Source organism: Bacillus sp. GW823-FHT06B01, assembly GCF_058952315.1.
The window spans coordinates 1-57,671 of the sequence record NZ_JBXAHR010000004.1; the positions used below are offsets into that span (position 1 = coordinate 1).

The 57,671-nt window shown below is 35.8% G+C and carries 53 protein-coding genes, 4 tRNA genes and 1 rRNA gene (1 of these 58 running past the window's edge); 44 read left to right on the forward strand and 14 right to left on the reverse strand.

Annotated features, from left to right (window positions below):
* The 7 genes from AC1Q8N_RS18590 to dnaA all read right to left on the reverse strand — a co-directional run.
* Nucleotides 1-259: ribosomal RNA gene (locus tag AC1Q8N_RS18590) — 16S ribosomal RNA — on the reverse strand; the annotation flags it as partial.
* Nucleotides 260-502: 243 nt separating this feature from the next.
* Nucleotides 503-2,974, reverse strand: a complete 2,472-nt coding sequence (gyrA, locus tag AC1Q8N_RS18595) for a DNA gyrase subunit A (protein ID WP_001282859.1) — start codon at nt 2,972-2,974, stop codon at nt 503-505.
* 88 nt (nt 2,975-3,062) lie between these two features.
* On the reverse strand, nt 3,063-4,985 hold the full coding sequence (gene gyrB / locus AC1Q8N_RS18600; RefSeq protein ID WP_000435974.1) for a DNA topoisomerase (ATP-hydrolyzing) subunit B: 1,923 nt from the start codon (nt 4,983-4,985) through the stop codon (nt 3,063-3,065).
* Between the two features lie 38 nt (nt 4,986-5,023).
* Entirely contained in the window at nt 5,024-6,151 is a 1,128-nt protein-coding gene (gene recF / locus AC1Q8N_RS18605) for a DNA replication/repair protein RecF (protein WP_098827569.1), read from the reverse strand.
* 12 nt (nt 6,152-6,163) lie between these two features.
* Complete coding sequence (gene yaaA / locus AC1Q8N_RS18610) at nt 6,164-6,376, reverse strand: S4 domain-containing protein YaaA (RefSeq protein ID WP_000821366.1); 213 nt, start codon at nt 6,374-6,376, stop codon at nt 6,164-6,166.
* 127 nt (nt 6,377-6,503) lie between these two features.
* On the reverse strand, nt 6,504-7,643 hold the full coding sequence (dnaN, locus tag AC1Q8N_RS18615) for a DNA polymerase III subunit beta (protein WP_001212890.1): 1,140 nt from the start codon (nt 7,641-7,643) through the stop codon (nt 6,504-6,506).
* Between the two features lie 178 nt (nt 7,644-7,821).
* Nucleotides 7,822-9,162 carry a chromosomal replication initiator protein DnaA gene (dnaA, locus tag AC1Q8N_RS18620; RefSeq protein WP_000428027.1) on the reverse strand — a complete coding sequence of 447 codons (1,341 nt, stop codon included), beginning with the start codon at nt 9,160-9,162 and terminating at the stop codon, nt 7,822-7,824.
* Between the two features lie 565 nt (nt 9,163-9,727).
* On the opposite strand from dnaA, the gene rpmH reads away from it, so the two are divergent.
* From rpmH to spo0J, 10 genes are all read left to right on the forward strand, one after another.
* On the forward strand, nt 9,728-9,862 hold the full coding sequence (rpmH, locus tag AC1Q8N_RS18625; RefSeq protein WP_000831901.1) for a 50S ribosomal protein L34: 135 nt from the start codon (nt 9,728-9,730) through the stop codon (nt 9,860-9,862).
* A 76-nt stretch (nt 9,863-9,938) separates the two neighbouring features.
* Nucleotides 9,939-10,286, forward strand: coding sequence for a ribonuclease P protein component (rnpA, locus tag AC1Q8N_RS18630; protein WP_000731505.1), 348 nt, complete (start codon nt 9,939-9,941; stop codon nt 10,284-10,286).
* Between the two features lie 52 nt (nt 10,287-10,338).
* The gene (gene spoIIIJ / locus AC1Q8N_RS18635; protein ID WP_048542855.1) at nt 10,339-11,106 is read left to right on the forward strand and encodes a YidC family membrane integrase SpoIIIJ; all 768 of its coding nucleotides are present in this window, start codon (nt 10,339-10,341) and stop codon (nt 11,104-11,106) included.
* Nucleotides 11,103-11,720, forward strand: coding sequence for an RNA-binding cell elongation regulator Jag/EloR (gene jag / locus AC1Q8N_RS18640; RefSeq protein ID WP_048542853.1), 618 nt, complete (start codon nt 11,103-11,105; stop codon nt 11,718-11,720). Before spoIIIJ ends, jag begins: the two co-directional genes overlap by 4 nt.
* 227 nt (nt 11,721-11,947) lie before the next feature.
* Nucleotides 11,948-13,324 carry a tRNA uridine-5-carboxymethylaminomethyl(34) synthesis GTPase MnmE gene (gene mnmE / locus AC1Q8N_RS18645; RefSeq protein ID WP_000393767.1) on the forward strand — a complete coding sequence of 459 codons (1,377 nt, stop codon included), beginning with the start codon at nt 11,948-11,950 and terminating at the stop codon, nt 13,322-13,324.
* Nucleotides 13,325-13,370: 46 nt separating this feature from the next.
* Nucleotides 13,371-15,260 (forward strand): tRNA uridine-5-carboxymethylaminomethyl(34) synthesis enzyme MnmG, encoded by a 1,890-nt coding sequence (gene mnmG, locus AC1Q8N_RS18650; RefSeq protein ID WP_000541059.1) that lies wholly within the window; start codon nt 13,371-13,373, stop codon nt 15,258-15,260.
* A 21-nt stretch (nt 15,261-15,281) separates the two neighbouring features.
* On the forward strand, nt 15,282-16,001 hold the full coding sequence (gene rsmG, locus AC1Q8N_RS18655; protein WP_098221283.1) for a 16S rRNA (guanine(527)-N(7))-methyltransferase RsmG: 720 nt from the start codon (nt 15,282-15,284) through the stop codon (nt 15,999-16,001).
* Between the two features lie 105 nt (nt 16,002-16,106).
* Nucleotides 16,107-16,979 (forward strand): nucleoid occlusion protein, encoded by an 873-nt coding sequence (gene noc / locus AC1Q8N_RS18660; protein WP_000799025.1) that lies wholly within the window; start codon nt 16,107-16,109, stop codon nt 16,977-16,979.
* Nucleotides 16,980-17,168: 189 nt separating this feature from the next.
* Nucleotides 17,169-17,930, forward strand: a complete 762-nt coding sequence (gene soj / locus AC1Q8N_RS18665; protein ID WP_000516117.1) for a sporulation initiation inhibitor protein Soj — start codon at nt 17,169-17,171, stop codon at nt 17,928-17,930.
* Nucleotides 17,923-18,774 carry a stage 0 sporulation protein Spo0J gene (spo0J, locus tag AC1Q8N_RS18670; RefSeq protein WP_001051814.1) on the forward strand — a complete coding sequence of 284 codons (852 nt, stop codon included), beginning with the start codon at nt 17,923-17,925 and terminating at the stop codon, nt 18,772-18,774. The genes soj and spo0J overlap by 8 nt, the downstream gene beginning before the upstream one ends.
* A gap of 20 nt (nt 18,775-18,794) precedes the next feature.
* Here the strand turns inward: spo0J and yyaC are convergent, their stop codons facing one another.
* On the reverse strand, nt 18,795-19,391 hold the full coding sequence (yyaC, locus tag AC1Q8N_RS18675; RefSeq protein ID WP_098642885.1) for a spore protease YyaC: 597 nt from the start codon (nt 19,389-19,391) through the stop codon (nt 18,795-18,797).
* A 260-nt stretch (nt 19,392-19,651) separates the two neighbouring features.
* On the opposite strand from yyaC, the gene AC1Q8N_RS18680 reads away from it, so the two are divergent.
* The 24 genes from AC1Q8N_RS18680 to AC1Q8N_RS18795 all read left to right on the forward strand — a co-directional run bounded on the left by AC1Q8N_RS18680 (nt 19,652) and on the right by AC1Q8N_RS18795 (nt 39,133).
* Nucleotides 19,652-20,509 (forward strand): mechanosensitive ion channel family protein, encoded by an 858-nt coding sequence (locus tag AC1Q8N_RS18680; protein WP_000362298.1) that lies wholly within the window; start codon nt 19,652-19,654, stop codon nt 20,507-20,509.
* Between the two features lie 20 nt (nt 20,510-20,529).
* Nucleotides 20,530-20,727 carry a DUF951 domain-containing protein gene (locus tag AC1Q8N_RS18685; protein ID WP_000436051.1) on the forward strand — a complete coding sequence of 66 codons (198 nt, stop codon included), beginning with the start codon at nt 20,530-20,532 and terminating at the stop codon, nt 20,725-20,727.
* A 115-nt stretch (nt 20,728-20,842) separates the two neighbouring features.
* Nucleotides 20,843-21,943, forward strand: coding sequence for a redox-regulated ATPase YchF (ychF, locus tag AC1Q8N_RS18690; protein WP_000524660.1), 1,101 nt, complete (start codon nt 20,843-20,845; stop codon nt 21,941-21,943).
* 191 nt (nt 21,944-22,134) lie between these two features.
* The gene (rpsF, locus tag AC1Q8N_RS18695; protein WP_001233781.1) at nt 22,135-22,425 is read left to right on the forward strand and encodes a 30S ribosomal protein S6; all 291 of its coding nucleotides are present in this window, start codon (nt 22,135-22,137) and stop codon (nt 22,423-22,425) included.
* 26 nt (nt 22,426-22,451) lie between these two features.
* The gene (ssb, locus tag AC1Q8N_RS18700) at nt 22,452-22,973 is read left to right on the forward strand and encodes a single-stranded DNA-binding protein (RefSeq protein ID WP_000981963.1); all 522 of its coding nucleotides are present in this window, start codon (nt 22,452-22,454) and stop codon (nt 22,971-22,973) included.
* A gap of 44 nt (nt 22,974-23,017) precedes the next feature.
* Nucleotides 23,018-23,251: a 30S ribosomal protein S18 gene (gene rpsR / locus AC1Q8N_RS18705; RefSeq protein ID WP_000918874.1), complete on the forward strand. Its 234-nt coding sequence runs from the start codon at nt 23,018-23,020 to the stop codon at nt 23,249-23,251.
* 80 nt (nt 23,252-23,331) lie between these two features.
* Nucleotides 23,332-24,267, forward strand: a complete 936-nt coding sequence (locus AC1Q8N_RS18710; RefSeq protein ID WP_141519939.1) for a YybS family protein — start codon at nt 23,332-23,334, stop codon at nt 24,265-24,267.
* Between the two features lie 78 nt (nt 24,268-24,345).
* Complete coding sequence (locus tag AC1Q8N_RS18715; RefSeq protein ID WP_001113891.1) at nt 24,346-26,319, forward strand: DHH family phosphoesterase; 1,974 nt, start codon at nt 24,346-24,348, stop codon at nt 26,317-26,319.
* Nucleotides 26,316-26,762: a 50S ribosomal protein L9 gene (rplI, locus tag AC1Q8N_RS18720; protein WP_000864225.1), complete on the forward strand. Its 447-nt coding sequence runs from the start codon at nt 26,316-26,318 to the stop codon at nt 26,760-26,762. Before AC1Q8N_RS18715 ends, rplI begins: the two co-directional genes overlap by 4 nt.
* A 27-nt stretch (nt 26,763-26,789) precedes the next feature.
* The gene (dnaB, locus tag AC1Q8N_RS18725; protein ID WP_001286242.1) at nt 26,790-28,151 is read left to right on the forward strand and encodes a replicative DNA helicase; all 1,362 of its coding nucleotides are present in this window, start codon (nt 26,790-26,792) and stop codon (nt 28,149-28,151) included.
* A 215-nt stretch (nt 28,152-28,366) separates the two neighbouring features.
* The gene (locus tag AC1Q8N_RS18730) at nt 28,367-29,656 is read left to right on the forward strand and encodes an adenylosuccinate synthase (protein ID WP_000100228.1); all 1,290 of its coding nucleotides are present in this window, start codon (nt 28,367-28,369) and stop codon (nt 29,654-29,656) included.
* Between the two features lie 141 nt (nt 29,657-29,797).
* Nucleotides 29,798-29,873, forward strand: a tRNA-Lys gene (locus AC1Q8N_RS18735).
* 13 nt (nt 29,874-29,886) lie between these two features.
* A tRNA-Glu gene (locus AC1Q8N_RS18740) sits at nt 29,887-29,958 on the forward strand.
* A gap of 22 nt (nt 29,959-29,980) precedes the next feature.
* Nucleotides 29,981-30,056, forward strand: a tRNA-Asp gene (locus AC1Q8N_RS18745).
* Between the two features lie 41 nt (nt 30,057-30,097).
* A tRNA-Phe gene (locus AC1Q8N_RS18750) sits at nt 30,098-30,170 on the forward strand.
* Between the two features lie 430 nt (nt 30,171-30,600).
* A complete protein-coding gene (walR, locus tag AC1Q8N_RS18755) occupies nt 30,601-31,308 on the forward strand; it encodes a cell wall metabolism DNA-binding response regulator WalR (RefSeq protein WP_000971866.1) in 708 nt (235 codons plus the stop codon).
* A 3-nt stretch (nt 31,309-31,311) separates the two neighbouring features.
* Nucleotides 31,312-33,153 carry a cell wall metabolism sensor histidine kinase WalK gene (gene walK / locus AC1Q8N_RS18760; protein ID WP_048542845.1) on the forward strand — a complete coding sequence of 614 codons (1,842 nt, stop codon included), beginning with the start codon at nt 31,312-31,314 and terminating at the stop codon, nt 33,151-33,153.
* Nucleotides 33,150-34,466, forward strand: a complete 1,317-nt coding sequence (locus AC1Q8N_RS18765) for a YycH family regulatory protein (RefSeq protein WP_048542844.1) — start codon at nt 33,150-33,152, stop codon at nt 34,464-34,466. The genes walK and AC1Q8N_RS18765 overlap by 4 nt, the downstream gene beginning before the upstream one ends.
* A complete protein-coding gene (locus tag AC1Q8N_RS18770) occupies nt 34,447-35,289 on the forward strand; it encodes a two-component system regulatory protein YycI (RefSeq protein ID WP_048542843.1) in 843 nt (280 codons plus the stop codon). The genes AC1Q8N_RS18765 and AC1Q8N_RS18770 overlap by 20 nt, the downstream gene beginning before the upstream one ends.
* Nucleotides 35,273-36,067: an MBL fold metallo-hydrolase gene (locus tag AC1Q8N_RS18775; RefSeq protein ID WP_000522836.1), complete on the forward strand. Its 795-nt coding sequence runs from the start codon at nt 35,273-35,275 to the stop codon at nt 36,065-36,067. Before AC1Q8N_RS18770 ends, AC1Q8N_RS18775 begins: the two co-directional genes overlap by 17 nt.
* Nucleotides 36,068-36,130: 63 nt before the next feature.
* On the forward strand, nt 36,131-37,306 hold the full coding sequence (locus tag AC1Q8N_RS18780; protein WP_098075873.1) for a S1C family serine protease: 1,176 nt from the start codon (nt 36,131-36,133) through the stop codon (nt 37,304-37,306).
* 53 nt (nt 37,307-37,359) lie between these two features.
* Nucleotides 37,360-37,545, forward strand: a complete 186-nt coding sequence (locus tag AC1Q8N_RS18785; protein WP_001052831.1) for a CxxH/CxxC protein — start codon at nt 37,360-37,362, stop codon at nt 37,543-37,545.
* Between the two features lie 59 nt (nt 37,546-37,604).
* Complete coding sequence (gene rlmH, locus AC1Q8N_RS18790) at nt 37,605-38,084, forward strand: 23S rRNA (pseudouridine(1915)-N(3))-methyltransferase RlmH (RefSeq protein ID WP_001027000.1); 480 nt, start codon at nt 37,605-37,607, stop codon at nt 38,082-38,084.
* A 170-nt stretch (nt 38,085-38,254) separates the two neighbouring features.
* A complete protein-coding gene (locus AC1Q8N_RS18795) occupies nt 38,255-39,133 on the forward strand; it encodes a radical SAM/SPASM domain-containing protein (protein ID WP_000713629.1) in 879 nt (292 codons plus the stop codon).
* A 37-nt stretch (nt 39,134-39,170) separates the two neighbouring features.
* Here AC1Q8N_RS18795 and pepF read toward each other — a convergent pair whose 3' ends face one another.
* Both pepF and guaC read right to left on the reverse strand, forming a co-directional pair.
* A complete protein-coding gene (gene pepF / locus AC1Q8N_RS18800) occupies nt 39,171-40,988 on the reverse strand; it encodes an oligoendopeptidase F (RefSeq protein ID WP_404519964.1) in 1,818 nt (605 codons plus the stop codon).
* A gap of 137 nt (nt 40,989-41,125) precedes the next feature.
* Nucleotides 41,126-42,109, reverse strand: coding sequence for a GMP reductase (gene guaC, locus AC1Q8N_RS18805; RefSeq protein WP_000432444.1), 984 nt, complete (start codon nt 42,107-42,109; stop codon nt 41,126-41,128).
* Nucleotides 42,110-42,618: 509 nt separating this feature from the next.
* Between guaC and AC1Q8N_RS18810 the strand changes: the two genes are divergently transcribed.
* A complete protein-coding gene (locus tag AC1Q8N_RS18810) occupies nt 42,619-44,064 on the forward strand; it encodes a DEAD/DEAH box helicase (RefSeq protein ID WP_046958612.1) in 1,446 nt (481 codons plus the stop codon).
* Nucleotides 44,065-44,106: 42 nt separating this feature from the next.
* Here the strand turns inward: AC1Q8N_RS18810 and AC1Q8N_RS18815 are convergent, their stop codons facing one another.
* Nucleotides 44,107-44,667 (reverse strand): DUF1836 domain-containing protein, encoded by a 561-nt coding sequence (locus AC1Q8N_RS18815; RefSeq protein ID WP_048542834.1) that lies wholly within the window; start codon nt 44,665-44,667, stop codon nt 44,107-44,109.
* Between the two features lie 164 nt (nt 44,668-44,831).
* Between AC1Q8N_RS18815 and trhA the strand changes: the two genes are divergently transcribed.
* On the forward strand, nt 44,832-45,479 hold the full coding sequence (gene trhA / locus AC1Q8N_RS18820) for a PAQR family membrane homeostasis protein TrhA (RefSeq protein WP_000995371.1): 648 nt from the start codon (nt 44,832-44,834) through the stop codon (nt 45,477-45,479).
* A gap of 221 nt (nt 45,480-45,700) precedes the next feature.
* Complete coding sequence (gene galE, locus AC1Q8N_RS18825; RefSeq protein WP_404519962.1) at nt 45,701-46,717, forward strand: UDP-glucose 4-epimerase GalE; 1,017 nt, start codon at nt 45,701-45,703, stop codon at nt 46,715-46,717.
* A gap of 158 nt (nt 46,718-46,875) precedes the next feature.
* Here the strand turns inward: galE and AC1Q8N_RS18830 are convergent, their stop codons facing one another.
* Entirely contained in the window at nt 46,876-47,277 is a 402-nt protein-coding gene (locus tag AC1Q8N_RS18830) for a hypothetical protein (RefSeq protein WP_001128273.1), read from the reverse strand.
* A gap of 372 nt (nt 47,278-47,649) precedes the next feature.
* On the opposite strand from AC1Q8N_RS18830, the gene AC1Q8N_RS18835 reads away from it, so the two are divergent.
* A complete protein-coding gene (locus AC1Q8N_RS18835; RefSeq protein WP_000542569.1) occupies nt 47,650-48,240 on the forward strand; it encodes an AmiS/UreI family transporter in 591 nt (196 codons plus the stop codon).
* Nucleotides 48,241-48,345: 105 nt separating this feature from the next.
* Nucleotides 48,346-49,227, forward strand: coding sequence for an NAD-dependent epimerase/dehydratase family protein (locus AC1Q8N_RS18840; RefSeq protein ID WP_404519960.1), 882 nt, complete (start codon nt 48,346-48,348; stop codon nt 49,225-49,227).
* A gap of 88 nt (nt 49,228-49,315) precedes the next feature.
* Here AC1Q8N_RS18840 and sodA read toward each other — a convergent pair whose 3' ends face one another.
* Nucleotides 49,316-49,942, reverse strand: a complete 627-nt coding sequence (sodA, locus tag AC1Q8N_RS18845; protein WP_048542828.1) for a superoxide dismutase [Mn] — start codon at nt 49,940-49,942, stop codon at nt 49,316-49,318.
* Between the two features lie 217 nt (nt 49,943-50,159).
* Here sodA and AC1Q8N_RS18850 point away from each other — a divergent pair, with 217 nt between their 5' ends.
* A complete protein-coding gene (locus AC1Q8N_RS18850) occupies nt 50,160-51,230 on the forward strand; it encodes a nitric oxide synthase oxygenase (protein WP_098048838.1) in 1,071 nt (356 codons plus the stop codon).
* A gap of 360 nt (nt 51,231-51,590) precedes the next feature.
* Complete coding sequence (locus AC1Q8N_RS18855; protein ID WP_048542824.1) at nt 51,591-53,159, forward strand: BCCT family transporter; 1,569 nt, start codon at nt 51,591-51,593, stop codon at nt 53,157-53,159.
* Nucleotides 53,160-53,267: 108 nt separating this feature from the next.
* Here the strand turns inward: AC1Q8N_RS18855 and AC1Q8N_RS18860 are convergent, their stop codons facing one another.
* Nucleotides 53,268-54,566 (reverse strand): MFS transporter, encoded by a 1,299-nt coding sequence (locus tag AC1Q8N_RS18860; RefSeq protein WP_048542823.1) that lies wholly within the window; start codon nt 54,564-54,566, stop codon nt 53,268-53,270.
* Between the two features lie 328 nt (nt 54,567-54,894).
* Between AC1Q8N_RS18860 and lytS the strand changes: the two genes are divergently transcribed.
* The 3 genes from lytS to lrgA all read left to right on the forward strand — a co-directional run.
* The gene (gene lytS, locus AC1Q8N_RS18865) at nt 54,895-56,664 is read left to right on the forward strand and encodes a two-component system sensor histidine kinase LytS (protein WP_048542822.1); all 1,770 of its coding nucleotides are present in this window, start codon (nt 54,895-54,897) and stop codon (nt 56,662-56,664) included.
* On the forward strand, nt 56,642-57,382 hold the full coding sequence (locus AC1Q8N_RS18870) for a LytR/AlgR family response regulator transcription factor (protein WP_048542820.1): 741 nt from the start codon (nt 56,642-56,644) through the stop codon (nt 57,380-57,382). Before lytS ends, AC1Q8N_RS18870 begins: the two co-directional genes overlap by 23 nt.
* A 133-nt stretch (nt 57,383-57,515) precedes the next feature.
* Nucleotides 57,516-57,671: the start of an antiholin-like murein hydrolase modulator LrgA gene (lrgA, locus tag AC1Q8N_RS18875; RefSeq protein ID WP_000104908.1), read on the forward strand. The gene runs 276 nt beyond the window's last position; the window shows 156 of its 432 coding nt (coding positions 1-156); it begins with the start codon at nt 57,516-57,518; the stop codon falls past the right edge of the window.

Consider the following 57,671-nt stretch of genomic DNA (forward strand, 5'->3'; position numbering starts at 1 on the left):
CTAGCTAATGCGACGCGGGTCCATCCATAAGTGACAGCCGAAGCCGCCTTTCAATTTCGAACCATGCAGTTCAAAATATTATCCGGTATTAGCCCCGGTTTCCCGGAGTTATCCCAGTCTTATGGGCAGGTTACCCACGTGTTACTCACCCGTCCGCCGCTAACTTCTTGAGAGCAAGCTCTCAATCCATTCGCTCGACTTGCATGTATTAGGCACGCCGCCAGCGTTCATCCTGAGCCAGGATCAAACTCTCCAATAAAGTTAGTTTGTCTAGCATCTAAAAATAAAAATTGACGTTTCACGTTGTTTGTTTCGTTCAGTTTTCAAAGTTCAACATCGCGTTTCAGCGACTTTCATAATATATCATAGTATATTATTTTCGTCAACAAGTTTTTTAAGATAATTTGTATCTCTCATTTGCTGACTCTGCCTATTATATAGAGTTTTACATTGCTATGCAAGTATTATTATAAAAAAATAAGAGGAGGAAAAATCCCCCCTCTTATTCTTCAGAAGAAACCTCTTCATTAGATTCCTCTTCTTCATCTTTCTGTGCTTTTGCTACCGTCGCTACCTCTTGCTCATCCTCTAATCGAATTAGACGAACACCTTGTGTATTACGTCCCATTTGAGAGATTTGATCAACTGGCATACGAATAATAACACCTGCTGCCGTAATTAACATGATATCTTCTTCACCTGTTACAGATTTAACGGCTACTAATTTACCGTTTTTATCTGTAATATTACAAGTCTTCAGACCTTTACCACCACGGCTTTGTAGACGGTATTCATCAATAGGTGTACGTTTTCCATAACCATTTTTCGTTACGATTAGAACATTTACATCCTCTTCGACAATTTCCATGCCTACAACTTGATCTTCATCACCTAATGTAATTGCTTTTACACCAGCCGCATTACGTCCCATAGAACGCACATCTTGCTCGTTAAAGCGAATTAACATACCATTGCTTGTTCCTACAATAATATCCTTATCACCAGATGTTAAACGTACAGATATTACTTCATCCTCTTCACGAAGAGAGATGGCGATTAAACCATTCGTACGTATATTTGCAAATGATGAAAGTGGCGTTCTCTTAGAAATACCTTGTTTTGTTGTGAAGAATAAGAATTCATCATCACCAAATTCACGAATTGGAATAATGGCGTTAATCCATTCACCCTTATCTACACCTAATAAGTTAATAATAGGTATACCTTTTGCTGTACGACTATACTCTGGGATTTCATATCCTTTCGTACGGTATACTTTCCCTTTATTAGTAAAGAATAAAATGTGATCATGCGTAGAAGTAGTTAATAAATGCTCTACGAAATCATCATCATTTGTTCCCATTCCTTGCACACCACGTCCACCACGGTTCTGTGTTTTGTACGTAGAAGCCGGTAACCTCTTAATATAACCATTATGAGTTAACGTAATAGCGATGTTTTGCTCTGGAATCAAATCTTCATCTTCAATAAATTCCATGCCACCAATTGTAATTTCCGTTCGTCTCTTATCATTGAAGCGTTCTTTTACTTCCGTTAATTCTTCACGAATAATCTCAAGAACTTTCTCTTCATCTGCTAAGATTGCTTTTAATTCAGCGATTAATTTCATTAAGTCTTGATATTCTTGCTCAATTTTTTCACGTTCTAATCCTGTTAAACGTTGCAGACGCATATCTAAAATTGCTTGTGCTTGTTTCTCACTTAAACCGAAACGTTCCATTAAGCCTTGTTTTGCAATATCTGCTGTTTTCGAACTACGAATTAACGTAATAACTTCATCTAGATGATCTAGAGCAATTCGTAATCCTTCTAAAATATGAGCACGCGCCTCTGCTTTTTCTAATTCATAAGCAGTACGTCGACGAATTACTACCTTCTGATGCTCCAAGTAATGATATAAATTTTGTTTTAAATTTAGTACTTGTGGCTCTCCATTTACAAGAGACAACATATTAATACCGAAACTTGTTTGAAGTGCTGTATGTTTATATAGATTATTTAATAGTACATTGGCATTGGCATCACGGCGTACTTCCATAACAATACGCATACCGTTTCGATCTGACTCATCACGTAAATCCGTAATACCTTCAATTTTCTTATCACGAACTAATTCTGCAATTTTTTCAATTAATCGCGCCTTATTAACTTGATAAGGTAGTTCAGTTACGAGAATAGATTGTTTACCATTTGACTTCTCTTCAATTTCAACTTTAGCTCGAAGCATAATAGAGCCTCTACCTGTTTCATACGCTCTTCGAATCCCACTTCGTCCCAAAATTAAACCTGCTGTTGGAAAATCTGGTCCTGGAATAAACTCCATTAATTCCGCAATCGTAATGTCGGGATTATGGCTTAGTGCCAATACACCATCAATTACTTCACCGAGTTGATGCGGTGGAATATTCGTTGCCATACCTACCGCAATACCCGTCGTACCATTCACTAATAAATTAGGGAAACGCGCTGGCAATACAATTGGCTCTCTTTCAGAACCATCATAGTTATCTTGATAATCAATCGTATTTTTTGAAATATCACGTATTAATTCCATAGAAATCTTAGACATTCTTGCTTCTGTATAACGCATCGCTGCTGCTGAATCACCATCAACAGAACCAAAGTTACCATGCCCATCAACAAGCATATAACGTTGACTAAAATCTTGCGCCATACGTACCATCGTCTCGTAAACAGCTGAATCACCGTGAGGGTGATACTTACCGATTACTTCACCGACAATACGCGCTGATTTTTTATACGCTTTATCAGCTGTAATTCCTAAATCATTCATCGCATATAAAACCCTACGATGCACAGGTTTTAATCCATCACGAACATCTGGTAATGCACGAGATACGATAACACTCATTGCGTAATCTAAAAACGAGGTACGCATTTCATGACTAATATTAATTTCTCGAATTCGTGCTTGTTGTTGATTGTCTGACATCAACCAGCACCTCCTCTTACATTTCCGTTACACATACATTGATTTATATGTAGAAGACAGGAATACTTAGATTCCTGTCATTACCCATTTAAATATCAAGGTTTTTCACGTATTTTGCATTTTCTTGGATAAAGTTACGACGTGGCTCTACTTTATCTCCCATCAAAATTTCAAATGTTTCATCCGCTTCAATTGCATCTTGAAGTGAAACTTGAAGTAATGAACGTACTTCTGGGTCCATTGTCGTCTCCCATAACTGAGTTGGATTCATTTCCCCTAGACCTTTATAACGCTGAATCCCCGGCTTAGGTTGGGCTGGTAATTCAGCTAAGATTTTTTCAAGTTCCTTATCATTGTAAGCATATTGAATTTTCTTACCTTGTTGTACTTTAAACAAAGGTGGCTGTGCAATATATATATAACCGCACTCAATTATTTGACGCATATAGCGATAGAAGAACGTTAATAATAGGGTACGAATATGCGCACCATCAACATCGGCATCCGTCATAATAATAACTTTATGATAGCGTGCTTTTTCAATAGCGAAGTCTCCGCCGATATTTGTACCAATCGCCGTAATAATTGTACGAACTTCATCATTTGATAAAATCTTATCTAAGCGTGCCTTTTCAACATTAATAATTTTACCCTTCAGCGGTAAAATTGCTTGGAAATGACGATCACGCCCTTGTTTTGCAGACCCACCCGCAGAGTCACCCTCTACGATATAGATTTCACTAATTGCTGGATCTTTAGAAGAACAGTCTGCCAATTTCCCTGGTAAACTTGAAACTTCTAAAGCACTCTTTCGGCGAGTTAACTCACGAGCCTTTTTAGCTGCTACACGCGCACGCGCTGCCATCGTCCCTTTATCTATAATCTTACGTGCAACATTCGGATTTTCCAGTAAGAACTTTTCAAATGCCTCTGAGAATACTGACTCTGTAATTGTTCTTGCTTCACTATTTCCGAGTTTCGTCTTCGTTTGTCCTTCGAATTGTGGATTTGGATGTTTAATTGACACAATCGCTGTTAAACCTTCACGAACATCTTCACCAGTTAAATTACTATCCGCATCTTTTAAAATATTATTTTTACGACCATAATCGTTGATCACACGAGTTAAGGCTGTTTTAAATCCTACCTCATGTGTACCACCTTCATACGTATGAATATTATTTGTAAATGAGTAAATATGATTTGTGTATCCTTCGTTATATTGAAGTGCAACTTCAACCTGAATACCATCTTTTGAACCCTCTACATATACAGGTTCTTCATGAATTGGCTGTTTTGAACGATTTAAATGTTCAACATATGATTTAATTCCACCTTCATAATGGAATTCTTTCTTCTGTTTATGTTCACGTTTATCTTCAATTGTTAATTTAATATTACGATTTAAAAATGCTAATTCGCGCATACGAGTTGCTAACGTATCAAATTCGTATACTATTGTTTCCTGAAAAATTTCTGGATCTGGTTTAAATCGAGTTATCGTCCCTGTTTGATCTGTGTCACCAATGACTTTTAAATCCGCAACCGGGATACCTCTTTCGTATTTTTGATAATGGATTTTGCCTTCACGATGTACAAATACCTCTAGTTCTGTTGATAGAGCATTTACTACAGATGCCCCAACACCATGCAAACCACCGGAAACTTTATAACCGCCACCGCCAAACTTACCACCAGCATGAAGAACGGTCATTATAACTTCTACAGCAGGACGTCCCATTTTTTCTTGTATACCAACTGGAATACCACGTCCATTATCCGTTACAAGAATACTATTATCTTCTTCGATACTAACGTTAATTTCATCACAATACCCTGCAAGTGCTTCATCAATACTATTATCGACGATTTCCCACACAAGATGGTGAAGTCCTTTTCCACTTGTAGATCCAATATACATCCCAGGGCGTTTTCGAACCGCTTCTAATCCTTCAAGTACCTGTATCTGACTTTCATCATATGAGTTTTCTTCCATTTGCTTTTGTTCCATTGACACAAAGATCACCTACTTTTCCATTTAAATAGGGATTACGCCCTATCTATTTCACAATCTACCGTGCCGTTCGTTACATGAATTGTTTTCGCTTCTTTTAATGTTTCGTGTTCAATTCCGTCGACACTCGTCGTTGTCACAAATGTTTGCACTTTTCCTTGAATTGTATTTAACAGATGCGATTGACGATAATCATCTAATTCTGATAATACATCATCCAATAAAAGAATCGGATATTCCTTAACTTCTGAGTAAATCAATTCAATTTCAGCTAATTTTAGGGACAGTGCGGTCGTTCGTTGTTGTCCTTGCGAACCAAAGACTTGAACATTTTTACTATTAACGAAGAATTGTAAATCATCACGATGAGGACCAATTAAAGTCGTACCACGGAAAATCTCACGTTGTTTCACAGATTGAAAATTTTCATAGTATACTTCTTTTATTTTCGACAAATCCATTGATTCTGATACATCTACACTTGGTTTATAGACAATTTCTAATTCTTCTAATCCGCGGCTTATACCGCGATGAATTGGAGCTGCCCATTCTTGTAGTAAATGCAAAAAATCAAACCGTTTTTGCAATATTTTTGCACCATGCTCAATAAGTTGAAGTGTAAATACATCCAACATCGTTTCCTCATTCTTACTATTCCCTTGCATCTTTTTCAGCAAGTGATTTCGTTGCGTGAGCACCTTTTGATATTGACTCAATTCATACAAATAGATTGGAGCTATTTGGCCTAATTCCATATCTAAAAAGCGTCTTCTTACTTGAGGGCTTCCTTTTACAAGATTTAAATCTTCTGGGGCAAACATGACAACATTCATCATACCAATATATTGACTCAATTTTTGTTGTTCAAGTTGATTTAATTTTGCCTTTTTACCTTTTTTCGAAATATTTAATTCCAAAGACAAAGAACTATTTCTCTTTTGTAATTTCCCTTTAATTTGACCGAAGTCTTCATCCCAACGGATAAGCTCGCGATCATTAGAGGTTCTATGAGATTTCGCCATCGCTAAAACATAAATAGCTTCCATCAAATTCGTTTTCCCTTGTGCGTTTTCACCGATAATCACATTCACTTTATCTTCAAAGGAAAGCTCTAACTTTTCATAATTGCGATAGTTTTTTAATTGTATTTCTGAAATAAACAAAGGGCTCCCCCTTTATGCCTGAACTTGGAAACTTCCGCTTCCTGGAATTTCAATAATATCGTTCGCATATAATTTGCGACCTCTTCTATTTTCAAGTTCTTGATTCACGTACACTTCATATTCTTGTAAAAACCATTTTACAGCGCCACCTGTATCAATTACATCGGCTAACTTCAAAAATTGTCCTAGTGTAATATACTCTGTTGAAATTTTAATACGTTTCATAAAATCGCTCACTTTCTGAAAGTGTTCATTCTTTCATTGTACTAAATAAACTAACATTAGGAAAGTAATACCCAAAAATCAAATAAGGGCTACTAGTATCTGAAAACTAGCAACCCTTACTTCTTACTTAGTAAGTACGAACCGGTAAAATTAATTGAATAATGGACTCATCATTTACTGTACGAATTAAGAATGGTCTCATCGCACCAGTAAAGCTAATTTTAATTTCAGTACTATCTAAAGCTTTTAGTGCATCCATCATATATTTTGCACTAAAAGATATTTTTAACTCTTCCCCATCCACTTTTTCACATTGAACTTCTTCTACTACTTTCCCAATTTCTGGTGAATTCGAAGAAATTTCTAGCATTTCCTGTTCTAAAGTTGATAATTTTACAACATTATTACGACCATCCCTTGCTAATAAAGATGCACGATCAATTGCTTGTAAAAATTCTTTTGTATTTACAAAAATATCTGTTTTACTTTCGGCTGGAATTAAACGAGTTGTATCCGGATAATTACCTTCTAACAATCTTGAGAAGAATAATAAATGCTTTGTACGGAATAATACTTGATACTCCGTAATAACGATATCTACCATTTCTTCAGACTCATCTAGAATTTTGCTTAATTCATTTAAGCTTTTACCTGGAATAACAACACTCGCTTGAAATTCATCTGCGATTCCTTCGATTTTTGCTTTTCGAAGAGCTAACCTGTGACTATCTGTAGCAATGCAAGTTAATTCGCTGTTATATACTTTCCAGTTTACACCTGTCAAGATCGGTCTTGTTTCAGAAGTGGAAACTGCAAATACAGTTTGTCTGATCATATGTTTCAGTAAATCTGTTGGAATCTTAAAAACATGGTGTTCTTCAATTTGTGGTAACAATGGATATTCAGCAGAATCTAAACCATTTAAATTAAACTCTGATTTTCCAGAAATTATTTTTGTCATAAAATGATTTTCCACAGAAATTTCGACAGTCTCTTTAGGTAATTTTTTTACAATCTCACTAAAATATTTTGCTTGTAAAATAATACTTCCTGATTGTGCTACTTCTACGATCTCTTTTCCATTGTCTTCAACTGGGATAAAAGATTCAATAGAAATATCAGCATCGCTTCCTGTTAACGTAACTCCTTCTTCCGTAGCGACAACTTTAATTCCTGTAAGGATCGGAATTGTTGTACGAGAAGAAACAGCCTTCATTACATCTTGTACACTTCTTACAAGATAGTCTTTTTGTATTGTAAAACGCATAAAGAAAAACCTCCGGTAAGTATAATATTTTATTTAATTAATAAAGATAAAATATAGTAGTAATAGTAATAGGGCCTGTGGGTATGTGGATAACCCCGTTAAACGATGTAAAAACAGTCTATCTACATGTGGATAGACTGTGCGTAAAACAAGGGAAGTTATTCACACTATTCAGCTACTACTTTAAAATATCGTTAATTTCTTCAACTTGTTTTTGTAATTGCGTATCCGTTTTAAGCAGCTTAGAAATTTTTTCATGAGCATGGATAACTGTTGTATGATCACGTCCACCAAATTCTTCACCGATTTTAGGTAAGGAGTAATCTGTAAGTTCGCGTGATAAATACATTGCAATTTGGCGAGGGAAGGCAACTGATTTTGTTCGCTTTTTTGCCTTGAAATCTTCCAGTTTTATTTGATAAACGTCCCCGACAGCCTTTTGAATATCATAAATGGAGATAATTTTTGGTTTAGAATTTGGAATAATATTTTTAAGTGCTTCAGCTGCTAAATCAGCATTAATATCTTTGTTAATTAAAGATGAATAAGCTACAACTCGGATAAGTGCACCTTCTAGTTCACGAATGTTTGAATCAATTTGATTTGCAATATAAAGCATAACCTCATTTGGTATATCGAGTCCTTCAGCCTTTGCTTTTTTACGTAAAATTGCAATTCGTGTTTCTAAATCTGGTGGCGTAATATCCGTAATGAGTCCCCATTCAAAGCGAGAACGAAGACGATCTTCTAAAGTTGGAATTTCTTTTGGTGGCCGATCACTTGAAATTACAATTTGTTTACTTTCTTCGTGTAATGCATTGAATGTATGGAAAAACTCTTCTTGAGTTTGTTCTTTTCCTGCTAGAAATTGAATATCATCTATCAATAAAACATCTACATTACGGTATTTATTACGAAAATCGACCGCTTTATTATCACGAATAGAATTAATGAATTCATTTGTAAATTTTTCTGATGATAAATATACAACCTTTGCGTTTGGGTTATGTTCAATTACATAATGACCAATTGCATGCATTAAATGGGTCTTTCCGAGTCCAACTCCCCCGTAAATAAAGAGTGGATTATATGCTTTAGCTGGCGCTTCGGCTACGGCCAATGAAGCAGCGTGAGCAAAACGGTTACCAGAGCCAATAACAAATGTATCAAACGTATATTTTGGATTTAGCATACTCTGTGGTAAATGATTAGAATCATCTTGTGCTGAATTTGGTTTAGAAGGAGGAAGATCAATCTCCTCTTCAGCTTGACTTTGGGGAATAATAAAGCGAATAGCTAATTTTGCCCCCGTTAAATCATAAAGTGTTTCCGAAATTAGCTCTGAATAATGAGATTCTAACCAATCACGAGCGAATTCATTTGGAGCTGTAATTGTTAACACGTCTTTCTTTAAATTATGTGCGGTTGTTGATTTTAACCATGTTTCATAACTTGGTTTACTGACCTTTTTTTCTAGTTCTTTTAAGGCGCTGTTCCATAAATCAGAGATGTTTTCCAAAGGTGTCCCTCCTTTACTAAGATGGTAAAAGAATAAGGTTGCGCAACAAATGTACAACCTAAATAAATATAAAATGTATATTTATACGAAACGTATTTTAAAACCTAAAAACGTCGTTTGTATATGAGATAGGGTTTTCGACAAAAAAAGCAAATGTGGATAAGCATTTACCCACATGTGATTAAAACTGTCCACATGTTATACACAAATTGTGGATAAGATAAAGGTGTGGAAAACTTATTCAAAGTGAAAACACAACTATAATATCAAAAAAAAGTAGCTATAGCAATGAATTTAAGAAAGTTATCCACAAAATCAATACCTTGTGGAATAAACTTGTCCACAACACGATATACTGTGTAAAAGTACGAAAAGGGTTTGTGGATATAAAAACCAAGAAAAAACATTTATCCACAAGGAAATATAGGGTCTGTGAAAAAGTATGTGAATAGGTTCAAAATGAATATTTGATGAAAATTTCGAGAACCATTGACATTTTCCTAGTTGATTAACTATAATTTATAGGACTGTCTTTAACAGATATTCCTCAGGGAGGTGTCATATAATGAAAAGAACTTACCAACCAAATAAACGTAAGCGCAGCAAAGTACATGGTTTCCGCAGCCGTATGAGCACAGCGAACGGACGTAAAGTGCTAGCAGCTCGTCGTCGTAAAGGAAGAAAAGTATTATCTGCGTAGACCACTGATCGTTCAGTGGTCTTTTTTTCTAATAATAGTGAATTTCCACTGATGAACTACAGGAGTGTCAATTGATATGAAGAAAAAATATCGTATAAAAAAGAATGATGAATTCCAGACGGTTTTTCAAAAAGGAAAATCGAATGCTAACCGTCAGCTTGTTGTCTATCAACTAGATAAGGGAGAGCAGCCAAACTTTCGTATTGGCCTTTCTGTCAGCAAGAAAATAGGAAATGCAGTAGTGCGTAACCGAATTAAACGTATGATTCGCCAGTCGATCACAGAATTAAAAGATGAGATAGATTCTGGAAAAGATTTTGTTATAATAGCAAGGAAGCCTTGTGCAGAGATGACATATGAAGAATTAAAGAAAAGCTTAATTCATGTCTTTAAACGCTCTGGTATGAAAAGAATAAAAAAGTAGCGTAAGGAAATGAATTACACTATATACATACCGAAACAAGGAGGAGCAGGCTTTGAAAAAGAAAATAGGTTTACTAGCCATGGTTATTGCATTAATGGCAATTGCTGCTGGCTGTAGTGAAGTGAAACAGCCGATTACACCGAAAAGTACTGGAATTTGGAATGAATATTTCGTATATCCGCTTTCTCAGTTAATTACGTATTTTGCCAACTTATTTGGTAGTAATTACGGTTTAGCAATCGTTGTTACAACTCTTATCATTCGTTTTGCATTATTACCATTAATGATTAAACAAACGAAGAGTACGAAAGCAATGCAAGCGTTACAACCAGAAATGGTGAAGTTAAAAGAGAAATATAGTTCTAAAGATCAAGCAACACAGCAAAAACTACAACAAGAAATGATGCAGTTATATCAAAAAAATGGTGTAAACCCATTAGCAGGGTGTTTACCGATATTTGTTCAGATGCCTATTTTATTTGCGTTTTACCATGCGATTATGAGAACGGCAGAAATTAGTAAGCATACATTTTTATGGTTCGACTTAGGGCAGGCAGATCCGTACTATATCTTACCGGTTGTCGCGGCAATTACGACATTTATTCAGCAAAAGCTTGCAATGGCAGGAACAGCTGGTCAAAATCCGCAAATGGCAATGATGATTTGGCTTATGCCAATTATGATTTTAGTCTTTGCAATTAACTTCCCAGCTGCATTATCACTTTACTGGGTTGTTGGTAATATCTTTGGTATCGCTCAAATGTACTTGATCAAGGGGCCAGAAATTAAGGCTAGTAAGGCAGAAGGATCAAGCAAGTGAGTGTAATTACTGCTAAAGGACAAACAGTCGAGCTGGCAGTACAAGATGCTTTAAGGCAACTAAATGTTCCAAAAGACCGAGTAGATATAAATATTATCGATGAGGGTAAAAGAGGGTTCCTAGGTTTATTTGGGAATCGACCTGCAGTAGTAGAAGTCGTATTGAAGAAAGATCCGATTCAAGAATGTGAAGAATATTTAAAAAATATTATTCATGATATGGGTGTGGAAGCTGAGATTAGTAAAATTGTAAAAGGACGCGAAGTTGAATTTACAATTTCTGGCGAAAACATAGGTGTTTTGATTGGGAAAAGAGGAAACACCTTGAATTCTTTGCAGTATTTAACAAAACTTGTGGCGAATCGTAGTACGAAGCAGTATATTGGCATCACACTAGATGCTGAAAATTATCGTAGTAAAAGAAAAGGTACATTAGAAGCACTTTCTTATCGATTAGCAAAACAAGTAGTAAGTACGAAAAAAAGAGTTGTGTTGGAGCCTATGCCATCTTTTGAACGAAAGATTATCCACCAAGCATTATCTAATCATCAAAATATCATTACAACTTCTGAAGGAAAAGAACCACATCGACATGTTGTAATATCTTCCAAGTGACCGGTTACTCAATTGAGTGCCGGTTTTTTTGAGGGGAAAATAGGTGTGGATAACTAAAAAAACACTAAACTTATCCACTGTGAATAAGTTTAGTGTTTTTCACATGAGGACATAATAAAATGAGTTATTATTCTTTTGTAGATAGGTTCGTTATGGTATTCTAATAATTTAGTGAAGAAAATAATCAAGTTGAAATAGAGATAAATAAGCAAGTGAGGTGAAAGGACATGGAATTTGATACAATTGCCGCGATTTCCACAGCGCTTGGAGAGGGTGCAATTGCCATTGTTCGAGTAAGTGGGGATGATGCGGTTGAAAAAGTTAATCGTATTTTTAAAGGGAAGGATTTAACAGAAGTTCCTTCTCACACAATTCATTATGGTCATATTGTAGATTTAGATACAAATCAGGTTATTGAAGAAGTGATGGTATCTATTCTGCGCGCACCAAGGACTTTTACACGTGAAAATATAGTGGAAATTAACTGTCACGGCGGACTTGTTTCGGTAAATAAAGTATTGCAGCTTATTTTAGCGCAAGGAGTAAGATTAGCAGAGCCTGGTGAATTTACAAAACGTGCTTTTTTAAATGGCCGTATTGATTTATCACAAGCAGAAGCTGTTATGGACTTAATCCGTGCAAAAACAGATCGTGCAATGAACGTAGCGATTAATCAAATGGAAGGACGATTATCTAAATTAATCGGCCGTCTGCGTCAGGACATATTAGAAACGTTGGCTCATGTTGAGGTAAACATAGATTACCCGGAATATGATGATGTGGAAGAAATGACACATAATATTTTAATTGAGAAAGCTACACATGTTCGTACGGAAATTGCAAAAATATTAGAAACATCGAAGCAAGGAAAGATTTTACGTGAAGGTATTGCTACTGCAATCATCGGTAGACCTAACGTTGGGAAGTCATCGCTATTAAATAGTCTTGTTCAGGAGAAAAAGGCAATTGTAACTGATATTGCAGGAACAACTCGTGATGTTATTGAAGAGTACGTTAATGTGCGTGGTGTACCACTTAAACTTATAGATACAGCCGGGATTCGTGAAACAGAAGATGTTGTTGAACGAATTGGTGTAGAGCGTTCAAAAGAAATGATGAGCCAAGCTGATTTAGTGTTAGTTGTCGTTAATTATAGCGAGGCTTTAACGCATGAGGATGAAGATCTATTCCGTGCCGTACAAGGAAAAGATTTCATTGTTATTGTAAATAAGACAGATTTATCGCAAGTAATCGATATGGAACGTGTTACAGAATTGGCAGCGGGAAATCGTATTATTACAACATCGTTAATTGAGGAACAAGGAATAGATGAGCTTGAAAAGGCAATAGCTGATTTATTCTTTGAGGGAACAATTGATTCTGCAGATGTGACATATGTTTCTAACGCGAGACATATTGGATTATTAACACAAGCAGGAAAAACAATTGGAGATGCAATTGAGGCAATAGAAAATGGTGTTCCAATTGATATGGTGCAAATTGATTTAACAAGAACGTGGGAAATACTTGGTGAAATTACTGGTGATACCGTCCATGAAAGCCTAATTGACCAGTTGTTCTCTCAATTTTGTTTAGGAAAATAATATAGCGATGTTTTAGAAAGATAGAGATTTTTAGGAGGAATAAACAATGGGATACAATGCCGGTTCATACGATGTCATAGTAATCGGTGCAGGTCATGCAGGATGTGAAGCTGGTCTTGCGGCAGCACGAATGGGCTCCAAAACATTAATGTTAACAATTAATTTAGATATGGTGGCGTTTATGCCATGTAACCCTTCTGTTGGTGGACCAGCAAAAGGGATTGTTGTTCGGGAAATTGATGCATTAGGCGGAGAAATGGGACGCAACATTGATAAAACATATATTCAAATGCGTATGTTAAATACAGGTAAAGGACCAGCTGTACGCGCGCTTCGCGCACAAGCAGATAAGTTCTCTTACCAGCATGAATTAAAGAAAACAATTGAAGAAACACCAAATTTAACGTTGTTCCAAGGAATGGTTGAGCGTTTAATCGTTGAAGATGGCGAATGTAAAGGCGTAGTTACGCAAGCTGGTGCTGAATATACAGCCAAAACAGTTGTAATTACGACTGGAACATTTTTACGTGGTGAGATTATTATGGGGGATTTAAAATATTCGAGCGGTCCGAATAATCAACAACCATCTATTACTTTATCCGAACATTTAGAGGAGCTTGGATTTGATCTTGTTAGATTTAAAACAGGTACACCTCCGCGTGTAAATAGTAATACGATTGATTACAGTAAAACAGAAATTCAGCCAGGTGATGATAAACCACGAGCTTTCTCTTTTGAAACGACAAAATTTATTATGGATCAAATTCCATGTTGGTTGACGTATACAAGTACGGAAACACATCGTTTAATAGATGAAAACCTACATCGCTCAGCTATGTATTCTGGTATGATTAAGGGAACAGGACCTAGATATTGTCCTTCAATTGAAGACAAAGTAGTAAGATTTAATGATAAACCACGTCATCAAATTTTCTTAGAGCCAGAAGGACGTAATACACAAGAAGTGTATGTACAAGGTTTATCCACAAGCTTACCAGAAGATGTACAACGTGATATGCTTAGAACAATACCTGGCCTAGAAAACGTTGAAATGATGCGTACAGGTTATGCAATTGAATATGATGCAATTGTGCCAACACAACTATGGCCAACACTTGAAACGAAAAAAATTAAGAATTTATATACAGCAGGACAAATTAACGGAACTTCTGGTTACGAAGAGGCGGCAGGACAAGGGCTTATGGCTGGGATTAATGCAGCATGTCGTTCTTTAGGTAAAAAAGAAGTTATTTTAGGTCGCGCGGATGCTTATATTGGTGTCTTAATTGATGACCTTGTAACGAAAGGTACAAATGAACCATATCGCTTATTAACATCTCGTGCAGAATATCGCCTATTATTACGCCACGATAATGCTGATCTTCGTTTAACTGAAGTTGGTCGTGAAATTGGATTAATTAAAGAAGAGCGCTATGAGCGATTTACAAATAAAAAATTAAAAATTGAACAGGAAAAGGAGCGTTTAAGCAGCATTATTATTAAACCACGTCCTGAAGTTCAAGAATTAATTCGTAGTATTGGCGGAAGTGAATTGAAAGATGGAATACGTGCAAGTGACTTATTACGTCGTCCAGAGATGACATATGAGCATATTCATCTTTTAGTACCAAGTGAAGTAGAATTAAGTGATGAAATTACAGAACAAGTTGAAATTCAGATTAAGTACGAAGGATATATCGAAAAATCCTTACAGCAAGTAGAGCGTATGAAGAAAATGGAAAACAAAAAAATCCCTGTGGATATTGATTATGATGCGATTTCTAGCCTTGCCTCAGAAGCGAGACAGAAATTGAAAGATGTTCGTCCACTTTCAATGGGGCAGGCTTCACGTATTTCTGGCGTGAATCCAGCGGATGTTTCTATTTTACTTGTGTATATTGAACAAGGAAAAATTGCGCGAGTATCGAACCAATAAATAGTAAGGAGATATTGTTAGATGAACATAGAACAATTTCAATCTATGCTAGAAGAGAAGGGTATCACCCTCTCTTCTAGACAGTTAGAGCAGTTCGAAATCTACTTTGAAACATTAGTAGAGTGGAATGAAAAAATGAACTTAACGGCTATTACGGAGAAAGAGGAAGTATATTTAAAACACTTTTTTGATTCCATTACAGCTGCTTTTTATTATGATTTTTCAGAACCATTCTCAATTTGTGATGTTGGCGCAGGAGCTGGATTCCCAAGTATTCCTTTGAAAATCTGTTTCCCGCACTTAAAAGTAACAATTGTAGACTCATTGCAAAAACGTATTAACTTCTTAAATCATTTAGCACAAAAGTTGGAATTAGGTGACGTTGCGTTTTGTCACGATCGTGCGGAAACATTTGGAAAAAAAGAAGGTGTACGTGAATCGTACGATATTGTAATGGCACGTGCAGTCGCGCGTCTTTCGGTATTGAGTGAGCTATGTTTACCACTTGTAAAAGTTGGGGGAACATTCATTGCAATGAAAGGTGCCGCAGCAAACGAAGAAATTGAAAATGGCAAGTATGCTTTAGAGGTGCTAGGCGGGCATTTAAAAGAAATGTCTACGTTCCAATTACCGTTTGAAGAAAGTGAACGTAATATTTTATTAATCGAGAAAAAGCGCAAGACACCAAAGAAATATCCACGCAAACCGGGAACACCCAATAAATTACCTATTGAAAAATAAATCTTATTAGACGTAAGATTAAATTATATAAATGAAAACGTAAATGTTTCATAGGAAACATTTTATGGAGAATAGTCAATAGGCCTAAAAGGTGGTGGAATATGTATGAAAAATACGTTTTCTCGTTTATTTGGCTTTGGAGATAAAGAGAGCGAATTCGAATTACAAGACGAAAGCCATGAAGAAATAGATAAAAAGGTATATGAAGAAATACAAGAAATTCCGATAGTAAATATTACCCCTAACCGTTATCAACCACGAACAGTTTTTGATGATGCACGAATTGAAGAGCTAGCACTAACGATTCGTACACATGGGCTGATTCAGCCGATTGTTGTGAGGCAATATGAGGATGACAAGTACGAGATTATCGCTGGAGAAAGGCGTTTCCGTGCGGCAACAAAGTTAGGGTGGGAAAAGGTTCCTGCAATTATAAAGAACTTAAATGATACAGAGACAGCTTCTGTAGCTTTAATTGAAAACTTGCAACGAGAGGAACTAACAGCAATCGAGGAAGCTGTGGCATATCAAAAGCTAATTGAGTTACATAATTTAACACAAGAAGCATTGGCACAACGACTTGGAAAAGGACAATCCACAATCGCAAATAAGTTGCGATTGTTAAAGTTGCCTGAAGAAATAAAACGTGCGTTATTAGAAAAAAGTATTACAGAACGCCATGCCCGCGCTCTCATTCCTTTAAAGAATGAGGAATTACAACTGAAGGTTTTACAGGAAATTGTGGAGAAACAACTGAATGTAAAGCAAACAGAGGAACGAATTGCGAAATTACTAGAGGAAGCCAAACCGAAGCGTAAGGCAAAGCAAAAAGCAGTAAGTCGAGATACGAGAATTGCCATGAATACAATTAGGCAGTCATTACAAATGGTTGCTGACAGTGGTTTAAATGTTAATTCTGCGGAAGAAGAATTTGATGAGTACTATCAAATTACAATTAAAATTCCGAAGAAAAAATAATAATGGCGTGTTAGAGACCTTATCCTACTGGATAGGTCTCTTTTACTATATTTTCTTGTTAGATGAAGAAGGAGTTTAGAAATAAATTTTGAAGTTTAATAAGGACGTAAAAGAAAAACTTTTATTTCATGTTACAATAAACGTAATTGTTACTAGAATAAGATAGAAAGGTTGAAAGTAGGTGACATCATGGGAAAAATCATTGCTATTGCCAATCAAAAAGGTGGCGTTGGAAAAACAACAACATCTGTTAATTTAGGGGCTGGATTGGCACAAGTAGGTAAAAAAGTCCTTCTTGTAGATATTGACGCTCAAGGAAATGCAACGACTGGTGTGGGAATTGAAAAATCCGAATTAGATCAATGTATTTACAATGTTCTTGTGGAAGATGCAGATGTTCAAGGGGTTATACGTAAAACCGCAACTGAAAACTTAGATGTTCTACCCGCTACAATTCAATTGGCAGGTGCTGAAATTGAATTGGTACCGACTATTTCCCGGGAAGTACGTTTACAAAGGGCATTACAGCCAGTTCGTGATGAATATGACTATATTATTATCGACTGTCCCCCGTCCTTAGGGTTATTAACGATTAATGCATTAACCGCAGCAGATTCTGTTATTATTCCTGTTCAATGCGAATATTACGCACTAGAAGGATTAAGTCAGCTATTAAATACAGTTCGACTTGTGCAAAAGCACTTAAATAAAAATCTAGCAATTCAAGGTGTATTGTTAACGATGTTGGATGCCCGTACGAATTTAGGGATTCAGGTTATAGATGAAGTGAAAAAATACTTTAGGGATAAAGTATACCGTTCGATTATTCCTCGTAATGTTCGTTTAAGTGAAGCACCAAGTCATGGGAAACCAATTATGCAGTATGACGCTAAATCAAGAGGGGCAGAAGTATATATAGATTTAGCAGAGGAAGTGATTGCAGGTGGCTAAAGGATTAGGAAGAGGAATTAATGTGTTTTTTCCTGATTTAGATGTGAAAGAAGAAGAGGCAATTCAGGAGATTGTGATAACTGAATTAAGACCGAATCCATATCAACCACGTAAACACTTTAATAAAGAGGCAATTCAAGAATTATCGGCCTCTATTAAAGAGCATGGCATATTGCAACCGTTAATTGCTAGGAAGAGTATTAAAGGATATGAAATTGTTGCAGGTGAAAGAAGATATCGTGCTGCCAAAGAGGCAGGGCTCGAAAAGGTACCTGCTGTTGTAAGACAATTAAATGAGCAGCAAATGATGGAGTTTGCATTGCTTGAAAACTTACAACGAGAAGATTTAAACCCAATGGAAGAAGCAATGGCATATCAAATGTTAATGAATGAGCTAAATGTAACGCAAGAACAATTAGCAAAACGTCTTGGTAAGAGCAGACCTTACATTGCAAATTATACGCGGTTATTAAGCCTCCCTTCTTTTGTGCAAGATATGATTGCAAATGGTCAACTTTCAATGGCCCATGGGAGAACTTTGCTTACTATAAAAGATGAAGAACAATTGAAATCTTTATTAAAACGAATCGAAAAAGAAGGATTAAACGTTCGTCAATTAGAGAAAATTGTTCAGGAGATTAATCAACGCGTTTCACGTGAAACAAAACAAGTGAAAAAAGAGAGAAACATATTTTTCGTAGAACGCGAAACGTTCTTAAGAGAAAAGTTTGGCACAGATGTGAAAATTAAAGAAACGAAAAAAGAAAAAGGTAAAATCGAAATTGAATTTTTTAATAAAGAAGATTTAAATCGTATTTTAGAATTATTAGCGCAGAAAAACTAAAAAGCAAACCATCTTATTATTTATAGATGGTTTGCTTTTTTTAATACAGATAATTTTTGGTCTGTTTCTTTTATACTTTGTGCAATTACATCAGCCATTTTCATGACTAAACTTAATCTTGTATTTTGCAGGACGAAAAACTCCATAAAACCATTTAGATTTACGATGCCATGAATATGTAAATCACCAACTGCAGGTAATTTTTTGTTCATCGCAGCTCCAGGTTTACTAGGCCCCATTCCGGTAGTGATGGAACCGATGTTTTGAGACTTTCCTAAACAGGCATCAACCGCAATTATAAATGAAGTAGGATTATATTTCTGTATATTCTGAATTTTTTCTTCTAAATTTAGCGCATGCACTGGCTCATCTAGTGTGCCGAACACTTGGAAGTTTTTAATTCCTGCTTGTTCTAGTTTCGTACCGACTAACGGACCGAGTGCATCGCCTGTAGAACGATCTGTTCCGATACAAACGAGAATAATCGGTATATTCGTTTTAATAGGGATATGGGAAAGTAAGAAGTTACTAATTGTCTCGGAGGCTTCTACGTCTTGGTGCATAACATTTTGAGTTTCTTTTTCGAAAAAGGGTAAGCGAAAACTTCCAATATTCATGAAGCATCCATCCTTTTAATAAATTTTCAAAATATGTTATATGGTGAGTAAAATGGAAAACTATAAGTGCGTACTTCCTGTAAAACTTGAGTGAAAACGGAAATAATAGTACTAGTATATATATATTCGTTCCATTTTATACCTGCATAGAAGTTAACAAATGCAATTAAAGTCATAAAAATTTTTCAGAAATCAGGGTGACTTCTGATACAATAAGAAGGATGATTAAAAAGAAATTTTAGCTGGAGAGGTAGAGGTACATGGATTTAGCGTTGAAATGGTTTGAGTCCATTGATTGGACGAATATAGGTGTGAAATCACTAAAAATAGTCGTTATTTTAATACTTGGTGCAATTATTGTGCGAGTTGCGCGTGCAATTGTACGAAATGCGTTTCGTATGGGAAGTCGTTCGCCAATTCAAATTTCAGAACGTCGTACAGTTACAGTAGCGAAGTTACTTGAAAATATTGTGGCATACGTTGTTATGTTCATTATGTTAATTGCGATTTTGGGTGTGTTTAATATTAATGCATCTGGTTTATTAGCGGGTGCCGGGGTAATTGGTTTAGCAGTCGGATTTGGTGCTCAAAGTTTAGTAAAAGATGTTATTACGGGGTTATTTATTTTGCTAGAAGATCAATTTTCAGTAGGTGACTATGTAAAAATTGGTCAGTTTGAAGGTGTCGTTCTAGAAATTGGACTTCGTACAACAAAAGTAAAGAGTTGGACAGGCGAAATTCATACTTTACCAAATGGAAGTATTATTCAAGTTACGAACTATTCAGTTAGTAATAGTGTAGCATTTGTTGATGTATCCATTTCGTATGAGGCTGACATAGCGAAAGCGGAGCAAGTCATTGAAGAGTTATTGGAAGAATTACCTGCACAGTATACGCAAATGGTAGCAAAGCCTCAGTTATTAGGTGTGCAAACATTGGCTGCGTCAGAAGTTATATTACGTGTTATTGCGGAAGTAGAGCCGATGCAACATGCGGTTGTTGCGAGAGCACTTCGTAAAGAAATTAAAAATCGTCTAGATTTACATGGGATTGAAATTCCATATCCACGTATGGTTTTATATAATCGTGAAGAATTGGTGAGTGGAAAAGCAATTTAGTATGGAGAGGGGTTTGGAGAATGGAGCAAAAGCAGTATAACTTGTACGATGTTGTGGAAATGAAGAAAGCCCACCCATGTGGTGAGAATCGCTGGAAAATTATTCGTATGGGAATGGATATCCGCATTAAGTGCGAGGGATGTGACCATTCAGTAATGATTCCTCGAAGAGAATTTGATCGTAAGGTGAAAAAAATACTTGTGAAGCACGAAGAATAGAGAGAAAGTAACAGTTGCAATGGGTAGCTGTTACTTTTTTTCGTTTGGAGGAAACTTGTCATTTTTTTCGTTACTATCTATAATGATGAAAGATTGAGACATAGGAGTGAAAAATATGGGATTAACGGCTGGGATTGTTGGATTACCTAACGTAGGGAAGTCAACTTTATTTAATGCAATTACACAAGCAGGAGCAGAATCTGCAAACTATCCATTCTGTACAATTGATCCAAACGTAGGGATTGTAGAAGTACCAGATGAGCGTTTAAATAAATTAACGGAATTAGTAGAACCGAAAAAAACTGTTCCGACTGTATTTGAGTTTACTGATATTGCAGGTATCGTAAAAGGTGCTAGTAAAGGTGAAGGTTTAGGAAATAAATTCTTATCTCACATTCGCCAAGTAGATGCAATTTGCCAAGTTGTTCGTTGTTTTGAAGACGAAAATATTACACACGTTTCAGGGAAAGTAGATCCAATCGATGATATTGAAACAATCAACTTAGAGCTAATCTTAGCGGATTTAGAATCTGTTGATAAACGTATCGAGCGTGTTGCGAAGTTAGCAAGACAAAAAGATAAAGAAGCAGTATATGAGCATGAAATTTTAGTTCGTTTAAAAGAAGCTTTTGAAGAGGGAAAACCAGCTCGTACTGTTGAATTTACAGAAGAACAAATGAAGATTGTTAAAGGCCTTCATTTACTTACAACGAAAGAAATGCTATACGTAGCAAACGTAAGTGAAGATGATATTATGGATCCTTCTGAAAATAAATATGTACAAATGGTAAAAGAATTTGCTGCAAATGAAAATGCTCAAGTAATCGTTGTATGTGCAAAAATCGAAGAAGAAATCGCTGAGCTAGACGAGGAAGAGAAAAAAGTATTCCTTGAAGAACTAGGCATTGAAGAATCTGGTTTAGATCAATTAATTCGTGCTGCATATGATTTATTAGGACTTGCTACTTACTTCACAGCTGGTGTGCAAGAAGTACGTGCATGGACGTTTAAACAAGGTATGAAAGCACCACAATGTGCTGGCGTAATTCATACAGACTTTGAGCGTGGATTTATTCGTGCGGAAACAGTTTCTTACGAAGACTTAATGACAAACGGTTCTATGACAGCTGCAAAAGAAGCTGGTAAAGTTCGTTTAGAAGGAAAAGAGTATATCGTAAAAGATGGAGACGTTATGCACTTCCGTTTCAACGTTTAATTTAATATTTCCTAGGAAAAATAAAGATATGAGCTTGGCAAATATATTATGTGTTTGCCAAGTTTTTTATGCATGGGTGAGTTGATTCATCTAACTTACTATGATATAATCTAAACTCGTGAGTAATTACTATAAATTAATTGCTCCTTGCCCATTATGGGCCGTTTAGACCAAAAGGAGGTGAAAGTGTAATGAGAAAGTACGAAATTATGTACATCATTCGTCCTGGCGTTGAAGAAGAAGCTCAAAAAGCTTTAGTTGAACGTTTCGCAGGTGTTTTAACAAACAATGGTGCAGAAATCATTAACACGAAAGAGTGGGGTAAGCGTCGTTTAGCTTACGAAATCAACGACTTACGTGAAGGTTTCTACATGATCTTAAACGTGAACTCTAACGCAGAAGCGATTAACGAATTCGACCGTTTAGCTAAGATCAACGAAGACATCCTTCGTCATATCGTTGTTAAAGAAGAAGAAAAATAATTGATATATAAGGGAGAGTGGTTCGATTGATGAATCGTGTTATCCTCGTTGGTCGTTTAACTAAGGACCCTGACTTACGTTACACGCCCAATGGTGTTGCGGTAGCTACTTTTACGTTAGCTGTGAATCGCGCATTTGCGAATCAACAAGGTGAGCGTGAAGCTGACTTTATTAATTGTGTAATATGGCGTAAACAAGCAGAAAACGTAGCAAATTATTTGAAAAAAGGTAGCTTAGCAGGCGTAGATGGACGTCTTCAAACTCGTAATTACGATGGACAAGATGGTAAACGTGTATATGTAACAGAAGTTCTTGCGGAAAGCGTACAATTTTTAGAGCCGCGTAATGGCGGTGGGGAGCAACGTGGTTCATTTAATCAGCAACCATCAGGAGCTGGTTTCGGTAACCAAAGCTCTAACCCATTTGGTCAATCTAGTAATTCAGGTAACCAAGGTAACCAAGGGAACTCTGGATTTACGAAGAATGACGATCCATTTTCAAATGTAGGTCAACCGATCGACATTTCCGACGACGATTTACCGTTCTAATACAGTAAATTAGTTAGTTTTAACAAAGAATGGAGGGAATAGACATGGCAGGACGCAAAGGTGGACGTGCGAAACGTCGTAAGGTGTGTTTCTTCACATCTAACGGCATCACTCGCATTGACTATAAAGATGTTGATTTATTAAAACGTTTCGTTTCTGAGCGTGGTAAAATTTTACCTCGTCGTGTAACAGGAACAAGCGCAAAATACCAACGCAAACTTACAGTTGCAATTAAACGTGCTCGTCAAATGGCACTTTTACCATATGTTGGTGAATAATAGCGTATGAAATGCACAGTAGAGTCGGACTCTACTGTGCATTTTGCTATGCTTTTCTTTTTTGAAAGAGAGGTTAGATGATGAAGAATACGAAATTTATTACTGAGGGTGCAGCGTTGCTGGCTATATATGCAATGTTATTGCTTATATCTATGTATGTTCCAATTTTAGGTACAGTTGTAAAGTTTGCGTTGCCATTGCCGTTTATATTGCTAACGATAAGATATAGATTATCTAACGCCTTTGTAATTTTTACGGCGGCACTTTTTATTACTGTTATTGTCAGTCAACCGATGAACCTAGTAAAGACAACTATGTTTGGATTGATAGGTATCGTTTTAGGATATATGTATAAAAAACAAAAAAAACCGGTAGAAATTTTGATGGCGGGGACGCTTGCGTACTTAATTGGTATTATGCTCATTTATGTTGCAAGTATAAAGTTTTTTAACATAGATTTAATGAAGCAAATGCAAAATATGCTTAATGAAAGTATGGCGCAAAGTGAAAAGATAGTCACTGCTGCTGGTATGCCTATTAGTAAGGAGCAAAAAGAATTATTTGCACAATTTAATGATGTGTTACAAACGTTATTCCCAAGTTTGCTTGTAATGGTCTCGGTATGTTTTTCTTGGATTACAGTTATGATATCAGGTAGTGTTTTGAGAACACTAAAGCATGACGTTATACCTTGGCCTAAATTTAAAGATATACAATTACCAAAGAGTATTGTTTGGTATTACGTTATATTTATTTTGCTATCAACTTTTATAAAAGTAGAACCGACATCATATTTACATATGGTATTTTCTAACCTATATGTCATATTTGCCTTACTACTAGTACTACAAGGTCTGACATTTATCGCTTTTCTAGCGCATAGCAAAGGTTTTACGAAAGGGATTCCTATTATTAGTTTTATTGTCTGCATGTTTATACCGATGTTGTTTCCTCTTGTGACAATCTTAGGTATAATTGATTTAGGGATTTCATTGCGTTCTAAAATAGGAGGATAAAGTAATATTCCTTATACTATTTTAATCTGTTTAACTAACTGAAAGGTGAGTTAGTTTTACTTTATAGGAGTTGTATACATGCCTGAATTTTATAAGAAACAGTGGTTTTTATATCCTGTTTATGTATTGGCATTTTTCGTGTTTGTGCTCATTGCCATCCTCTGTTATTTTCATTTAATTATGGGGATATCCACCTTTTTTATTTTTTGCATTGTACTTTTTGTTGTTATACGCTTTGAACTGACCTTTCAAAGGAATTTCGAGAAGTATACGACAGATATGATTACAAGAGTAAAGAAAGTGAGTAATGAAGCATTTAACCAAATGCCGATTGGTATTTTGTTATACAATAAGGATTATGGGATTGATTGGGCGAATCCTTATTTATCTTCATGTCTAGGACAGCATGCGTTAGCTGGATGGCACCTTTATGATGTATCAGAAACGTTGCTTCTTTTTATTAAGGGAGAAACTTCCGACGATATAGTCTCTTTAAATAACCGAAAGTTTCGCGTTTTTGTAAGGAAAGAAGAAAAGTTAATTTATTTCTTTGATGTAACGGAACAAACAGAGATTGAAAAGATGTACGAGGATCAACGCACTGTTTTGGCTGTCATTTATTTAGATAATTATGATGAAGTTACACAGGGGTTAGATGATCAATTACGTACGAATATCACAAGTCTTGTAACATCACGACTAAATGAATGGGCCGTTAAGTATGGGGCATATTTAAAACGTGCATCTTCAGAAAGATTCTTCGTTGTACTAAATGAGAGTATTTTAGCACAGATGGAGAAAGGGAAATTTAGCATTTTAGATCAGGTGCGTGAAGAAACATCCAAAAGGAATATACCACTCACCTTAAGTGTAGGTGTTGGATCAGGTGATTTACCTTTATCAGAGCTTGGGGCAATGGCTCAGTCCGGTTTAGACCTTGCGCTTGGCCGTGGTGGAGATCAAGTAGCTATTAAACAAGCGACAGGTAAAGTTAAGTTTTATGGTGGTAAGACGAATCCAGTTGAAAAACGTACTCGTGTACGTGCCAGAGTTATTTCGCATGCATTAAAGGATTTAGTATTAGAAAGTAGTAATGTCATTATAATGGGGCATAGGGCTCCTGATATGGACGCAATTGGTGCTGCGATTGGTATTTTAAAGGTAGCGCAATTAAATGAGCGCAAAGGATATATTGTGTTAGATGAAAATGATTCTGATAAGGGAATTAAGCGTTTAATGGATAAAGTGAAACAAAACGAAGAGTTATGGTCTCACTTTATTACCCCAGGACAAGCGATGGAATTTGCAAATGATGATTCATTACTTGTTGTTGTTGATACGCATAAACCTTCAATGGTGATGGAAGAAAAGCTGTTACATAAAATTGAAAATGTAGTTGTTATTGACCATCATCGCCGGGGAGAAGATTTTATTGAAGATCCATTGCTTGTTTACATGGAGCCATACGCTTCTTCCACGGCAGAACTTGTTACAGAATTACTTGAGTACCAACCGAAAAATTTAAAAATGACAATGTTAGAAGCAACGGCACTGTTAGCAGGTATTATTGTTGATACGAAAAGCTTTACATTCCGAACGGGTGCTCGTACGTTTGATGCCGCTTCTTATTTACGCTCACATGGTGCAGATACTGTACTTGTACAAGAGCTTTTAAAAGAAGATATGGATCAGTATTTACGGGTTGCAAAAGCTATTAAAAATGCGTACATTTATACAAATGGAATTGCGATTGCAAAAGTTGATAGTGATGATTACTACGATCAAGTGCTTATTGCGCAATCAGCCGACACATTATTAACAATGACAGGAATTATTGCGTCATTTGTTATTGCAAAACGTGGCGAGAATTTCATTGGAATTAGCGGCAGGTCTTTAGGTGAAGTGAACGTGCAGCTAATTATGGAAAATTTAGGCGGTGGTGGGCATTTAACGAATGCAGCCACACAAATGAAAAATGTTACAGTAGATGAAGCTGAGGAGAAGCTTCGATTTGTTATTGATGACTATTTACAGGGAGGCACACAATCATGAAAGTAATTTTTCTAAAAGACGTAAAAGGTAAAGGGAAAAAAGGAGAAATAAAAAACGTACCAGATGGCTATGCAAATAACTTCTTACTAAAACAAGGATTAGCTGCTGAAGCGACAAATAGTAGTATGAAAACTTTAGAAGCTCAAAAGCGAAAAGAAGAAAAAGATGCAGCAGCAGAGGTTGAAAATGCAAAAGAGTTGAAAGAAACGTTAGAGAAACTAACTGTAGAAGTAAAGGCGAAATCTGGAGAAGGTGGCCGTCTATTCGGTTCAATCACAAGTAAACAAATCGTAGATGCGATGCAAAAATCACATAAAATTAAACTTGATAAACGTAAATTTGAAATGGATGATGCAATTCGTGCATTAGGCTATACAAACGTTACTGTGAAGTTGCATCCGCAAGTAACAGCAACAGTAAAAGTTCATGTTAGTGAACAATAAAAATAAGTTAAGCAAGGAGGATTGCGTATGAGTGATGTAATGGCTGATCGTACCCCTCCGCATAATATAGAGGCTGAGCAGGCGGTTTTAGGGGCCATATTAATTGATCAAGATGCGTTAACGTCAGCATCGGAATTATTGGTACCTGACTCATTTTATCGAACGAAACATCAAAAGATTTTTGAAGTCATGCTTGGGTTATCTGATAAAGGAGAGCCGATTGACTTAGTAATAATGACGTCAGCAATGGCTGATCAAGGATTATTAGAAGAAGTTGGTGGGGTTTCTTACTTAGCAGAATTAGCAGAAGTTGTTCCAACCGCTGCTAACGTAGAATATTATGCACGAATCATCGCTGAAAAGGCGCTATTACGTCGTTTGATTCGAACAGCGACTCATATCGTGTCTGATGGGTATGAGAGAGAAGATGACGTGGATGGTCTTTTAAATGAGGCTGAGAAAAAAATATTAGAAGTATCTCACCAAACGAATGCAAAAGCATTCCAAAACATTAAAGATGTTCTTGTAGATGCTTACGATAAAATTGAACTTTTGCATAATCAAAAAGGTGAAGTTACTGGGATACCAACTGGATTTACAGAATTAGATAAGATGACCGCAGGTTTCCAGCGAAATGATTTAATCATCGTAGCGGCACGTCCATCAGTAGGGAAAACCGCATTTTCATTAAATATCGCACAAAACGTAGCGACGAAAACTGATGAAAATGTAGCGATTTTTAGTCTAGAGATGGGCTCTGATCAGCTTGTTATGCGTATGCTTTGTGCAGAAGGAAATATTGATGCGCAAAGACTGCGTACCGGTTCATTAACTTCTGATGATTGGGCAAAATTAACAATGGCGATGGGGAGCCTTTCTAATGCTGGTATCTATATTGATGATACACCAGGGATTAAAGTAAATGAGATTCGAGCGAAATGCCGTAGATTAAAGCAAGAACAAGGTCTAGGGATGGTTTTAATTGACTATTTACAGCTTATTCAAGGAAGCGGGAAATCAGGAGAAAACCGTCAGCAGGAAGTATCTGAGATTTCTCGTACATTAAAAGGGATTGCGCGTGAATTGCAAGTGCCTGTTATTGCCTTGTCGCAGTTATCTCGTGGTGTAGAATCTCGTCAAGATAAACGTCCGATGATGTCTGATATTCGTGAATCGGGAAGTATCGAGCAGGATGCTGATATTGTAGCCTTCTTATATCGTGAAGATTACTATGACCGAGAAACGGAAAATAAAAATACGATTGAAATTATTATTGCAAAGCAGCGTAACGGTCCCGTAGGCTCAGTAGAGCTCGCATTCGTTAAAGAGTTCAATAAGTTCGTTAACTTAGAACGTCGCTTTGAGGATGGACATGCGCCGCCTGCATAAAGATAGTATAAAAAAGAAATGCATTTCTTATAATAAGATGTGTTTCTTTTTTTTTATAGGAAAGATAAGGCTTTCATAGTGTGAAAATATAATTCTTACGAACGAAAATGTTTTTTAATAAAAAAATGTTCGCTTTTTGGTTGACTTCTTTTTCGGTTTTGGTACAATTATATTGTTTGAATAGATCGTTTGAAAATCGCGGAGGTGCTTTAATAATGTCTTCAGTAGTAGTTGTAGGAACACAATGGGGCGACGAAGGAAAAGGTAAAATCACTGATTTTCTTTCTGAGCATGCGGAAGTAGTTGCAAGATATCAAGGTGGAAATAACGCGGGACATACAATTGTTTTCGGCGGAGTTAAATATAAATTACACTTAATTCCATCTGGTATTTTCTATAAAGAGAAAATTTGTGTAATCGGAAATGGCTTAGTAGTAGATCCGAAAGCATTACTTGAAGAGTTAAAATACTTACACGATCGTGGTGTAAGTACTGATAATTTACGTGTAAGTAACCGTGCGCACGTTATTTTACCTTATCACTTAAAACAAGATGAATTAGAAGAAGCAAGTAAAGGTGATAACAAAATCGGTACAACGAAAAAAGGTATCGGTCCTGCATATATGGATAAAGCTGCTCGTATTGGTATTCGTATGGCTGATCTTTTAGACCGTGAAGCATTTAAAGAAAAGCTTGAGCGCAATTTAGTAGAAAAAAATCGTTTATTTGAAAAAATGTACGATACAGAAGGTTTCAGTGTAGAAGAAATCTTCGAAGAGTACTTCGAGTACGGACAACAAATCGCGCAATATGTATGTGATACGTCTGTTGTATTAAATGATGCACTAGATAACAATCACCGTGTATTATTTGAAGGTGCACAAGGTGTTATGCTTGATATCGACCACGGTACGTACCCGTTCGTTACATCTTCTAACCCGATTGCTGGTGGTGTAACAGTTGGAACTGGAGTTGGTCCTGCGAAAGTTACTCGCGTTGTAGGTGTGTGTAAAGCATATACAAGCCGCGTAGGTGATGGTCCTTTCCCTACTGAGCTTCATGATGAAATTGGTCATCAAATTCGTGAAGTTGGTCGTGAGTATGGAACGACAACTGGTCGTCCGCGCCGCGTAGGTTGGTTCGATAGCGTTGTTGTAAGACATGCACGTCGTGTTAGTGGTTTAACAGATTTATCATTAAATTCTATCGACGTTCTAACAGGTATTCCGACTCTTAAAATTTGCGTTGCTTACAAATACAATGGCGAAGTGATAGATGAAGTTCCAGCAAACTTAAACATTTTAGCGAAATGTGAGCCTGTATACGAAGAGCTTCCAGGTTGGACAGAAGATATTACTGGTGTAAAATCATTAGACGAGCTTCCTGAAAATGCACGAAAATACGTAGAACGTGTTTCTGAGTTAACAGGAATTCAATTATCTATGTTCTCAGTTGGACCAGATCGTAACCAAACAAATATTGTTCGTAACGTATACGAAGCTTAATTGATATTTTTGAGAAAAAACTCATGTCCGCATGAGTTTTTTCTTATCTTTTATAAAAAAATAAAAAAAGGTATTGCACAAAACAAAGAAAACATGTTATGATACATCTTGTCGTCACGAAAATATGACGTTGGTGAGTATGAGCCATTAGCTCAGTTGGTAGAGCATCTGACTTTTAATCAGAGGGTCGAAGGTTCGAATCCTTCATGGCTCACCATTTTATTTTTCGTGGCCCGTTGGTCAAGTGGTTAAGACACCGCCCTTTCACGGCGGTAACACGGGTTCGAATCCCGTACGGGTCATGTTTTTTTTATGTTCATTTTTGGTCCCGTGGTGTAGTGGTTAACATGCCTGCCTGTCACGCAGGAGATCGCCGGTTCGACCCCGGTCGGGACCGCCACTTTTGTTTATACCACCATTAGTGGTTTTATATATAGTTTTGGCTCGGTAGCTCAGTCGGTAGAGCAGAGGACTGAAAATCCTCGTGTCGGCGGTTCGATTCCGTCCCGAGCCACTCTCAGGATATTAAGTGGGCCCACTTAATATCCTTTTTATTTGTGTAATTTTACAAAAGTGAGTAGTTATTTTAAAATAGAATGAGAAGCCTCTAGCAGTTGAAGCTAGAGGTTTTTCTATAGATCGTATAGGATTCCGTGTAAAAGTGGATCATACATGAGTCTGTGAGAATAGAGGAGAAAGTACTTAAGCAAAAGATGCGGTCATATAGGGACATACTATGTAGACATCAATGTGTTTAGGGATATTGACCATATTTTTACCCGCTATTTGCCGGGCGGTAAGACCCCACCCAAAAATTCAGCGAAGGTAAAGAAGTTAAGTGTGGGATTAACGGCCCGTAAATGCCCGATTGGTTCAACTAATAGTCGGTATGGGATGAAGAACCCCAGCGATTAAAGTTTCACTTTATAAGGAGGAAATAGACGATGATGGGAAAGAAAATTTTAGTAGTTGATGATGAAAAGCCGATTGCGGATATTTTGAAGTTCAACCTAGAAAAAGAAGGTTTTGAAATTGTAATGGCGCATGATGGTGATGAAGCGATTGAAAAAGCGAATGAAGAGCAGCCAGATATGGTTTTATTAGATATTATGCTACCAGGTAAGGATGGCTTAGAGGTTTGCCGTGAAATACGTAAAAGCTCAGAAATGCCGATTATTATGCTTACAGCAAAGGACTCTGAAATTGATAAAGTATTAGGGCTTGAGCTTGGAGCAGATGATTATGTAACGAAGCCATTTAGTACGAGGGAATTACTTGCTCGTGTGAAGGCGAATTTACGTCGCCATCAACAAGGTGGTGCTGCAGAAAAAGAAGAAAATACGGAAATGGTTATTGGACCAATCGTTATCAATTCAAATGCGTATAGTGTAACGAAACGTGAGGAAAATATTGAACTTACACATCGTGAATTTGAGCTACTACATTATTTAGCCAAACATTTAGGACAAGTTATGACTCGTGAGCATTTATTGCAAACAGTTTGGGGTTATGACTATTTTGGAGATGTACGTACAGTGGATGTAACAGTGCGTCGTTTACGTGAAAAAATTGAAGATAATCCAAGTCATCCTACTTTAATTGTAACTAGACGTGGAGTAGGATATTACTTGCGTGACCCAGAGCAGGAATAGTATATGAAGAAAGTTGGTTTTTTTCAATCTATTCATTTAAAATTTGTACTCATATATATGCTATTAATATTAATAGCTATGCAAGTTATTGGGGTATATTTTGTAAGAGAGTTAGAAAAGAGTCTTGTACAAGGCTTTAGAGATTCTTTAACGCAGCAAACGAACTTATTATCATATAACTTGAAACAAGAGTTTAAAAAAAGTTATACAAAGGCAGAAACAGAATCAACAGATGAAACGATTAAAACTTCAATTCGAAAATTTGCCTCTGATCGAAAGAAAGATATCCAAGAGGTAAGTGTATTTGATTCGCATAGAAAGTTACTCGCTATTTCAGATGAGTCAAAGCAAAACAAGGTAAATAGAACATCAACTGATATAGCTGTTCAACGGGTATTGGTACAAAAAAAGCCAGAAGTGAAAATTGAGAAGGATGGTCGTACAGGCCATCGTGTACAAGTTATGCTTACTCCTATTCTAGATGATAACGGCAAGGATGCACTTGGTGTTATTTACATTGTTGCATCTATGGAAGATGTTTATAAACAGATGAAGGATATTAATCAAATTTTTGCGACTGGAACCGTTATTGCATTACTCGTAACAGCTGTACTTGGAATTTTGTTAGCTCAAACGATTACGAGACCAATCTCAGATATGCGAAGACAAGCGATTGAAATGGCAAAAGGAAACTATTCAAGAAAAGTAAAAGTGCATAGCCATGATGAAATAGGACAATTAGCATTATCTTTCAATAATTTATCAAAAAAATTACAACAAGCTCGTTCTTCAACGGAAAGTGAAAGACGTAAATTATCATCTGTTTTATCACATATGACAGATGGAGTAATTGCTACTGACCGAAAAGGAGACATTATTTTATTAAATGATCCTGCGGAAAAGATGCTAAATGTTTCGCGTGAAACGGCGCTCGATCAATCTGTTTTAGAAGTATTAGGGATACAAGAAGAATTTACGCTCGATCATTTATACGAAGAGCCTGATTCCGTTTTATTAGATTTTAGTACGAGAAATGAGCCATATATTTTACGTGCTAGTTTCTCTGTTATTCAAAAAGAGACAGGGAAAGCAAATGGTTTAATTGCCGTATTATATGATGTAACTGAGCAGGAGCGTATAGAAAGGGAACGCCGTGAGTTTGTGGCAAACGTTTCCCATGAATTAAGGACGCCATTAACAACGATGCGCAGTTACTTAGAGGCACTTACGGACGGAGCGTGGCAAGATCCGAATATTGCACCACAATTTTTAACAGTTACACAAGAAGAAACAGAAAGAATGATTAGACTTGTAAATGCGTTATTGCAACTTTCTAAACTCGATAGTACAGAACATCGTTTAATGAAAGAATGGGTCGACTTTACTGACTTCTTTAATAACATTATTGATCGTTTTGAAATGTCTAAAGAGCAAAACGTAAGTTTCAAACGATCTTTTTCTAAGAAATCCCGATTTATTGATATGGATACGGATAAAATTACGCAAGTTTTGTATAACATTATTTCGAATGCATTAAAGTATTCACCAGAAGGTGGAACAGTAACATATCGCTTACGTGATCGTGGGGAATTATTAGAGGTTAGTGTAAGTGACCAAGGAATGGGTATTCCCAAAGAAAACGTCGATAAAATCTTTGAACGTTTTTACCGCGTAGATAAAGCACGTTCAAGACAAATGGGTGGTACAGGACTTGGATTAGCAATTGCAAAAGAAATGATTGAGGCACATGGTGGCTCGATTTGGGCGAAGAGTGAGGAAGGAAAAGGGACAACTATTTACTTCACATTGCCAATGGCAGCAGATGAAGAGGACGATTGGGAATGAGTATGGAAAATGTTAAAACGATAGTTTTAATTAATTTAGTTGTAATTAGCCTATTTCTTACTTTTAACTTATGGACGTATGTGCCAGATTCCACGTCTATGCAAAACGCAAAATTTGTGCAGGGGAATGAAGGAATTACTCAAACTAAAATCGCTGATGTTGTCCGCCCTACTTCTATCATCGTGCATAAAGATAAAAATCATTATGGGAGCAAAAGAGAGGTAGATATAGAATCAATCTATAAACCTTTGGAAGCAGGGGAATTACATGGTTTCAAAGAGATATCGATTGCTAAGGCTGATTTCCTTTCTTATGTGCATGGTGAAGGGAAAATGGAGCTTGTTTTTCCTACCAACATCCCATTTGATGCAGTTAAATCTATGTTTAATATGAAAGAAAAAAGTATAGATAAGCCTAAACATTTTAATCGAATTATTCTTGACCCTTCTAGAAGTAGGGATCAAGAAATTAAAATTAATTTTGTTTCTGATGGTGATAACTCTAGAATATATGAAGCAAAATTAAGTGGTGTGTATTTAAAAGATATTGTAAATGCACAAAATCAATTTATAGTATCGGCAAAACCTTATTTTGACTATCAAATTAATGATATGAAAAAGCTATTTTTACCAGATGGAACGACAGAATTAAGTAATATAACATATATTTCATCTAATTTAGCGGTTGATACATTTAAGAATGCTCTTTTTAGTGACCCACGTTATTTAAGCCCTATTACCGAGAAATCGAAAGAAACATTTACGGATGGTATTAGGTCCATGGAGATTGAAAACGATCATCATATGCTAAAGTATAAAAATTCTTCTGTTTCAAGTGAGAAAACGACAGATAATTTAATGCTTTTACAAAAAAGCTTTGATTTTGTAAATGGTCACAGTGGGAGTTTGGATTCATATCGTTTGGATTATATGAATAAAGGACAGACGGTATTCCGTTTACATGAAGATGGATATTCCGTATTCAATACAGATGGATTAGCTGAATTGAGACAAGTATGGGGATCAGAAGAAGTAATGGAGTATGAAAGACCGTTGTTGTCTTTAAATACGAAAGGTATAGAACAGAAGGTTACTCTTCCATCAGGTCACGTTGTAATAGCATCTTTAGAAAATAATGCCGCGGTAGATAAAAGATTCATTAAAGACATTGGTATTGGATACAAATTATCACTAGATGGGCAAGTAGCTCGACTACAGCCAATTTGGTATGTAAAGTTTGTTGAAGATGAAGCGGGTAAACAAAAAATATATGAGTGGAGTGAGGGAGGACTAAATGGATTGGGATCGGATTAAAACCATATTTATTGTGACCTTTTTTGTTTTGGACCTCTTTCTCATTTTTCAATTCATTCAAAAGCAAGATAGTAATCAATTGGAGCTTATTGCAGAAACAAAGATAGATCAAGAATTAAAAGCAAACAAAATTACTATGGGTAATTTCCCTAAAGAACCGAAAAAAGAATCATTTATTAGGGCGGAAAACAAGGCGTTTAAAGAAGAAGATGTACAGTCTTTAAAGAATCAAATGGCGCATATACAAAATATGTACAGGATAGAAAGTAAGCTAAAAGAGCCCTTTTTAAATACAAAATCATTATCCAAAGATAAGTATAGTGATTTTTTGAAGAACTATGTATTGGATGGACAAAAGTATGAGTTTGGGGCGATGAAAGACTCTAAAATTTACTTCTTCCAAAAATATAAAGATAAGCCTATTTTCTATAACGATCAGGCAATGATTGTTGTGGAATTAAATGAAAAAAATGAACTCGTGTCGTACACGCAGACGATGCTAACTGATTTAAAAGAAATGGGCGAAAGTGAAAAAACGAAACAGCAAGAAATTATTACTGCTCAAACAGCTTTAGAAAATCTGTATTTAAAAAATAAAGTTCATGGGAATACACATGTAAAAGAAGCACAAATTGGTTATGCCACCCTTACCGCATCTACTTCTAATAACCAAGTACTCGCTCCAACATGGAATTTAAAAACGGAGCAGAAGCAGGACTTCTTTGTAAATGCAATCGAAGGACAAGTTATGGAATTAGGGGAAAGGGAAAATCAAGTGGTTGATGAACATACTGGAGTGAGAAAGAATGGGGTTGCATTTTAGCGTACTTGCAAGTGGAAGTACAGGGAATATGCTATATGTAGGAACAGATGAAAAAAAATTACTCGTCGATGCAGGTTTAAGTGGTAAAGCAACAGAGGCTTTATTTAAACAGGCAGAACTAAATATAAATGATGTATCAGGTATTCTTGTAACACATGAACATAGTGACCATATTAAAGGGTTAGGTGTATTGGCACGTAAATATGATTTACCTGTTTATGCAAATGAGAAAACATGGAATGCAATGGAACATTTAATAGGAAATATCCCAACTGAGCAAAAGTTTATTTTCTCAGTTGGGGATGTGAAAACATTCGGTGATATTGAGGTCGAGTCATTTGGGGTTTCTCATGATGCGGCAGAGCCGATGTTCTATGCCTTTCATAACAATAATAGAAAGTTAGCCCTTATTACAGATACGGGATACGTGAGTGATCGTATGAAAGGTGTTATTAAGGGTGCTAATGCTTTCGTGTTTGAAAGTAATCATGACGTGGAAATGCTTCGTATGGGACGTTATCCATGGAGTATTAAGCGACGTATTTTAAGTGATGTGGGTCACGTTTGTAATGAGGACGCTGCATTAGCGATGGCGGATGTAATTACAGATGAGACAAAACATATTTATTTAGCCCATTTAAGTTTAGATAATAACATGAAAGAACTAGCACGTATGTCAGTATCACAAGTATTAGAGGAAAAAGGATTTGGAGTGGGAGAAGCCTTCGAAATTCATGATACAGATCCGAAAATGCCTACAAAAATTCAATACGTATAATTCTGCATTTTAGTAAACAATAAAGGTGAATATAGTTGTTTTCAGGAAGATGGGTGAACAAATATGTCCTTTATTGATGAAGAAAATTATCGTATGAAACGTGCAAGAAAAAAGAAGCATAAAGGTATTGTTATTTCTAGCATAGCAGGAACAATTGTAGGAGCTTCGTTATTTGCATTTGGAGCTCCTTTATTTGCGAATGATGCGGGCGCGCTTCCGCAAGCTGAAGCAAGTGGAAGTAATATGGCCGAAGCTCAAGGAATTAAACAGATTAGCTTTGTTGATGCTGTTGATCGTGCGTCTGAAGCTGTTGTTGGCGTTATTAATATTCAACGAGATAATTTTTCAGAGGCAGATTCAGAAGCTGGTACAGGATCGGGTGTAATTTATAAAAAAGCAGATGGCCAAGCTTATATTGTAACGAATAATCATGTTGTTGCTGGAGCGAATCGTATTGAAGTAAGTTTAAGTGATGGTAAGAAGGTTCCTGGAAAAGTATTAGGAACGGATGTAGTCACAGATTTGGCTGTACTAGAAATAGATGCAAAGCATGTGAAAAAAATAATTGAGATTGGCGATTCTAATACTGTTCGTAGAGGAGAACCGGTCATTGCGATTGGAAACCCACTCGGGCTGCAATTTTCAGGAACCGTTACACAAGGCATTATTTCAGCTAAGGAACGTATTGTTCCTGTAGATTTGGATCAAGATGGACATTACGATTGGCAAGTAGAAGTATTGCAAACAGACGCAGCAATTAATCCAGGTAATAGTGGTGGTGCGCTTGTAAATGCGGCAGGTCAATTAATTGGCATTAACTCAATGAAAATTGCAGCAAAAGAAGTAGAAGGAATTGGACTAGCTATTCCAGTTACTAGAGCTGTTCCAATTATGAATGAATTAGAGAAGTACGGAAAAGTAAGGAGACCGTATGTTGGAATTGAACTTAGATCGTTAAATGAGATTCCAAATTACCATTGGTCAAAAACATTGCATTTACCAGGCAATGTAACAGAGGGAGTTTGCATTTTAGATGTGAAAAGTCCTTCGCCAGGTGTAGATGCTGGTTTACGAGAACACGATGTGATTGTAGCAGTAGATGGAAAACCGGTTCGCGATATTATTGGATTCCGTACGGCCTTATATGATAAAAAAATTAATGATAAAATGACTCTTACGTTTTATCGTGGTACAAAACGAGCAACAACAACGGTTAAACTAGGCATTCAAAAGTATTAAAAACAGGAGGGCCTACCTCCTGTTTTCTATTGTAGAAAAGTGAGGTGAAGAATATGAATTTACCTTGTTGTTTAGAACATGTTGAATTAGCTTTAGATATTATTGTGGATGAGTGTGAAGTTGCACCAGTTATCAACAATGTGGATAACTCAGGAAAAGAGAAAAAAACATGTGAATTTTGTCAAAATGAGGCGACATATGTTGTATCGAACACAGATTCTCACACAATATGTGGGTAATAATTGTGGATATGTGGATAAGTTATGTGGATAACATGTTTGTAAGGTGGGGAATGAGTGTGAATATCTCGATTATTTCAATTGGGAAATTAAAAGAAAAATATTTAAAACAAGGTATAGCAGAATACTTAAAACGATTATCTGCATACGCAAAAGTAGAAGTAATTGAATTGCCAGATGAAAAGGCGCCAGAAAATTTAAGTGAAGCAGAAATGTTAATTGTAAAAGAAAAAGAAGGTATACGTATACTGGATAAAATTTCTGACGATACGCATGTCATTGCGTTAGCGATAGAAGGAAAGCAAAAATCATCAGAAGAATTTGCAATAAGCTTAGATCGTCTTGCTACATATGGGAAGAGTAAAGTTGCCTTTGTAATTGGTGGATCACTTGGACTAAGTTCAGAAGTAATGAAGCGTTCAAACGAATCTCTTTCTTTTTCAAAGATGACATTACCACACCAATTAATGCGATTAGTATTGCTTGAGCAAGTGTATAGAGCGTTTCGTATTAATCGTGGAGAACCGTATCATAAATAAAATTCCTTTTTGTATATAAAAAGACCATTGGAAAAAAACACCGATGGTCTTTTAAACATTAATAGGTAGTACGAAGGTTTCCTAAAATAAGTATGTTTCTATTTATAAAAAAGTGTGTTGTAATATGAAGAGGAAAAAGTATAAGTAGTCATAGAAGTGAGGAATTAAAGGTGAAGAAGTTTAAAAAGTTTTACTTGGAGATTACGAGTGTATGTAATCTTGCGTGCAGCTTTTGTCCGCCGACGGAAAGGCAGAAGCAATTCATTTCTGTGGAGGATTTTGCTAAAAGATTAGACCAAATTAAACCTCACACAGACTACATTTATTTGCACGTGAAGGGTGAGCCATTGCTCCATCCAAAAATAGATCAACTGTTAGATTTGAGCCATGAAAAAGGGTTTAAAGTTAATATTACAACGAACGGAACGTTAATTAATAAGAGAAGGCATAGACTGTTAAATAAGCCTGCTTTAAGACAAATGAATTTTTCACTGCACAGTTTTGATGGGCATCCAGGTTCGCAAGATAAAGAAGGTTATGTAAGGAGTATACTTTCCTTCATTAGAGAGGCGACAAGTCAATCGGATTTAATTGTTTCACTACGTTTATGGAATTTAACTCAGGATAATAAAACAAATGCTGAAATCCAGAAAAATAGAGATTTATTATCCATCATTGAAAATGAGTTTGGCCTATCTTATCAAATCGAAGAGAAGCTTACACCAGGAAAAGGTATAAAAATTGCGGAACGTGTCTTTATTAATCAAGACTATGAATTTCAGTGGCCGGCATTACATGAAGAAGAGGATGACGGAAAAGGATTCTGTCATGGTCTTCGAAATCAAGCTGGTATTTTAGCGAACGGAACAGTTATTCCTTGTTGTTTAGATGGTGAAGGGATTATTAACCTTGGGAATATTAATAATGACTCATTTTCTAACATTATAGAAGGTGAAAGAGCAACAAATATTGTCGATGGATTTTCGAAAAGAGTTGCAGTAGAAGAGCTATGTAGGAAATGTGGATACCGTAAAAGATTTGGAAAATAAATATGAAACAAGCCCTCATAAAGCGAGGGCTTATTTTTTATTCTTGATAAGAGCGTCCTAATTCATCAATTAAGGAACCGACGTAAGAAACAGCCCTGCGGATTGCATCTGGTTTTGACATATCGACTCCGGCATGTTTCATTAATTCAAGTGGTTTCATCGTACCACCAGCGCGAAGGACATCTAACCAGCGATCAACGGCAGGTCGCCCTTCCTCTTTAATCATTTGGGCTACCGCAGTAGATGCAGTGAGGCCTGCGGAATAGGTATAAGAATATAAGCCCATATAATAATGAGGTTGGCGCATCCAAGTTAAGCCAGCACCTTCGTCAATTTCTACAGAATCTCCCCAGAATGTCGAAAGTACATTTGTTTTTATTTCAGTTAAAGTTGTAGCTGTAAGTGCTTCTCCTTCTTCTGCTAGGGTATATACTCTTCTTTGATATTCTCCCTCAAGTAAGTGAGTAACAAAGTTATGATAATATGTGCCGAGGAGTTGCAGAATCACCCATCTGCGCATTCTCTTGTCGTCAGTAGTCGCTAATAAATGCTGGGCTAATAGTAATTCATTCATTGTAGATGGTGCTTCAACAAAGTACATAGATGGACGTACATTCATGATACGCTGGTTTTTATTTGCTAAATAAAAATGACCAGCATGACCAAATTCATGTGCTAATGTGAAGCATCCACGCATCGTATTTTGCCATGTAATTAAAATATATGGATGAGAGCCATATGGGCTTGAACAAAATGCTCCGGTGGATTTGCCTACGTTATCTGCAAGATCAACCCATCTTTCTTTGAATCCTTTTTCGATAATGGAACTATATTCATCGCCTAATACCTTTAAAGAATCTTGAATTAATTTACCAGCCTCCTTGTATGTGATGGTTGGATTAAATTCGGGATCTAAAGGTGCATGTAAGTCGCAGAACAGCATTTGATCGAGTCCTAATACTTTCTTTTTTAAATCTGCAAAACGGCGCATATGAGGCGCTAATTCTTTATAAATAATATTAAGTTGATTGTTATACATTTCAAGTGGAACTTTTTGAGGTTCTAAAAGCATATGAGTAACAGATTCAAATTTGCGTAAACGAGAGAGTGTTACTTGTTTTTTTACTTCAGTAGCATATGTTGTTGCCACTGTATTCTTATATCGTTTCAAGGTGGAAACAAATGATGAGTATGCTTTTCTACGTATGTCTGCGCTTGGAGAGAACTCATATTTGCTTTCAAATAATGCAAATGATACAGGGAGCTCGTTTCCTTGTTCGTCTTGTATGGAGGTAAAATCCATATCGGCTAATTTAGTCATACCGTAAATTTTGTATGGAGAATTATGTACTTCGCCAAGTGCAGCAAGAGCTTCTTCTGTTTCAGGAGAGAGCGTGTGCTGCCTTTTTTGTAGGATGTCTAGTAATGATTTACGGAAAGGTTCGAGTTTTGTTTCTTCGTGTAAATACTTTTCAATTGTTCCTTCATCGAATGAGAGGATTTCATTATGGATAAAGGATAGTGCAGTATGTACTTTCGTCCATAAAGCAGAAATTTTGGAAGAGTTCGCTTGAATAACTGGATTTGTACGATCAGTTGATTCTTTTAAATTTGCATAGGAGTATAGTTTTGTTAACTTCATTAAAAGCTCTTCTTCTAAAAGTAGGCAATGTAATAAGGTAGTGGGGCTAGTGTGTAATTGTCCTTTAAACGCATCAAGTTTTTTTATATCGTCTGTTAATACACGTAATGTAGTTTCCCAATCTTTATCAGATTCGAATAAATCAGAGAGGTCCCATGTTAGTTCAGTAGGGACTTCTGCGCGAATATGGCGTTTCTCAATTACATTTTTCATTTGTTATATCCCCCTTATTATAAGTATCTAAAAACATGATACTAGAAAATTCAGTAAAATGAAAATATTTCACATTTCTATATATGAAAAAGAAGGACAAGCATAAAAATGCTTGTCCTTCGAGTTAAATTTAAAAATTAATATACTTTATCCCCGTTGAAAATAGAGTTTTTCACGACTACATAATCTACAGTACGAATTGAATCTAATTTTGTTCCACCAGCGTAAGAGATAGAAGATTGAAGATCTTGTTCCATTTCGATTAAAGTATCTTCTAAAGAACCTTTATGCTCAACGAACATTTTCTTACCTTCAACGTTTTTCTTCTCACCTTTTTGGAATTCAGAAGCTGAACCGAAGTACTCTTTATAAAGTTTGCCGTCTTTTTCGATTGTTTCCCCTGGAGACTCTTCATGACCAGCGAATAGAGAACCGATCATAACCATAGTCGCCCCAAATCGAATAGATTTAGCTACGTCGCCGTGTGTACGAATACCACCGTCAGCGATAATTGGCTTACTTGCAGCTTTTGCACACCAGCGAAGTGCAGCTAGTTGCCAACCGCCAGTTCCAAAGCCTGTTTTAATTTTAGTAATACAAACTTTACCAGGTCCAATACCGACTTTTGTTGCGTCAGCACCAGCGTTTTCTAATTCTCTTACCGCTTCTGGAGTTCCAACGTTTCCAGCGATAACGAAGCTTTCTGGTAAATGCTTTTTAATATGTTGAATCATGTTGATTACAGCATTAGAATGTCCGTGTGCAATATCAATCGTGATGTATTCAGGTGTAAGTTGCTCAGCAGCTAATTGTTGTACGAATTCATATTCGTCCTCTTTTACACCAACGCTAATAGAAGCGATTAATCCACGTGATTGCATATCTCTAATAAATGAGATACGTTTCTCTGGCTGGAAACGATGCATGATATAGAAGTAATTGTTTTCAGCTAAATAAGTTGCAATTCTTTCATCAATAATCGTTTGCATATTTGCAGGTACGACAGGTAATTTAAATTTATGTTTACCTAAAGTGACAGTTGTATCACATTCAGAGCGGCTGTTCACAATACATTTTGCAGGAATTAATTGAATATCTTCATAGTCAAATACGTTTTCCATCATTTACACCCCTAAAATACGAATATTTTATTTCTATTAATTAAAAACGTTCGTCCATAGGATAATTTACATCATTTTTATGAAGAAGTCAAAGTATTTCTTAACATTTTTTTAAAAAACAGAGTATATATATGATGGAATAGTGTTAAAAGCGAATTTAAAACATTTTTCTACCCTTATTGTTCGTTTATTAGAATCTAGATAGGAGTGTTGTCAGTGATAACAACTATTTTATTGAAGGCAAACATTAAAAAGAAAAGGCATTATCATTTAGTTGAACATTAGATGGAATGACGGAGGTTATTTTTATTCTGAAATAATATTTCTAAAATTTTTTTCGGAATAAAGGAACCTTTTGTTTATTCCTATATAAAAAGATGAATCTTGCACGATTTGCCTTTTTATGTGAGCTTTCAAGTATAATGAATAAGGTGATAGTATCTACATGATAATTCAGTGATAGGAAACGATAAAGAAGAAAATAATACAGAATAAAATGAGGTTAATATATGAATAAAAAAAGCTTTACTAATTATGCATTAAGTAAAGAAATTGTAAGAGCACTTACTGGTTTAGGCTACGAAAATCCAACAGAAGTGCAAGGAGAGGTTATTCCAGTTGCATTGAAAAAGAAGGATCTTGTTGTAAAATCGCAAACTGGAAGTGGAAAAACAGCTTCATTCGGTATTCCACTTTGTGAAATGGTGGAATGGGAAGAGAATAAGCCACAAGCATTAGTTTTGACGCCGACGAGAGAACTTGCTGTTCAAGTGAAAGAAGATATTACGAATATAGGCCGCTTCAAAAGAATTAAGGCTGCGGCCGTTTATGGTAAGTCTCCATTTGCACGTCAAAAATTAGAGTTAAAACAAAAGACACATATCGTAGTGGGGACTCCTGGCCGTGTGTTAGATCATATTGAAAAAGGTACCCTTTCTTTAGAATGTCTGAAGTATTTAGTCATTGATGAAGCAGATGAAATGCTAAATATGGGCTTTATTGATCAAGTAGAGGCAATTATTGATGAATTACCTACAAAGCGAATGACAATGCTATTTTCGGCAACACTTCCAGAAGATGTTGAAAAGTTATCCCGTACGTATATGGATTCGCCAACGCATATTGAAATTAAGGCTGCCGGGATTACCACAGACAAAATTGAACATACACTTTTTGAGACGAGAGAAGAGGAGAAGCTTTCACTTCTTAAAGATGTAACAACAATTGAGAATCCAGATAGTTGTATTATTTTTTGCCGTACACAAGAAAATGTAGATCACGTATTTAGACAGTTAAACCGTGTTAACTATCCTTGTGACAAAATACATGGTGGTATGGTGCAAGAAGATCGTTTTGAAGTTATGGACGATTTTAGAAAAGGAAAGTTCCGTTATTTAGTAGCGACAGACGTAGCTGCTAGAGGAATTGATATTGATAATATTACACATGTTATTAACTATGATATTCCGTTAGAAAAAGAAAGTTATGTACATCGTACGGGAAGAACGGGACGAGCTGGCAATAAAGGAAAAGCTATTACATTCATAACTCCGTATGAAGATAGATTTTTAGAAGAAATTGAGGCGTACATCGGCTTTGAAATTCCAAAGGCATATGCACCTTCAAAAGAAGAGGTTATGAAAGGGAAGGCAGTATTTGAGGAAAAAATACATGCTAAACCAATTATAAAGAAAGATAAAAGTGCAGACTTAAACAAAGGGATTATGAAGCTGTACTTTAATGGTGGGAAGAAAAAGAAAATTAGAGCGGTAGATTTTGTCGGCACAATTGCTAAAATTAAAGGTGTTACAGCAGAAGATATAGGAATTATTACGATACAGGACAATGTTTCTTACGTTGAAATATTAAATGGAAAAGGACCAATTGTTTTAAAGACCATGAAAACTACAACGATTAAAGGGAAACAATTAAAAGTCCATGAAGCAATTAAGTAAATAAAAAAACTATCCACTGTAACAGGTGGATAGTTTTTTTATTTACGATTCTTTTAAATCGTCCACTAACTTCTCTGCCAATCGTCTGTACATATTGCTCATCGTCACGAAGGATGTTAGTAATAAAAACTTTTCTAGCTTTTGATCTTCTAAGGAGGAAATCTCATTTACTTCCCTAATACGGTTATTTACGTCCTGTTTAAAGGTTTCCACATTGGTTTCAGTAAGAGCAAGATAATCTTTATAGAGAGTATTTAATTCGAATGTATCATCGTTTAGTAAAGGTACATTTATATTTTCTAAGGAGCTTTTTATGTCATTAATGGAAAGGGCTCCTTTTAACTGGTAAATCAAGCCAATTAGAATCATATGCTCTTTTGAATACTTTTTATTTTTAATAGGGATGAATAGTTTCCCTTTTGCGTAATTGTTAATCATTGTTTTTGTTAATACCTTTTCATCATCAGTTCTTGTTGAATCCGCATAAGTATTCTCAAATAGTTGAACAACTTGGTCTACATATAAGTCGACATTTGGGATATCCTCAAGTTTAATATTTTTTTCTAAATGTAATGATTCAAGTAATTTATTTATATTTTCCACGTAAAACCCCTCACTTTTATAACTTAGTGGAACTGAATGTTTAGTATATCTTTAAATATGGTATTACGAAACAAGTGAATTGTAAATGTTGACTAGTATAAATAATGTGTATATAATTACACGTAGTTATAAAAACTACATGTAATTATATGAGGGGTGTTTATATGAATGCTTATGTAAGAGAACCGGTTAATGCATTTACTCACTTAGGAGGAGCTGTATTAGCATTTATTGCATTATTAGCTATGCTTGTGAAAGTTTCTGTTAAGATGCCATCTTTTGCTGCAATTACAGCTGTTATTTTATTCGGTATTGGGATGATGGTCCTTTATATGGCATCAGCTGTGTATCATAGTGTTGTAGCCAGTGAACGTGTTATTTATTTCTTTAGGAAGTTAGATCATTCTATGATTTTTATATTAATTGCAGGTACATATGCACCCTTTTGCTTAATTACATTAAGTTCGGCAAATGGTTTACTACTATTTTGTTTAGTTTATGCAACTGCGATTTGTGGTATTGTTTTTAAAATGTTTTGGTTTAATTGCCCAAGGTGGTTATCGACAGGAATTTATCTTCTGATGGGTTGGTTAATTGTTCTATTCTTTGCACCGCTAGCTGAGAATTTAAGTACAGGAGGTATCCTTTTCTTAGTACTTGGAGGTATTTTTTATACAATTGGTGGGTTTATTTACGGTGCTAAGCCAAAATGGTTGGAGTTTAAATATATGGGGCACCATGAAATTTTTCATGTTTTCGTATTATTAGGAAGCCTGGCACACTTTTTAAGTGTATATTGTTACGTAATTTAACAAATCAGAACGTTTGGATAGCTTTTACTAAAATTTTTGGGTAATAAAAAATGATATAGAAAAATATAGATGTTGAAGAGCTACATAACTTAAAGGTTATGTAGCTTTTTGTATAAAAGAAAATTTAAAATATTTAGAATTTATACCTTGGAATATGATAGGATAGATGTGTATTGAGATTATAAAATTTTATAATTGATGATAAGTGGGGGACTATATATATGGCGATACTTATAACGGGTGGAGCAGGATATATTGGTAGTCATACGTGTATAGAATTATTAAATAATAATTATAAAATTATAGTCGTAGATAATCTTTCAAATAGTTCAATAGAGTCTTTAAACCGAGTAAAAGAAATAACAGGGAAACAATTTAAATTTTATAATGAAAGTGTTTTAAATCGTGAAAAAATGAATGAGATTTTTTTGGAAAATAACATTGAAGCAGTTATTCATTTTGCTGGCTTCAAAGCAGTTGGGGAATCTACTACAATTCCGCTTACATATTATTATAATAATATTATAAGTACGATTATATTATGTGATGTAATGCAAAAACATAATGTGAAAAAATTTATTTTTAGTTCGTCTGCAACTGTATATGGAATTCCAAAAACATCACCAATTACGGAAGAATTTCCATTAAGCGTGACAAATCCATATGGGCAAACAAAGTTAATGATAGAGCAAATTATGCGTGATGTTGCAAAATCTGATGGTGAATGGAGTATCGCGTTACTTCGTTATTTCAACCCATTTGGGGCGCATCAAAGTGGTCGTATTGGAGAAGATCCAAATGGGATTCCGAATAATTTAATGCCATATGTAACACAAGTAGCGGTAGGGAAGTTAAAGGAATTAAATATATTTGGAAATGACTATCCAACAAAAGACGGGACAGGTGTTCGTGATTATATTCACGTTGTTGACCTTGCAAAAGGACATGTAAAGGCACTTGAGAAAGTGCTTGAAACTACAGGAATAGATGCATATAACCTTGGTACAGGGAAAGGGTATAGTGTATTGGAGATGGTTAATGCTTTTGAGAAGGTTTCGGGCAAAAAAATACCTTATAAAATTATCGGGCGTCGTCCTGGGGACGTAGCGATATGTTTTGCTGATGTATCTAAAGCAAAGCGAGAATTAGGATGGGAAGCGGAATATGGAGTAGAAGAAATGTGTTTAGATTCTTGGAGATGGCAGGTAAATAATAAAAATGGCTATCAAATGATTTAAGGAGGATACTTTATTTTTATTGTATTTATGTATAATAAAGGAACCAAAGGTCAGTAATAGTTTTCGTTGAGGAAAAGAAAACTATTACTGACCATAGCACTTCAATAGGAATTTAATCTATTGAATGCTTTTATAAATTGGTGATTTGGAAAGAGAACTTAATGAATTCGAACGAGTTGTTTATGATATACGGTATTACCTTCTTGGCTTGCGTATGGCGGTATGCTTCGTCCAAAACAATTTGCGATAATATTGGAGTGGCTAGGATAAGAAATACGAATTTCATACAAGTCAACAGCGTCACCTAAATCAGCATAAAAAACTGCTAAGTTGTTCCCTTGTAAAATATATGGAAATACTACTTCCGCATTTTCACCAATTAGTACAGGTAATTTTACAGGATTAGAATAGTTAGACCAATCCCAAACCTCTATACTTACATAGTGTGCGTAAAATGCATCTAAATTTACAATGTTTACTACTGCTGAAACAGTTGCAGGCTCTCTTGTTAATACACCTGTGGAGTGAAAAACAGGTTGATTTGGATAATGAAGAGGCATAAATATCAAACCTTCCTTAAAATGATATGATTATACTATATTTTATGCTAGGCATTAGTAGAATGAGATAGGGAAAATGTATCATTCTATTCATTTTTTATAGAAATTAAAAACGTATGATTGAAAAGTATTCCAACACTTGTATCCTTGTTAGAGTCCGTTTATAATCAAGGAATCCTATTGCATATTTTGATAGGGTTATTTATTATTGAAAGCGTTTTAAGTTTGCTCTTTTTTAAGGTAGGAAGTCTGACTTATTTGGATGAAAAATTATGTATGTAGTTTTAAATGGGAAGAAAAATAATATAGGTATCACTTTAAAGTGTGGGGAGGTTAAAAGTGTGAAAAGATAAGATTTTCATACGAATATATATGGGTTATGTAGGATTATTACTTTCAGGTGCAGCTTTATTTTTAAATAGTCTTGTTATATTAGGAAAAGCAGAGATGAAAAGCGCAGGTGTTTTTAATTTATTTGTGGGGGCATTACAAATTATCATTCCGTTCTATTTGATTATGATTTCTGATCAAAGCAATTGGACGGTATATTCATATGCAGCTACTTTCTTATTTGGATTAACCTATTTATATGTAGGTGTTACTTTTATAAAGGGAATGGATAGTAGTGGTCTAGGATGGTTCTGTATTTGGGTAGCAATTATTGCTTTATTCTATATGGTCGTTTCATTTGTTCAATTTCACGATGTTGTTAATGCATTAACGTGGTTTATGTGGGCATTACTTTGGTATTTATTCTTTGTATTAAATACACAAAAGAAGAATATCAATCAATATCTTGGAAGAATTGCCTTCGTACAATCATGGGTAACATTGACGTTGCCTTCACTCTTTTATTTTATGGGAGTATGGGGAGAGGGATTCGTATATGAACTATGGGTTTATGTATCCGTAATTTCTATTTTATACTTCTGTTATTGTATTTATAAATATCGAGTACGTTAATATATTTTCTGCAGAAAAGCATGGAATCGTTAAACGAATTCCATGCTTTTTCTATATGAGCAGTTATAATAGAGAGGTATTATTTTACATTTTATCGAAATGGGGATGATGAAGTTGAAAAAAGTATTGGTGCTAGGGGGAACAAGATTTTTTGGTAAACATTTAGTAGAAGCACTTTTGCAAGATGGACACGATGTAACGATTGCGACGAGAGGCATTACTGAAGATTCTTTTGGAAGTGTAGTAAACAGATTGATTGTAGATAGAGAAGACGAAAAACAACTAGCTGAGCGTCTAGAAGATAAAAGTTATGATATCGTATACGATAATTTATGCTATAGCTCGAATGCGGCGAAGATAGTATGTGAAGTGTTACGAGGAAAAACGAAGAAATACATTATGACATCTTCAATGGCTGTTTACGAGCCAACACTAGGCTTGTTAGAAGAGAACTTTAATCCGTACGAGTATGCTATTACGTATGGGGATAGAAATGACTTCAATTATAGTGAAGGAAAGAGATTAGCCGAAGCGGTTTCATTTCAACAAGCAACATTCCCAGTTGTTGCAGTACGTTTTCCAGTTGTTATTGGAGAAAACGATTATACGAAAAGGTTACAATTTTACGTTGAACATATTGTGAGGCAAGAACCTGTCGCCGTGAATGATCTAGATGGAGAGTTGTCATTTATACATGAAAAAGAAGCAGGAGAATTTTTAGCTTGGTGCGGGATGAAGGACATAGAAGGGCCAATTAATGCTTGTAGCAACGGGGTAGTTTCTACTCGAGAAGTTATTCATTTCATAGAAGAAAATACGGGAATAAAAGCACGCGTTCAAGAAGTAGGAGATACTGTAGCGCCTTATAATGAAGTGATTAATTGTACATTACATAATGGAAAAGCTAGTAAATTAGGCTTCCCGTTCCGAGAATTGAAAATAAAAATAGAACAAGTATTACGTTATTACATACATGCAATGAAATAATCATAAATCCCCCGGTGGCAATCCAGGGGATTCTGGAGGATTTCGACAATACTAATTTTACATTACCAAATTTACCTTATACGCACGACTAATGTGTTTGTGATTGAATTGCTTGTAAATACTTTTCATTTACCCGGTCCCAGTTCACCGTATGCCACCAGTTGGTAACAAATTCTGGACGCCGATTTTGATACTTTAAATAATAGGCATGTTCCCATACATCGATGACGAGTAATGGAATTTTACCTTCTTGCAAAGGTGTATCTTGATTGGATGTACTCATAACGGAAAGTTCCTCACCGTCCAGAACAAGCCATCCATAGCCACTTCCAAAACGACTAATAGCTGCTTTGGAAAGTTGATCTTTTAAGTTGTCAAAGGTATTGAAATAATAATCAATTACTTTTGCAACGTCTCCATTAGGCTCACCGCCACCTCGCGGGCTCATTACTTCCCAAAACAGACTATGACAATAGTGACCACCACCGTTATTTCTGACAGCTGTAACAATTTCTTTTGGTAAAGTTGCTAAATTACATAGTAACTCTTCTAAAGATTTATTATGCAATTCCGTATAGTTTTCTAAAGCGGCATTCAAGTTATTTACGTATGTCGCATGGTGCTTTCCATGATGAATAGAAAGTGTGTTGCTATCGATATATGGCTCTAGTTCATCATAGTCATATGAAAGCTTTGGCAATTGAAATGAAGACATAACATTCCCTCCTTCCTTATTAAAAAGTTGGTCTAGGTAAAAATAATTTACCTGAGTCAAAAATACACCTATTTTTTATACAAGTCAATAGTAATCTCTTTAATTTTCTGAAAAATATTACAATAAAAGTAACACTTCGACTTTCATTTGTGACTCTTATTCTTTTTGCTTATACTGTAAAGTAGTAACGTTTTGTTGAAATAGAAGGAGATCGTTTATGAGTAAAACGAAACAATTAATAGAGGAAGCGAGTCATTTTATTACGGTTTGCTATAAAGAGCTTAATAAAGAACAATTCATAGAAGAGAGAATAAAAGAAATTCAAGTTGAGATAGAGAAGACGGGGACGTATGAGCATACATTTGAAGAACTTGTTCATGGATCACGAATGGCATGGCGCAATAGTAATCGATGTATCGGAAGACTATTTTGGAGTAAGATGCACATATTAGATGCACGTGAAGTAAATGATGAGGAAGGTGTATACAACGCATTAATTCATCATATTAAATATGCAACGAACGATGGGAAAGTTAAACCGACAATTACAATTTTTAAGCAATATCAAGGTGAAGAAAATAATATACGAATTTATAATCACCAATTGATTCGGTATGCAGGGTATAAAACAGAAGTGGGAGTGATTGGGGACTCTCATTCCACTGCGTTTACGGATTTTTGCCAGGAACTTGGCTGGCGAGGAGAAGGTACGAATTTCGATGTATTGCCACTTGTTTTTTCTGTCGATGGAAAAGAACCTGTATATAAAGAAATTCCAAAAAAAGAAGTGAAAGAGGTACCAATTGAACATCCAGAGTACCCAATCTCATCTTTAGGAGCAAAATGGTATGGGGTTCCAATGATTTCAGATATGCGCTTAGAAATTGGCGGTATTTCCTATACAGCTGCTCCGTTCAATGGATGGTATATGGGGACGGAGATTGGGGCTCGTAACTTAGCGGATCATGATCGTTATAATTTACTGCCGGCTGTTGCGGAGATGATGAAGCTTGATACATCGAGAAACGGTACGTTATGGAAAGACAAGGCGCTAATTGAATTAAACGTGGCTGTTTTACATTCTTTTAAAAAACAAGGAGTTAGTATTGTTGACCATCATACTGCTGCACAACAATTTCAACAATTTGAGAAGCAAGAAGTAGCTTGTGGTCGTGTTGTAACGGGCAATTGGGTGTGGCTCATTCCACCATTATCCCCAGCTACCACCCATATTTATCATAAACCGTATCCGAATGAAATTTTGAAGCCAAATTTCTTTCATAAATAATATTTAGTATAGTTTTTTATGCAAATTATAATTTTTTTTAATTACTGTTACGTAGCAAATGGAAGCCTTTACTCTCGGTTATTTTTGGAAGGAGCTTTTTGAACCAAGGAGTTCCTTATGTTATAATCAAATTTCTGTTTCGAAGACCTTATAGAAATATAAGGTCTTTTGTTTTGCTTTTTTATGTAATAGGAATAGAAATTTTCTTTTAAATAAGGGATTTAGCATATTTTTAGGGACAACATAAGTGTGTAGAAAATTGATGAATTATTATGCTTATATAATCATTGTGTTTTGGATGTAAACAATAAAACATAATAAAGTTGTTTTTTTAGATTGCTGAGGAAGGAGGAAGTGTAAATGAGAATGAAGAGTCGAAAAACGGATTGGCCTGTATTTCTTATTAGTGGTGGCTCACTTTTATTATTTGTAATTGCAGTTATTTTAAATAAAAGTTACGTAGAGGGAGTCATTAATAGCAGTTTTGCAGCTTCAATTAAATATTTTGGTGCCTTTTGGCAAGTTTTATTAATTGGTACATTTGTTGTTGCAATGTGTATGGCATTTTCGAAATATGGGAGAGTTAAACTTGGGGGGCTAGAAAAACCTGAGATTAGTACGACAAAATGGCTGGCTATTATTATGTCTACATTACTTGCTGGAGGTGGCGTTTTTTGGGCAGCCGCAGAGCCGATGTACCATTTGATGACGGTGCCACCAATACATGAAGGTATAACTGCTGGGACGAAAGAAGCGGTAATGCCTGCTTTGGCACAAAGTTATATGCACTGGGGTTTCCTGGCTTGGACGATTTTAGGTACAATTAGTGCAGTAGTTATGATGTACGGGCATTATCATAAAGATATGCCGTTAAAACCTCGAACGCTTTTATATCCTATCTTTGGGGAGAAATTGCGAAAGAGTTGGCTTGGAACAATGATCGATGTATTTGCTATTATTGCGGTAGCTGCAGGGACGATTGGTCCAATCGGATTTTTAGGACTACAAGCAAGTTATGGGTTACAAGCATTGTTTAACATTCCTGATGTGTTTACTACTCAATTAGCCATTATTGTTTGTGTAGTAGCTGTTTCTACTATATCTGCGGTAACGGGAATTGACAAAGGGATTCAAATTATAAGTAATTTAAATGTTAGGTTAGCAGTTTTATTAATGGTATTCGTATTACTGTTTGGACCTGGTGGATTTATTATCGATTCATTTGTGTCTTCGTTTGGATTTTATATAAATGAATTTATTCCAATGAGCACATATCGTGGTGATACAGCTTGGTTAGGATCGTGGACAATCTTTTTCTGGGGATGGTTTATTGGATATGGACCGATGATGGCAATTTTAGTGAGCCGAATTTCAAGAGGAAGAACAATCCGAGAAATCATCGTTGCAATTGGCATTATTGCGCCTATTATTACAACGTTTTGGTTTACTATACTAGGGGGATCAGGTGTGTTTTATGAGTTAATGAATCCTGGTTCTATCTCGGTGGCATTAAGTGAATCTGGTATGCCAGCGGCTATGATTGCAATTACAGAGCAACTGCCACTATCTAATATTATTGGACCTGCATTTCTTTTATTAACAATTTTATTTGTAGTTACAACAGGAGATTCGATGGCTTATTCAATTTCAATGGCAGTGACTGGAGATGGAGATCCTAGAATTAGTTTGCGAGTTTTTTGGTCGCTTATTATGGGCGCAGTTGCGGCGATTCTTTTATATATGGGTGAGGGAAGTATTAACGCCTTACAATCCTTCATTGTAGTGACGGCTGTTCCGGTATCTATTCTGTTATTCCCGATGCTATGGCTAGCGCCTAAAGTTGCAGGGGAATTAGCCTTAAAACAAGGTATTGTAAAAGAAGAAGAGAAAACTTCCTTCTTGTTCCAAAAAGCTAGTAAATCAAAATAAATAATTGTATTTATATAAGAAGAGGAAGCATTTCATTTGAGATGCTTCCTCTTTACTATTTATTTAACTACTTTTCTCGAAGGAGATAGTACCCTGTACAGTTTCAATCTATTCTAATACTTTATCTTTTGTCTCTGGGACACATAATAGCATTGTAACTAAACCGATTGGATAAATAATGAAGATGAGAGATAGTGCTCCCATTAAATTACCACCTGCAGCAAGTAAGCCGATAATAACAGGTCCAAATCCAGCTAACCCACGTCCTGTACCGAAAATAAAGTTTTCGGCTGTCGAGCGAGCTTCAGCAGGGTAGTTTTCAGCTAAAACAGCTCCGAATCCCCCCATCATGCCATTGGCAAAGAATCCAAGTAGTGCACTTCCCCATAACAATGATGTTGGGTCTGTGAATAAGAAGAAGTAAATGAGACAGTATATAGTACCACCGACATAATAGATTGTAAAAGTTTTACGGCGGCCAATTTTATCGGCTAGAATACCAAAAGTTGCAATTCCAATTAGCATGCCGATTGTAGAGATGAACATCCAACCGCTCGCTTTTGCTAATGTGTAGTTATATTTATTCGCTAAAATAGTTGGCATCCATGTGAAAATTCCATAATATCCGAAGTTCTGGATGAATGACATAATAATAAGACCGATTGTTGTTATCGTTACTTTTTTATTGGCAAATAACTTTCGAAGTGGGAACTTTTTCATTTGCTTTAGTTGTTCTGCCTCGGTAGTTGTTAAATTACCTTCAGCTTCTTTTTGTAACAATTCTTTTTTGTATCGTTGTTTTTGTTCCCATATTTTCGGTTCACTTAAACTTTTGCGGACGTAAACAGCTAATAAAGCGGGAATGAGTCCAAATAAGAAAACAGCTCTCCATCCAAAATGTGGGACGATAAATGCTGGAAGGAGTGAAGCGACTAGTACGCCAAATTGCCATCCAAGTGCAACAACGGATGTCGCCTTAGCGCGCATTTCTTTAGACCATGTTTCAGTTACGATGGCCATTCCAATACCGAATTCACCACCAACCCCCATTCCAACTAAAAAGCGAAGAATTAATAATTGCCAATAATCTGTTGCGAAATAAATAAGTGCTGTTGCGAGTGAGAATAGTAAGATTGTGAAGGCCATCGTACGGATACGCCCAAATAAATCAGCAATAAATCCGAATAAATAAGACCCGATTAGCATTCCTATTGTGGTAGCTAATGTTAAGTTTCCACCTTCAACAGGGCTTAAATGAAATTCTTTTAAAATGTAGACGAGTACGAAAGATAAGAGCAACATATCTAAACCTTCTGCTGCATATCCTAGCGCAGAACCAAACAATGTTTTATATCTTTTCTCCTTCGTTTCCTCTGTTGTTGATTGTACATCAGTAGTAACGTTCATCATTACTCCTCCTTATTTTCTTCTACAGTCGCTATGGAAGAATAACAAAAGGCCTTCTCACCTGATATGATGAGAAGGCCAAAAAAGCATACGTATCTCTAAAAAAGACCATACGTATAGTATATTCCGACTTCCTTCTCAACCTCACGGGGTTGGGTTAAAGGACTGTATTATATTACTTTATTTTTAGCACTCTTCTATTAGGTTGTCAAATAAAGAGGGGATAGTTATGTGTAAAATATTTCAAAAGATATTGCATTCTTCTTGACGCCCACTTCATTATTTTCCCATAATAAAACTAACTCATATAAAAAGGAATGAATCACAGATGCTAAATTTAGTACTTATGATGATTGAACGTGTCGGACTTATTGTTATTTTAGGATTTTTACTTTCTCATATTAGAACGTTCAGGCGCCTTCTTCATAGACAAGATGGATATGTAGATAAGCTTAAGCTTATTTGTATTTTTTCAGTGTTTACAATTGTCAGCAATTACACGGGAATTGAAATTGCGGGGAATACAATTATGAATGAAAATTGGCTACAAGGTGTTTCGTCATCTAGTACAATTGCGAATACACGTATTATGGGTGTTGGAATTAGTGGATTGCTTGGTGGTCCTATCGTCGGAATTGGAGTAGGATCGATTGCTGGTATTCACCGTTATATGCTTGGCGGGACGACAGCGCTAAGTTGTGCAATCTCTTCAATTTTAGCAGGTGTTATAACTGGGTATATTGGACACATTTTCAAAAAATATAATCGTGCAATTACGCCTAAATTTTCAGCGATTTTAAGCGTGTTTATCGTTTCTTTAGAAATGATTATGATCTTATTAATCGTAGAGGATGGAATTAGTATCGTGAAAACAATTGCGATACCAATGATCCTTGTAAATAGTTTCGGAAGTTTTATTTTACTTTCAATGATACAAGCTATTTTGCGTCAGGAAGAAAACGCGAAAGCTCTGCAAACGCATAAAGTATTACGAATTGCTGATAAGACATTACCGTATTTTCGCAGGGGGTTAACAGAAGAGTCTTGTAAACATGTGGCACAAATTATTCACCGCTTTACGGGAACAGATGCGGTATCCTTAACAGATACAGAGAAAATATTAGCTCACGTTGGATTGGCATCAGATCATCATATTCCTTCACACAGTTTAATAACAGGTTTATCGAAAGAGGTTTTACATACAGGGAAAATAATGAAAGCGAAATCACGTGAGGTTATTAATTGCCAACATGAAGGCTGTCCTTTGCAAGCAGCTATTGTTATTCCATTAACTTCACATGAAAATACGATAGGGACATTAAAACTGTATTTCAAGAACCCTAACCAGTTAAGTCGTGTTGAAGAGGAACTTGCAGAAGGATTAGCAAAAATATTTTCCACGCAGCTTGAGTTAGGTGAAGCAGAGTTACAAAGTAAGTTATTGCAAGATGCCGAAATAAAAGCGTTACAAGCACAAATCAATCCGCATTTTTTATTTAATGCAATTAATACCGTATCAGCTTTATGCCGAACAGATGTAGAAAAGGCAAGGAAGTTATTATTGCAGCTTAGCGTGTATTTCCGTTGTAATTTGCAAGGGGCACGTCAGTTGTTGATTCCACTAGAACAAGAATTAAACCATGTACAGGCATACCTATCACTAGAACAAGCAAGATTCCCAAATAAGTATGAGGTAAAGATGTATATTGAGGAAGAGTTAAAGACAACATTAGTACCACCATTTGTTCTTCAACTGTTGGTTGAAAATGCGTTGCGACATGCTTTTCCGAAGAAACAGCCAGTATGCGAAGTAGAAGTGCATGTTTTTGAAAAAGGGGGCATGGTTCACTTCGAAGTAAAAGATAATGGACAAGGAATTGAGGAAGAACGCTTAGAACAATTAGGAAAAATGGTAGTGTCGTCAAAGAAAGGGACTGGAACAGCTTTATATAATATTAATGAACGACTTATCGGGTTATTTGGGAAAGAGACAATGCTTCAAATTGAAAGTGAATTAAATGAGGGGACAGAGATTACTTTTGTTATTCCTAAAAAAATAGGGGAGGAAGAACGGAGTGTTAAAAGTATTAGTAGTTGACGATGAAATGTTAGCACGTGATGAATTGAAGTATTTATTAGAGCAAACGAAAGAAGTAGAGATAATTGGTGAGGCGGATTGTGTAGAGGATGCATTAGAGGAATTAATGAAAAACAAACCAGATATTGTTTTCCTAGACATTCAGCTATCTGATGATAACGGATTTGAAATCGCAAATATATTAAAGAAGATGAAAAATCCCCCTGCAATTGTGTTTGCTACTGCCTATGATCAATATGCATTGCAAGCATTTGAAGTAGACGCGTTAGACTACATTTTAAAACCATTTGATGAAGAACGTATCGTACAGACATTAAAGAAATATAAAAAGCAAAAACAAATAAAATTAGAAACAAATCAAGAGGTAAAGAGTGTAGACGTAACGACCGAGATGCATAAATTAGCATTACCAATTGAGGAATCGATTGTACTTGTGAATATTGAAGATATTATATATGTAGGCCTTGTGGATGGAAAAGTGACAGTAAAAACAATGAGAGAAACGTATGTAACACACGATACGCTTGTAATTTTGGAAAAGAAGTTGCCACAAGCAAGTTTTATGCGTGTCCATCGCAGTTTTATTGCAAATATTAATCATATTACGGAAATACAACCATGGTTCAATTCTACATATAATTTAATTATGAAAGAAGGATCAAAAGTACCTGTTAGCCGTACATATGCAAAAGAACTCAAAAAGCTACTTCGTATTTAAGAAGTAGCTTTTTGCATTTCATCTGCCTATTTTTGTAACTAATTTTGTATATTTGACGTTCCGATATGCAAACGCTTACAGTTTTGTTTTTATCTTATACAATAAAGGTACCAAATCGAAAGAGGTGGCCAAAATGAGTACGAAAAAAGTATATAGTTTCTTATCACAAGCATTCATATTTTCAGCTATTATGTTAGTTTCTAATATTATTGCAACGCATTTACCAATTCCGATGCCTTCATCGGTGATCGGATTAGTTATTTTATTTAGCCTATTATGTTTAAAAGTT

Coding starts and splice junctions, on each gene's coding strand:
- rpmH (WP_000831901.1), top strand. CDS start 9,728: ATGAAAAGAACTTACCAACCAAATAAACGTAAGCGCAGCAAAGTACAT.
- mnmG (WP_000541059.1), top strand. CDS start 13,371: ATGGGATACAATGCCGGTTCATACGATGTCATAGTAATCGGTGCAGGT.
- AC1Q8N_RS18850 (WP_098048838.1), top strand. CDS start 50,160: ATGAGTAAAACGAAACAATTAATAGAGGAAGCGAGTCATTTTATTACG.
- AC1Q8N_RS18685 (WP_000436051.1), top strand. CDS start 20,530: ATGGAGCAAAAGCAGTATAACTTGTACGATGTTGTGGAAATGAAGAAA.
- soj (WP_000516117.1), top strand. CDS start 17,169: ATGGGAAAAATCATTGCTATTGCCAATCAAAAAGGTGGCGTTGGAAAA.
- pepF (WP_404519964.1), bottom strand. CDS start 40,988: ATGAAAAATGTAATTGAGAAACGCCATATTCGCGCAGAAGTCCCTACT.
- AC1Q8N_RS18810 (WP_046958612.1), top strand. CDS start 42,619: ATGAATAAAAAAAGCTTTACTAATTATGCATTAAGTAAAGAAATTGTA.
- AC1Q8N_RS18680 (WP_000362298.1), top strand. CDS start 19,652: ATGGATTTAGCGTTGAAATGGTTTGAGTCCATTGATTGGACGAATATA.
- AC1Q8N_RS18770 (WP_048542843.1), top strand. CDS start 34,447: ATGGATTGGGATCGGATTAAAACCATATTTATTGTGACCTTTTTTGTT.
- ychF (WP_000524660.1), top strand. CDS start 20,843: ATGGGATTAACGGCTGGGATTGTTGGATTACCTAACGTAGGGAAGTCA.
- AC1Q8N_RS18835 (WP_000542569.1), top strand. CDS start 47,650: ATGGGTTATGTAGGATTATTACTTTCAGGTGCAGCTTTATTTTTAAAT.
- gyrB (WP_000435974.1), bottom strand. CDS start 4,985: ATGGAACAAAAGCAAATGGAAGAAAACTCATATGATGAAAGTCAGATA.
- walR (WP_000971866.1), top strand. CDS start 30,601: ATGATGGGAAAGAAAATTTTAGTAGTTGATGATGAAAAGCCGATTGCG.
- AC1Q8N_RS18730 (WP_000100228.1), top strand. CDS start 28,367: ATGTCTTCAGTAGTAGTTGTAGGAACACAATGGGGCGACGAAGGAAAA.
- AC1Q8N_RS18785 (WP_001052831.1), top strand. CDS start 37,360: ATGAATTTACCTTGTTGTTTAGAACATGTTGAATTAGCTTTAGATATT.
- AC1Q8N_RS18780 (WP_098075873.1), top strand. CDS start 36,131: ATGTCCTTTATTGATGAAGAAAATTATCGTATGAAACGTGCAAGAAAA.
- galE (WP_404519962.1), top strand. CDS start 45,701: ATGGCGATACTTATAACGGGTGGAGCAGGATATATTGGTAGTCATACG.
- yyaC (WP_098642885.1), bottom strand. CDS start 19,391: ATGAATATTGGAAGTTTTCGCTTACCCTTTTTCGAAAAAGAAACTCAA.
- mnmE (WP_000393767.1), top strand. CDS start 11,948: ATGGAATTTGATACAATTGCCGCGATTTCCACAGCGCTTGGAGAGGGT.
- AC1Q8N_RS18765 (WP_048542844.1), top strand. CDS start 33,150: ATGAGTATGGAAAATGTTAAAACGATAGTTTTAATTAATTTAGTTGTA.
- rpsF (WP_001233781.1), top strand. CDS start 22,135: ATGAGAAAGTACGAAATTATGTACATCATTCGTCCTGGCGTTGAAGAA.
- walK (WP_048542845.1), top strand. CDS start 31,312: ATGAAGAAAGTTGGTTTTTTTCAATCTATTCATTTAAAATTTGTACTC.
- yaaA (WP_000821366.1), bottom strand. CDS start 6,376: ATGAAACGTATTAAAATTTCAACAGAGTATATTACACTAGGACAATTT.
- gyrA (WP_001282859.1), bottom strand. CDS start 2,974: ATGTCAGACAATCAACAACAAGCACGAATTCGAGAAATTAATATTAGT.
- AC1Q8N_RS18840 (WP_404519960.1), top strand. CDS start 48,346: ATGATGAAGTTGAAAAAAGTATTGGTGCTAGGGGGAACAAGATTTTTT.
- trhA (WP_000995371.1), top strand. CDS start 44,832: ATGAATGCTTATGTAAGAGAACCGGTTAATGCATTTACTCACTTAGGA.
- dnaB (WP_001286242.1), top strand. CDS start 26,790: ATGAGTGATGTAATGGCTGATCGTACCCCTCCGCATAATATAGAGGCT.
- AC1Q8N_RS18715 (WP_001113891.1), top strand. CDS start 24,346: ATGCCTGAATTTTATAAGAAACAGTGGTTTTTATATCCTGTTTATGTA.
- lytS (WP_048542822.1), top strand. CDS start 54,895: ATGCTAAATTTAGTACTTATGATGATTGAACGTGTCGGACTTATTGTT.
- guaC (WP_000432444.1), bottom strand. CDS start 42,109: ATGGAAAACGTATTTGACTATGAAGATATTCAATTAATTCCTGCAAAA.
- AC1Q8N_RS18710 (WP_141519939.1), top strand. CDS start 23,332: ATGAAGAATACGAAATTTATTACTGAGGGTGCAGCGTTGCTGGCTATA.
- AC1Q8N_RS18855 (WP_048542824.1), top strand. CDS start 51,591: ATGAGAATGAAGAGTCGAAAAACGGATTGGCCTGTATTTCTTATTAGT.
- noc (WP_000799025.1), top strand. CDS start 16,107: ATGAAAAATACGTTTTCTCGTTTATTTGGCTTTGGAGATAAAGAGAGC.
- AC1Q8N_RS18830 (WP_001128273.1), bottom strand. CDS start 47,277: ATGCCTCTTCATTATCCAAATCAACCTGTTTTTCACTCCACAGGTGTA.
- AC1Q8N_RS18860 (WP_048542823.1), bottom strand. CDS start 54,566: ATGAACGTTACTACTGATGTACAATCAACAACAGAGGAAACGAAGGAG.
- rsmG (WP_098221283.1), top strand. CDS start 15,282: ATGAACATAGAACAATTTCAATCTATGCTAGAAGAGAAGGGTATCACC.
- rpsR (WP_000918874.1), top strand. CDS start 23,018: ATGGCAGGACGCAAAGGTGGACGTGCGAAACGTCGTAAGGTGTGTTTC.
- AC1Q8N_RS18775 (WP_000522836.1), top strand. CDS start 35,273: ATGGGGTTGCATTTTAGCGTACTTGCAAGTGGAAGTACAGGGAATATG.
- dnaN (WP_001212890.1), bottom strand. CDS start 7,643: ATGCGTTTTACAATACAAAAAGACTATCTTGTAAGAAGTGTACAAGAT.
- sodA (WP_048542828.1), bottom strand. CDS start 49,942: ATGTCTTCATTTCAATTGCCAAAGCTTTCATATGACTATGATGAACTA.
- rplI (WP_000864225.1), top strand. CDS start 26,316: ATGAAAGTAATTTTTCTAAAAGACGTAAAAGGTAAAGGGAAAAAAGGA.
- rnpA (WP_000731505.1), top strand. CDS start 9,939: ATGAAGAAAAAATATCGTATAAAAAAGAATGATGAATTCCAGACGGTT.